This window comes from Acinetobacter sp. GFQ9D191M (assembly GCF_011174875.1).
GTDB lineage: Bacteria > Pseudomonadota > Gammaproteobacteria > Pseudomonadales > Moraxellaceae > Acinetobacter.
Genome location: NZ_JAALGV010000041.1, coordinates 1 through 46824, shown reverse-complemented (window position 1 = coordinate 46824; position 46824 = coordinate 1). Strand labels below are relative to the sequence as shown.

The 46824-nt window shown below is 43.5% G+C and carries 43 protein-coding genes and 1 tRNA gene; 24 read left to right on the top strand and 20 right to left on the bottom strand.

The window, feature by feature from the left end; all coding sequences use genetic code 11:
• Positions 1-119: 119 nt before the first annotated feature.
• Both G5T77_RS07695 and G5T77_RS07690 read left to right on the top strand, forming a co-directional pair.
• Positions 120-195: transfer RNA gene (locus G5T77_RS07695), tRNA-Val, on the top strand.
• 70 nt (positions 196-265) lie between these two features.
• A complete protein-coding gene (locus tag G5T77_RS07690; protein ID WP_004784968.1) occupies positions 266-727 on the top strand; it encodes a DUF2750 domain-containing protein in 462 nt (153 codons plus the stop codon).
• Between the two features lie 17 nt (positions 728-744).
• Here the strand turns inward: G5T77_RS07690 and G5T77_RS07685 are convergent, their stop codons facing one another.
• From G5T77_RS07685 to yccS, 4 genes are all read right to left on the bottom strand, one after another.
• On the bottom strand, positions 745-1539 hold the full coding sequence (locus G5T77_RS07685; protein ID WP_166137690.1) for a YdcF family protein: 795 nt from the start codon (positions 1537-1539) through the stop codon (positions 745-747).
• 97 nt (positions 1540-1636) lie between these two features.
• Positions 1637-4213, bottom strand: coding sequence for a sulfite reductase flavoprotein subunit alpha (locus G5T77_RS07680; RefSeq protein ID WP_166137672.1), 2577 nt, complete (start codon positions 4211-4213; stop codon positions 1637-1639).
• A 185-nt stretch (positions 4214-4398) separates the two neighbouring features.
• On the bottom strand, positions 4399-4959 hold the full coding sequence (locus tag G5T77_RS07675) for a YcxB family protein (RefSeq protein WP_004784963.1): 561 nt from the start codon (positions 4957-4959) through the stop codon (positions 4399-4401).
• 85 nt (positions 4960-5044) lie between these two features.
• The gene (yccS, locus tag G5T77_RS07670; RefSeq protein ID WP_159123379.1) at positions 5045-7219 is read right to left on the bottom strand and encodes a YccS family putative transporter; all 2175 of its coding nucleotides are present in this window, start codon (positions 7217-7219) and stop codon (positions 5045-5047) included.
• 145 nt (positions 7220-7364) lie between these two features.
• On the opposite strand from yccS, the gene G5T77_RS07665 reads away from it, so the two are divergent.
• Positions 7365-8576, top strand: a complete 1212-nt coding sequence (locus G5T77_RS07665) for a multidrug effflux MFS transporter (RefSeq protein WP_159123380.1) — start codon at positions 7365-7367, stop codon at positions 8574-8576.
• A gap of 79 nt (positions 8577-8655) precedes the next feature.
• Here G5T77_RS07665 and G5T77_RS07660 read toward each other — a convergent pair whose 3' ends face one another.
• Positions 8656-9363, bottom strand: coding sequence for a nitroreductase (locus G5T77_RS07660; RefSeq protein ID WP_166137670.1), 708 nt, complete (start codon positions 9361-9363; stop codon positions 8656-8658).
• A 926-nt stretch (positions 9364-10289) separates the two neighbouring features.
• On the opposite strand from G5T77_RS07660, the gene gltS reads away from it, so the two are divergent.
• The gene (gene gltS / locus G5T77_RS07655) at positions 10290-11528 is read left to right on the top strand and encodes a sodium/glutamate symporter (protein WP_166137667.1); all 1239 of its coding nucleotides are present in this window, start codon (positions 10290-10292) and stop codon (positions 11526-11528) included.
• Positions 11529-11570: 42 nt separating this feature from the next.
• Positions 11571-13046, top strand: coding sequence for an alanine/glycine:cation symporter family protein (locus G5T77_RS07650; RefSeq protein WP_159123382.1), 1476 nt, complete (start codon positions 11571-11573; stop codon positions 13044-13046).
• A 52-nt stretch (positions 13047-13098) separates the two neighbouring features.
• On the opposite strand, the gene chrA is transcribed toward G5T77_RS07650, so the two are convergent.
• On the bottom strand, positions 13099-14310 hold the full coding sequence (chrA, locus tag G5T77_RS07645) for a chromate efflux transporter (protein WP_166137664.1): 1212 nt from the start codon (positions 14308-14310) through the stop codon (positions 13099-13101).
• Between the two features lie 121 nt (positions 14311-14431).
• On the opposite strand from chrA, the gene G5T77_RS07640 reads away from it, so the two are divergent.
• The 7 genes from G5T77_RS07640 (at position 14432) to G5T77_RS07610 (ending at position 20363) form a co-directional block, all read left to right on the top strand.
• A complete protein-coding gene (locus G5T77_RS07640) occupies positions 14432-15427 on the top strand; it encodes a patatin-like phospholipase family protein (RefSeq protein ID WP_159123384.1) in 996 nt (331 codons plus the stop codon).
• A gap of 333 nt (positions 15428-15760) precedes the next feature.
• Positions 15761-15937: a hypothetical protein gene (locus tag G5T77_RS07635; protein WP_162835329.1), complete on the top strand. Its 177-nt coding sequence runs from the start codon at positions 15761-15763 to the stop codon at positions 15935-15937.
• Positions 15938-16252: 315 nt separating this feature from the next.
• Positions 16253-16774, top strand: a complete 522-nt coding sequence (locus G5T77_RS07630) for an acyl-CoA thioesterase (RefSeq protein ID WP_004784949.1) — start codon at positions 16253-16255, stop codon at positions 16772-16774.
• Between the two features lie 145 nt (positions 16775-16919).
• Positions 16920-17483: a TetR/AcrR family transcriptional regulator gene (locus G5T77_RS07625; protein WP_166137661.1), complete on the top strand. Its 564-nt coding sequence runs from the start codon at positions 16920-16922 to the stop codon at positions 17481-17483.
• Between the two features lie 41 nt (positions 17484-17524).
• Entirely contained in the window at positions 17525-18727 is a 1203-nt protein-coding gene (locus G5T77_RS07620; protein WP_166137658.1) for an MFS transporter, read from the top strand.
• Position 18728: 1 nt separating this feature from the next.
• Complete coding sequence (locus G5T77_RS07615) at positions 18729-19625, top strand: LysR substrate-binding domain-containing protein (protein WP_159123387.1); 897 nt, start codon at positions 18729-18731, stop codon at positions 19623-19625.
• Positions 19626-19748: 123 nt separating this feature from the next.
• Complete coding sequence (locus tag G5T77_RS07610) at positions 19749-20363, top strand: glutathione S-transferase family protein (protein WP_166137687.1); 615 nt, start codon at positions 19749-19751, stop codon at positions 20361-20363.
• Between the two features lie 61 nt (positions 20364-20424).
• Here G5T77_RS07610 and G5T77_RS07605 read toward each other — a convergent pair whose 3' ends face one another.
• Together G5T77_RS07605 and G5T77_RS07600 are read right to left on the bottom strand one after the other, a co-directional pair.
• Positions 20425-22029 (bottom strand): bifunctional 3-(3-hydroxy-phenyl)propionate/3-hydroxycinnamic acid hydroxylase, encoded by a 1605-nt coding sequence (locus G5T77_RS07605; RefSeq protein WP_166137655.1) that lies wholly within the window; start codon positions 22027-22029, stop codon positions 20425-20427.
• A 327-nt stretch (positions 22030-22356) separates the two neighbouring features.
• On the bottom strand, positions 22357-22611 hold the full coding sequence (locus tag G5T77_RS07600; RefSeq protein WP_166137652.1) for a hypothetical protein: 255 nt from the start codon (positions 22609-22611) through the stop codon (positions 22357-22359).
• A 389-nt stretch (positions 22612-23000) separates the two neighbouring features.
• On the opposite strand from G5T77_RS07600, the gene G5T77_RS07595 reads away from it, so the two are divergent.
• From G5T77_RS07595 to G5T77_RS07575, 5 genes are all read left to right on the top strand, one after another.
• The gene (locus G5T77_RS07595) at positions 23001-24005 is read left to right on the top strand and encodes a GTP-binding protein (RefSeq protein ID WP_166137649.1); all 1005 of its coding nucleotides are present in this window, start codon (positions 23001-23003) and stop codon (positions 24003-24005) included.
• 100 nt (positions 24006-24105) lie between these two features.
• On the top strand, positions 24106-24636 hold the full coding sequence (locus G5T77_RS07590) for a YaeQ family protein (protein WP_103799664.1): 531 nt from the start codon (positions 24106-24108) through the stop codon (positions 24634-24636).
• Positions 24637-24725: 89 nt separating this feature from the next.
• Positions 24726-25349: an MgtC/SapB family protein gene (locus G5T77_RS07585; RefSeq protein WP_103799665.1), complete on the top strand. Its 624-nt coding sequence runs from the start codon at positions 24726-24728 to the stop codon at positions 25347-25349.
• Positions 25350-25429: 80 nt separating this feature from the next.
• Complete coding sequence (locus G5T77_RS07580) at positions 25430-25768, top strand: FKBP-type peptidyl-prolyl cis-trans isomerase (protein ID WP_159123393.1); 339 nt, start codon at positions 25430-25432, stop codon at positions 25766-25768.
• A gap of 231 nt (positions 25769-25999) precedes the next feature.
• Positions 26000-27787 (top strand): GGDEF domain-containing protein, encoded by a 1788-nt coding sequence (locus tag G5T77_RS07575; RefSeq protein ID WP_240904227.1) that lies wholly within the window; start codon positions 26000-26002, stop codon positions 27785-27787.
• A 13-nt stretch (positions 27788-27800) separates the two neighbouring features.
• On the opposite strand, the gene G5T77_RS07570 is transcribed toward G5T77_RS07575, so the two are convergent.
• Entirely contained in the window at positions 27801-28259 is a 459-nt protein-coding gene (locus G5T77_RS07570) for a GNAT family N-acetyltransferase (RefSeq protein ID WP_240904220.1), read from the bottom strand.
• A gap of 379 nt (positions 28260-28638) precedes the next feature.
• Here G5T77_RS07570 and G5T77_RS07565 point away from each other — a divergent pair, with 379 nt between their 5' ends.
• Positions 28639-29124 carry a hypothetical protein gene (locus G5T77_RS07565; protein ID WP_166137681.1) on the top strand — a complete coding sequence of 162 codons (486 nt, stop codon included), beginning with the start codon at positions 28639-28641 and terminating at the stop codon, positions 29122-29124.
• A 34-nt stretch (positions 29125-29158) separates the two neighbouring features.
• On the opposite strand, the gene G5T77_RS07560 is transcribed toward G5T77_RS07565, so the two are convergent.
• Positions 29159-30040 (bottom strand): alpha/beta fold hydrolase, encoded by an 882-nt coding sequence (locus tag G5T77_RS07560; RefSeq protein WP_166137634.1) that lies wholly within the window; start codon positions 30038-30040, stop codon positions 29159-29161.
• A 154-nt stretch (positions 30041-30194) separates the two neighbouring features.
• Between G5T77_RS07560 and G5T77_RS07555 the strand changes: the two genes are divergently transcribed.
• Both G5T77_RS07555 and G5T77_RS07550 read left to right on the top strand, forming a co-directional pair.
• A complete protein-coding gene (locus G5T77_RS07555; RefSeq protein WP_004784921.1) occupies positions 30195-30467 on the top strand; it encodes a hypothetical protein in 273 nt (90 codons plus the stop codon).
• A 138-nt stretch (positions 30468-30605) separates the two neighbouring features.
• A complete protein-coding gene (locus G5T77_RS07550; RefSeq protein WP_005236909.1) occupies positions 30606-31103 on the top strand; it encodes a DUF2505 family protein in 498 nt (165 codons plus the stop codon).
• Positions 31104-31156: 53 nt separating this feature from the next.
• Here the strand turns inward: G5T77_RS07550 and G5T77_RS07545 are convergent, their stop codons facing one another.
• The gene (locus tag G5T77_RS07545; RefSeq protein WP_166137632.1) at positions 31157-32434 is read right to left on the bottom strand and encodes an MFS transporter; all 1278 of its coding nucleotides are present in this window, start codon (positions 32432-32434) and stop codon (positions 31157-31159) included.
• A 317-nt stretch (positions 32435-32751) separates the two neighbouring features.
• On the opposite strand from G5T77_RS07545, the gene def reads away from it, so the two are divergent.
• On the top strand, positions 32752-33240 hold the full coding sequence (gene def, locus G5T77_RS07540; RefSeq protein WP_166137630.1) for a peptide deformylase: 489 nt from the start codon (positions 32752-32754) through the stop codon (positions 33238-33240).
• Here the strand turns inward: def and G5T77_RS07535 are convergent, their stop codons facing one another.
• From G5T77_RS07535 to sdsA, 9 genes are all read right to left on the bottom strand, one after another.
• Positions 33241-33678 (bottom strand): heavy metal-binding domain-containing protein, encoded by a 438-nt coding sequence (locus G5T77_RS07535; RefSeq protein ID WP_166137628.1) that lies wholly within the window; start codon positions 33676-33678, stop codon positions 33241-33243.
• 3 nt (positions 33679-33681) lie between these two features.
• On the bottom strand, positions 33682-34038 hold the full coding sequence (locus G5T77_RS07530; RefSeq protein WP_103799673.1) for a YbjQ family protein: 357 nt from the start codon (positions 34036-34038) through the stop codon (positions 33682-33684).
• A gap of 57 nt (positions 34039-34095) precedes the next feature.
• Positions 34096-34893: an RsiV family protein gene (locus G5T77_RS07525; RefSeq protein WP_159123400.1), complete on the bottom strand. Its 798-nt coding sequence runs from the start codon at positions 34891-34893 to the stop codon at positions 34096-34098.
• A 138-nt stretch (positions 34894-35031) separates the two neighbouring features.
• Entirely contained in the window at positions 35032-36498 is a 1467-nt protein-coding gene (adeK, locus tag G5T77_RS07520; RefSeq protein ID WP_166137626.1) for a multidrug efflux RND transporter AdeIJK outer membrane channel subunit AdeK, read from the bottom strand.
• Positions 36498-39674: an efflux RND transporter permease subunit gene (locus G5T77_RS07515; protein WP_166137624.1), complete on the bottom strand. Its 3177-nt coding sequence runs from the start codon at positions 39672-39674 to the stop codon at positions 36498-36500. The genes adeK and G5T77_RS07515 overlap by 1 nt, the downstream gene beginning before the upstream one ends.
• A 13-nt stretch (positions 39675-39687) precedes the next feature.
• Positions 39688-40959, bottom strand: coding sequence for an efflux RND transporter periplasmic adaptor subunit (locus G5T77_RS07510; protein ID WP_166137622.1), 1272 nt, complete (start codon positions 40957-40959; stop codon positions 39688-39690).
• Positions 40960-40994: 35 nt separating this feature from the next.
• On the bottom strand, positions 40995-41597 hold the full coding sequence (locus G5T77_RS07505) for a phosphatase PAP2 family protein (protein WP_159123404.1): 603 nt from the start codon (positions 41595-41597) through the stop codon (positions 40995-40997).
• Positions 41598-41756: 159 nt separating this feature from the next.
• Positions 41757-43799, bottom strand: a complete 2043-nt coding sequence (locus G5T77_RS07500) for a site-specific recombinase (RefSeq protein ID WP_159123405.1) — start codon at positions 43797-43799, stop codon at positions 41757-41759.
• Between the two features lie 15 nt (positions 43800-43814).
• Positions 43815-44792: an All-trans-nonaprenyl-diphosphate synthase gene (sdsA, locus tag G5T77_RS07495; protein ID WP_004784900.1), complete on the bottom strand. Its 978-nt coding sequence runs from the start codon at positions 44790-44792 to the stop codon at positions 43815-43817.
• A 444-nt stretch (positions 44793-45236) separates the two neighbouring features.
• Here sdsA and rplU point away from each other — a divergent pair, with 444 nt between their 5' ends.
• The 3 genes from rplU (at position 45237) to lolA (ending at position 46762) form a co-directional block, all read left to right on the top strand.
• On the top strand, positions 45237-45548 hold the full coding sequence (gene rplU, locus G5T77_RS07490) for a 50S ribosomal protein L21 (protein ID WP_004784898.1): 312 nt from the start codon (positions 45237-45239) through the stop codon (positions 45546-45548).
• 19 nt (positions 45549-45567) lie between these two features.
• Positions 45568-45822, top strand: coding sequence for a 50S ribosomal protein L27 (gene rpmA / locus G5T77_RS07485; protein WP_004784896.1), 255 nt, complete (start codon positions 45568-45570; stop codon positions 45820-45822).
• Between the two features lie 247 nt (positions 45823-46069).
• Positions 46070-46762, top strand: a complete 693-nt coding sequence (gene lolA, locus G5T77_RS07480; RefSeq protein WP_004784895.1) for an outer membrane lipoprotein chaperone LolA — start codon at positions 46070-46072, stop codon at positions 46760-46762.
• The last annotated feature ends 62 nt before the right edge of the window (positions 46763-46824 follow it).

The following is a 46824-nucleotide window of genomic DNA, read 5'->3' as shown; positions in this document are numbered from 1 at the left end:
GTCCCGTCCGCTGCGCCATTTTTCATTCCCTGATGTGGAAAATGTGTTTCAAAATCCAAGACTACGCGCTACGCTTGTCTTGCATCATAAAAAATAACGATGTTATTTTTTACTCTTCAGGGCGCTTAGCTCAGTTGGTAGAGCGTCTGCCTTACAAGCAGAATGTCGGCGGTTCGATCCCGTCAGCGCCCACCATATCTTTCTTGCCTAAATCCTGAATATTTCATAGAATTTGAAGTCTATAATAATTTGAAGATTTCAGACTATGAGAAATCCATATCAGCGCAAGGCAGCGATCAAATCGCAAAATACCGCCTACGATCCGCTACAAGTTTATAAAAATTTTATTGAAGCTATTGTTGCCCAAGGTGGCATTTTTGCACTTTACCAAGAGGGCTGGGCTTTATGTGCCACGCCGACAGGACAGCGAGCTTTCGCGACCTGGCAAAGCAAAGGTCTGGCCAGACTACTCATTAAAGATAACTGGGCCAATTACCAGATTCAGGAAATTACCCTCAAAGATTTTGTTGAAAAGGTCATTCCTTTCTTACGTCAGGAAAGCACTATTGTGTCATTGGATCTGACACCGGAAGGGCAGAATATTCTGGTTGCGCCTGAAAAACTTTTGCTGGATCTTAAAAACTACCTGTATCAGGTCTATGTACAGAAACCTGAACTATTCAAAAATCCAGCGATCCCTTCGCCAAGGCATATCCGTTTAAATTAATTTAGTGTTTAAGTCACTTATTTAAATAGTGAATATTCATTGAGCAGCCAGCCACTCAAAAAGGCAAAATATTCTCTTAACCAGGAGTTATAGCGCAGATAAAGGGGAGTACTGGCACTCAAACTAATCACTTGCTGATAACCTTGGTGTCTGGCAATGGCACGAGCACGAGGACTATGAAAATCACTGGTTGCAATCGCAACAGGATCATTTTGACTTATATTTTGTTGTTCCAATATCACTTGAGAATACATCAGGTTTTGAGCAGTACTTCTGCTTCGATCTTCAAGTTGGATAGGATTGATGAGTTCTGGGTAGGTGGTGTGGATATAGTGTTGCATGACTTCAGCCTCACTTTGCCTTTCCCGATAATTACGCCCACCTGTCATAATCATTAAAGCATCTGGATAGTGTGCTGCATATTTAGCTGCAGTATCCAGACGGCTTTTTAAGATGGGTGAGGGCTGTCCATTCGTAATCCCGCTGCCTAAAACCAGAATAGCGGCAGGAGGCTGTGTAGATTCATTTGAATGAATGGACATCTGGATATAAGCGAAGAAGATTGCGACACTGATTATCCAGAGTAGAAATCCGGCCCAGAGGTTGTTCCAGAACCAGATTCTAAATCTGGAATGCTGTTTCCAGCGTTGAATGCCTGAAAAGAGCAGAGCATACAGGATCAGTGCTACGCTAATGAAAATTGGCAAAAGAACACCGAAATGTCTTTGTCCCTGACTTATTAACCAGAGGCTGTTTATGCCAAGGATCAAACCAAAGATCAGGCTGAGACTTCGTTTAAGTTGGCTGGATATTTGGATACTCATATTTTTATTAATCTTTTTATCTTTTCTTCTATCTTATTAATAAAAAACCGGGCATGAAGCCCGGTCTTTTATAGATCAGCTGATCTTAATATACATCACGACGATAACGACCATCCAGACGTAATTGATCTACTGTGCTTTCACCGAGAATATCAATCAGAGCCTGATCGACATCGCTGGCCATGCCATTAATGCTACCACACACATAAATCACGGCGCCTTGAGCGATCCAGAGTTTCAATTCTTCAGCCTGCTCACGCAATTTATGATGCACATAAACTTTTTCCTGCTGGTCACGAGAGAAAGCAAGGTCCAGTCGTTTTAATGTACCCATTTGCAGCCAGGCCTGAATGGTTTCTTCAAAGAAGAAATCATGGGCACGCTGACGTTCACCAAAGATGAGCCAGTTCTGAGTATAGTCCTGACGGTTACGCGCACTCAGCAAGCTCATCAAACCTGCGATCCCCGTACCATTACCAATACAGATAATCGGACGGTTATCTGCAATCAGATGGAAAGATTCATTCTTGCGAATACGCAGGGCAATCGGTGACTTTAGGGCAGTATGCTGTGTTAACCAGCCTGAGCCCAGACCTAACTGGCCTTGTGCATCAGATTGCTGACGCACGACCAGACGTAGCACTTGCTGACTTGGAATACTGGCGATTGAATATTCACGTGTAGCAAGAGTTGGTAATTGCTGTAACAGCTCATCTACTGAATCAAAAGGATCAACCTGAGTCAAATCACGATTCCAAAGTGCCTGTTCGATACTTTGCTTCAGAGAAGGTACCTGTGTACCCGCGGCAATACGGTATTTCTCCATAAATGCACGGATACGTTCAGGGCTGTTTCCTGGCTGGATTTCGGCAATATCACCTGCCTGCCACACGGCTTCATGCTGTGGAACCAGTTCAATATTAAACGCAGGTGCACCCAGACTGTCTGGATTCAGCAATTCACGTTTGCTCAAAGTCCATTGATCAAAGGTTTTATCGATACCCATATCCTGCAATTCAAATTGAGTCACATGGGCAAGGGCATTGGTCCATTGCTGGATATGCTCATTATTTGCATTATCCACTTCGATAGTCTTGAAGAGCTGCTTGGCACCATTCTGCTGTAACCACTGGTCAATACGATGACCGAAGCTGCAATAGGTGTCCGGGTATTCCTGAGAGCCTAGAGCCAAAACTGCATAATTGAGATGGCTGAGATCTGCTTTGGCAGACAGAATTTTCTTTTCGAAAGATGAAGCCAGGTCAGGCGCTTCACCTGTGCCATAAGTACTGGCTACAAATAAAACCTGTTCTGCCTGTTGCAGATCTGCAAGGCTTAACTGTTGTACTGCTTTAACGCTGACAGGTTGACGTGCTTCCTGTAAGGCAGTAGCTGTGCGCCATGCCAGTTGTTCAGAGACACCCGTTTGTGAAGCATACGCAATCAGCCAAGGCTTGGCATTTGGATCCAGAGGCAGGGCAGTTGCCCCTTGGCGTGCAGCCAGAGTAAGTTTTTTCTGCTTACGACGTTTCAGATAGAGCATCCAGCCGGTCACGAAGAACAATGGCATTAATAATGCAGCAATCATGACCAGGAACTGGTAAATAGGACCAAAGAAGCTGCCACGGTGCACCGGTAACATGCTGCTCATGATTTTTTCATTGAGCTTCTTATCTTCATAGAGCTGGACTTCGGTAAATTCAGCACTGCGATAATTATAAGTCGCATTGTTGCGGGCACGTTCATGCTGTGCCACAGGGTCAACAAAACTCAACTGCATTTCACCATCCGGTTTTTTCGGCAGGTTAAATGTCACAGTCGAATATTTGCCTGCAAATTGTGTACTGAAGCCAGCCCAGCTTTGATCCAGTGCACGTGAAATACTTTCTGGACTCATGCCAGCTTCTTCACGGCCTTCACCACGTTGTCCGCGTTCACCACGTGGCCCGCCTTCGCCGCGACCGCCATTGGCCTGCATTTCTGGTTGTGGACGTTCTACGCCCAGAACTTTATACATACCATCACGCCACCAGCCATAAGACCAGGTAAGACCGGTACAAGCCAGAATCAGGTAGAAAATTACCACCCAGGTACCCACCACTGCATGCAGATCCCAGATAAAGTTACGGCCTTTCAGTTGTGGCTTCACTGCTAGCCATTGCTTGATCGAATGACGTTTTGGCCAGCGTAAATACAGGCCAGACAGGACGAAAAAGATCAGCATCAGGGTACAGGCACCGGTAATCTGTTTACCAACGGGACCTACTGTTAAATTACGATGTAGTTGCTGTACAAACTGGAAGAATTCACGACCTTTAATTTCAGGCAATACTTCAGCCGTGTAGGGGTTGACCATCATGTTATAACCACGACGTGCTCCCTCTTTTACAATATTGACCGTACTGGAGGCACTTGGATCCTGTGCCACGGTAATACTGTTAATTTTCATTTCAGGGTTTTGGGTATGGAAATGCTGATACAGCTGGGCAGGGCTAAGCTTATCTCGCTCTTGAACCTGTACAGTATAACTGTCGCTATTCATCCATTTTAAGATTTGCGGCTCATAAGAATAAATAGCACCTGTGACTCCCATAATTGAGAGAATCAAACCTGCAGTAATCCCCAGAAACCAGTGGATTTGGAAAAATGTCTTTTTAAACATGATGGTCAGATTTATGCTGGTATGTGTAAAAGTAGGCAAATTATAACTGAAGAATCAGAATAAATTATAGATTATGATGATAATATTTATTCTCATTATCATTTGTGTCGATGAGTCGGATAAAAGATAGACATAAAAAAAACCTCCATGTCGAAACAGGAGGTCTTTCAAAATCGGGATATGTCTTAGATTTCTTTTGGCGCGCCCACTTCTTCTTGCAGATGCTTGCGAATGGTTGCGAAAGAGAAGTTTTTACTGTCTAAACGTTTAGGTAAGATATAAGCACCTTGCTGACCTTTGACTTTAAAATTGATCAGCATGAATTCTGGCGTGTTATACCATTCATAGATGTCTTTCCAGCCAATAGCACCCACACCTTCCTGCATGCCCATTTTCTGGCGCATCACAATACCATGTGGCTGTACGCCCAGACGAATGCCTTTAATTTCCTGTACCGGAAATTCATTCATCTTGCGTTTAACATACCATTCCAGACCGAAAGTACGAATCAGGTAATACAGGACTACACAGACAATCGCCACCCAGCAGATAACTGTTGAGTAGTTCTTGATCAGGATAATTCCCAAAATAGACAAGGCAACAATAGCACCCATGATCAGCCAGGCTTTCATGCCAATTTTATTGGTACTACGCCAGATCATCAGCTGAGCATGACGTTGCTCAGCTTCTGAAATTTCATAGTTCACAGGCTGTAGGGTATAAGCGTATAAATTTTTCGCGGTCATAATGAAATTAACAGATTTAAAACTGTAAAAAGTTTAGCATTAATTGTGCTGATTCAGTGAGTATATTGTTCCAAAATCGGCCAAATTATAATGAAGCCAATTCAGTGGCCTGTTCATCACGTTCGTGACTTAAACTTTGCTTTAACTGACTCAATTGCTTCAAGATACTAAACATTAAAGACAGTTGCTGTAAAATAATCAATGGTTTCTGGTCTTCTTCCTGCTGTTGTGACAGACGCTGACGGATATTCTGAATCATATTCTGGGTACTTAGGTCAGGGACTTCATCATAAAGCAGGGCACCACGAATATTTTCTAGGGCTTGGTCTAGCAAGTCCAGCACATCCTGATCCTGAATTTTTTCACGATGCGCACCCAGCGCGGCAATATAACTGATAAAAGTATGATTCAGGCACAGGAACTCAAAAGCCTGTGATTTTTGCACCGGATCAAAATCAGGTTCAGTGGCCAAAGTCGAAATCAGGGAAGCAACTTCAGCATCCGTATTATGAGCTGCACGACGTACCACGCGGTAGGTCAGACCATTATTTCGTCCAGACTTATACTGTTCAATCACTTCACTCAAGTAGTCACATTCTGCCTGCAGACTACGGCTAATGCTGCGTGGCAAGCGACGGAATTTCCAGTCTGGAAAGATAAAGCTCACACCAAACCAGGCAATCGCACAGCCAATCAGGGTATCAATCATACGTGGAATAGCTGCGGCAAAGCCCATACCGTCCAGGTTAAAGTTGATCAGGGCCAGAATGGTAATAAAGGCAGTGGCCTGTGCATACTGTTTACTGCGTAATTCAAAGAACAGAATCCCACTCAAAATCAGCAGCAATAATTGTCCTTCAACAGAAGGAATAAAGTACAGAATGGCATATCCCAAAAGAATACCTGCCAGAGTCCCGACAATACGTAAACGTAAGCGGCGCTTGGTAGCATTAAAGTTAGGCTGGCTGACGAATAGTGCTGTAAGCAGGATCCAGTAACCATACTGAATATCGGTCAGCTGGACAAAGATATAGCTGATCAGCAGCACAATCGACAGACGAATGGCATGACGGAACAACACCGATTCAGGTGTCAGATGCTGCTTGACCCGAATCTTGATATCTTCCCAGCCTTTCAGGTCGTCATCTTTGAGCTGGTTTTCAATATGTTTAGCACGATCAAATTTGATATTACGTTCAGTTTCCAGGTTGCGTAACTGCGCATCAATGGATTTCAGGTTCTGGAATAAGGCAAATAGGGCATTGATCCAGACCTGATCATACTGCTGTTCTGTACGCAATTTTTCCAGGGACAATCTCAGGTTTTCAAAGGCATGTTTGAAGCGTTTATTATGTTTATAGGTTTTGCGCTGCTGAATGCTTTCACTCAGGTCTTTACAGGCTTTGCCCTGAATCGACAGGATGCGCTGAAAACGGAACAAAACGTCGCTGTGTTCAAAAATCTTGGCCAGTTTCTGATAATCAATATGCGCAGAATCGGCACGCTCGTGAATATCTTGTGCCACAAAATAATATTGCAGGCTACGACGAGTATCTTTCTGACCCCGGTCACCTTTCAGGCGGGTCAAAAGGACAGTCTTCATTTCATTAAAAATTGAAATCAGTTTGCCATTTTCCAGTGACAGCTCGATCATACTTTGCTGATAACTTTTTGCAGTCATATCGACATCGAACAGATTCGACTTGGCATAGAGGAAATCACCCAATGAGGCATAGCATTTGGCCAGATTATCCTGTGCACGTCGCGCAGGAAACAGTAGAAAGCTGAGGGTCGACAAAAAGCCATACCAGACCGCACCAATCAGCAGCAAGCTTGCCTGCTGATACCATCCATCAAAAAGTTCAACCCCCAGCATGGAATAGACAGAAATCACCAGACAGCCATAGGAAATCGTGGCATAACGTCGACCAAGCGAGCCAAGCAGAATCAGGACAATACAAGAAACAATGAGGGCAGAAGCAAACAGCAGCGGATAAGGAAATAACAGATAGACTGCCACTGCGGTAATGAAGAAGCCTAAATAGGTATAGAACAGATTCAGGATACGTACGGAAAAGCGGTCATCAATATCGCTTAAACCTGCGGCCACCACCCCAAGGGTGAGTGGAATAGTCATTAACTGCTGTCCCATGAAATAGGGAACGAAGGCAGTTCCTGCAAAAGCGATCAGCATACGCAGGTTATACATCAGGGTCGTATTATAGGTCGCGTGCTTAAGACGATTGAGCCAAGATTTCAACGGTGATCCTTTCTCTTGCAGTCTCTGCTGCAAAGCTGAATATACATATGAGAAAAAGTATATTTATAACTTTTAATTTCCATGTAAATCATACTATGCGCTATGTTAATTTGTCTGCCTACTACGCATTAAAATCTTTAATTACATGAACTCCAATACGACAGCACCACGGCCTTATGCCATGTCCTGGATTATTTTGCTGGCTTCACTGACTGCACTTGGTCCTTTATCCATTGATATGTATCTCTCTGCCTTGCCAGAAATGGCAGCGGATTTTGGTGTCAGTACCCAGATGGTCTCCAATAGTCTGCCAGCTTATTTCCTTGGACTGGCGGTTGGGCAGTTGCTATATGGCCCGATCAGTGACCGGATTGGACGTAAGCCACCGCTTTATTTTGGATTGAGTCTGTATATTCTGGCCAGCCTGTTATGTATGTTTGCACAGAATGAATGGAGCCTGATTGCAGCACGGGTATTACAAGCCTTAGGAGGATGTGTAGGAGTCGTGGTTGCCCGAGCAACCATTCGTGATCGGCTGGATATGCAGGCGGCTGCCCAGGCCTTTGCCAGCATGATGATTGTAACGACCATTGCACCGATTATTGCGCCAAGTCTCGGCGCATGGGTACTGATGTTCTTTGAGTGGAATATTATTTTCTTGGTGCTGATGGGCTGTGGCTTGTTTAGTCTGGTCTGTGTGCATTTTTTCTTTCAGGAAACCTTGCCCCCGGAACGCCGTCTTAAACTGAATTTGCAACAGGTATTGAGTTTATACCGAACCATTTTTCAGGATGAAAGTTTCAGACGACCGATGCTGGTGGGCTGTTTTTCTGGGGCGGTGATGTTCTGCTATATCAGCGCTTCTTCAGCCATTCTGATGGATCATTATCATCTGACCGAGCAGCAGTTTGCTTATGCTTTCGGGGGGAATGCCGTTGGAATCATGCTGTTCTCGACCCTGAATAAGCATCTGGCTCAATATCTTTCAGTATTAAGTCGCTTAAAACTAGGTGCTTCTTTACAGGGAATCGGTGTCCTGGCTTTACTGGTTTTAGGCTATCTGAATATTGAATCTGTTGTCCTAGTTATGGCGGCCTTATTTGTCGTTGTGGCCTCGATTGGTTTTGTGGGACCGAATGCGATGGCGCTGGCCATGGCAGAGCAGGGCGCGCGTGCGGGAACCGCCAGTGCGATCATGGGCAGTATGCAATTTGCCTGCGGTTTGTTGGGTGGGGTTTTGCTGAACTTTATGCTGTGGGATGCTTTATTCAATATGGCCTTGGTAATGGCGATCTTTGTAGTTATAGCCTTTAGATCTGTATTGAAATTAGAACTGCCTAGAGTTAAACAGAAATAAGGAGCTGCAAGAACTCTATATCTCTGTCAGACAATCCAAGCAGCTCAAAGTTGATGCTTGGATCATGGCTTATCAAATCTTATTCATCTACAAAAACGGCAAATTCCTCTACCGGGACACGTGGGGTGATAAAGGTATTTACGATATGGTCTGGATCTGCATAGCCTAGTGACATGCCACAGACCAGCTCTTCATCTTCACCTGCTCCCAGTACATCTAGCACAATGCTATGAAAATGATTCCAGGCAGCCTGCGGACAGGTATCCAGACCACGTGCCTTGGCAGCCAGCATCACGTTTTGAATCATCATGGAAATATCCATTTTTGAACCTATGCCCAAATCTTTATGTAAGGTGAAGAATAGCCCCACTGGTGCATCAAACAGTTCAAAATTACGCAGGTTCTGGCGCGCCATTTTTTCTTTTTCGCCTTTCTGGATATTCAGCAAACCATATAAGCCCCAGCCATTTTCACGGCGTCGGTCGATATAAGGAGAGAACCATTGTTCGGGATAATAGGCAAAGGTTTCTTTATATTGCTCGGCCAGTGCCGGATTCTGGTAAAGCTCCATTTGCGCCTGACAGACACGCTGCACCAGCTCATCACGCTTTTTCCCTGTCAGCACATATACTTTCCATGGCTGGGTATTGGTCCCTGAAGGGGCGCGGCTGGCCACAGTCAAAATGTCTTTGAGCATGTCGGTACTGACCGGCGTATCCAGAAAAGCACGAACTGAATGACGGGAAGTAATGGTTTGATCTACAGCATGAACGAGGTTTTGATCCATTCTAATTTCCAATCTCATATCCTTAATGATGGTGAACTGACTATAAACCAAACAAACTCTGTCGGGCAGGGGGAATTTTAGTTTCACAGTGAATTATGATGATTAATAAAAATCACATGAATGAGAATGCACTTAAGAGATATAGAAGTTATATAAATAGCCTAAGAAATTTATTGAATGCTTAAACAAAACTCCTTCTAAACATGCAACCGATATTTTAGATGCTGATATCTTGAGCAATTAACATCGATGGCTGGAACTAAAAGGAAAGTTGAAAACAAAATAGAATGATTAAAATTCAATCTTAAAAATAAAATTAAATATCCGTTTTTACTTTCAATTAATATTTTATTTCGATTAAAATTTGGGGGTAGTAAACTATAAAAAATAAGAAGTTATAATTATTTTTTATATATTCGCTAACTATAGTTAATAAAAAACAATAAAACTTTATACAAAGAAACAGCATAATGTGCGACTTTTCAGTTGAATACATGCATTTTGAAGAAATAATGAAGATTGCATGGTCAAGCTCTATTTGAAATATCTTATTGCAAATGACTTGATGAACTCAGTTAGGTTAAAAGCACTCATGCAGCAATTCATGCTGGTTGAGAAGTAAAAAATATAGGCTGGATGTTATCGCTATGAGTTGCACGCTTAGATGAATTTATGCATCTGGCGTAGCTTATGCAATCAGCAAAAGGCTGTTTTTCGCTTTTATAAATCTCTCACTGAATATGATCATCACGATGATATTCATAAGTTTGAAACAGATGCGGAATGCTTTGTTGATTCTAAAGGCGATGGATGAATGAAGTAGATGACAATTACATGGGGTAATGTAAGGTTTTCTTCTGTGGAAATGAATCGCAACACGACTTTTAGAATGACAAAAATTCAGAACCATCTTGGACAAAAAAATTATGGATTTTACTTTTAACGCATTTTATACCCTGATCGCTGCAGTAATTGTGCTATTACTGGGCCGGTTTCTGGTAGATAAAATCGATTTTCTAAAACGTTACAACATTCCTGAACCTGTCGCAGGTGGTCTGGTTGCAGCGGTTATCTCTCTGCTGGTTCATTCGTTCTGGGGCTACAGCATTACCACGAGCGCGGAACTGCAAACCAGTTTTATGCTGATTTTCTTTGCTTCGATCGGTCTGAGTGCGAACTTCGCTAAATTACGCGAAGGCGGGATCGGACTGGTGATCTTCCTGGTTGCCATCTCAACATTTATTGCCCTACAAAATGCAGTGGGTATGGGGCTGGCAAGCTTGTTAGGTATTGATCCTCTGATCGGTCTGATTGCCGGTTCGATTACCTTGACTGGTGGACACGGTACTGCTGGCGCCTGGGGTGAAATTATGGAGGTTGAGCATGGTATTCAGGGGGCTTTGGCGCTCGGGATGGCAAGTGCAACCTTTGGTCTGATCATTGGTGGTGTTATCGGTGGACCTTTGGCGAAACTGTTGATTAACCGTCATAATCTTGCGGTGGCACGTACCGATCAGCAGATCGAAAAGCGTGACAATACGCCAATGGACAGCACGACAGATGAATATGTGCAATTTGAATATCCACATCGTGTCCGTCTGATCACCGCTGATAATGCCATTACCACACTTGGTCTGTTTGCAGGCTGTCTGGCATTTGCAGAACTGATGACTGGCTTCAGTAAAGATACAGTATTTGAACTGCCAACATTTGTATGGGCACTGGCAGGCGGTGTGATTCTGCGTAACGTGCTGGAAGGCATCCTGAAAATCCAGATCTTCGACCGTGCGATTGATGTGTTTGGTAATGCTTCATTGTCGCTTTATCTGGCCATGGCGCTGCTGTCATTAAAATTATGGCAACTGGCGGATCTGGCAGGACCATTGATGGTGATTCTCGGTGCACAGACCTTGACTATGGCTTTATATGCAGCATTTGTCACTTTCCGGGTGATGGGCAAAAACTACGATGCCGCAGTACTTGCTGCAGGTCACTGTGGTTTCGGGATGGGTGCAACCCCAACGGCTGTTGCCAATATGCAGGCGATTACCAATATGTATGGCGCTTCGCATAAAGCCTTTCTGATCGTTCCATTATGTGGTGCTTTCTTCGTTGACTTGATTAATGCCACGATCATCCAGATGATCTTGAAATTTTTCGTCTAATTTTAAGCTTGATAATGAGTCATAAGCTCATAAGGATATGACATGAATGATCAGCTAAATGAAACCTTACTGGGCTGGGTCGATGCCTTAAATGGTCCACTCTGGGACTTTTTGGTGGTGTTTCTAGTCGCAGTCGGTATTTTGTATACGATCATGACCGGTGCAGTACAGATCCGTTTATTCTGGCACAGTATCAAAGTCATGAAACGTAGTCGTGGCAAGGTCGATGATGACCATGGTATTACGCCGTTTCAGGCCTTTGTAACAGGTCTGGCTAGCCGGGTCGGTGTGGGTAATGTTGCAGGTGTTGCCATTGCGATTGCTGTCGGTGGTCCAGGTGCTGTGTTCTGGATGTGGTTTACTGCATTTCTGGGAATGAGTTCTGCTTTTGTAGAATCATCATTAGCCCAGTTGTTTAAAGTTCGGGATAACAAGAATCAGCAATTCCGTGGTGGACCTGCGTATTACATTACTCAGGGTCTTAAACAGAAATGGCTGGGAATTGTCTTTGCAATTGCACTGATTACGACCTATGGCTTTGTGTTCAATGCCGTGCAGGCCAATGCCATTACGGGTGCAACCTCACATGCCTGGGGCTGGAATGAAGCCAATCTGATGTTGCCATTAGGTGGTTTCGATCTGGAAGTTTCCTGGATTGGTCTGGTCTTGGTCTTGATTACGGCCATGATTATTTTTGGCGGGATCAAACGGATTGCAAAAGTTGCTGAAGGGGTGGTCCCTTTCATGGCAGTTCTTTATCTGGGTGTAGCTTTATATATCGCCGTCATCAATTACGATATGTTGCCGTCTATTTTTCAGCTGATCTTTAGCAAAGCATTTGAGTTTGAAGCAGCTGCAGGCGGTTTCTTCGGTGCCATGATCTCGATGGCCATGATGATGGGGATTAAGCGCGGTTTATTTTCGAATGAAGCGGGGATGGGTTCAGCACCGAATGCGGCGGCTGCCTCTGACGTGAAACATCCGGTGAATCAGGGTCTGGTTCAAATGCTTGGCGTATTTGTAGATACCTTCGTTGTGTGTTCATGTACCGCTATCGTGATTCTGGTTTCTGGCCTATATGAAAATGCCGGTTTTGAAGGCGTGACCTTGACCCAGATGGCGCTTGAAAGCCAGATTGGTGCTTGGGGCGATGACTTCCTGGCCTTGATTCTGTTCCTGTTTGCCTATTCTTCTATCATTGGTAACTATGCCTATGCAGAAGGAAATATTCAGTTCATCAATAATAACAGCAAGGTCATGTTTATTTTCCGGTTGCTGGTATTGTTTATGGTGTATTTCGGCTCGATTGCCAGTGTACCGTTGATCTGGAATATGGCGGACCTGTTCATGGGCGTCATGGCCAGTATTAACCTGATTGCGATTGTACTGCTGATGCCATTTATTTTGATGCTGCTCAAGGACTATACCGGTCAGCTGAAACGTGGCATCGAGCAACCAGAGTTTAAGCTCGATGATCATCCGAAATTTAAAGATAAAGTTAAATCAGATATCTGGTAAGACTTGAGCAAAAGCCCCGACTGGTTCGGGGCTTTTTTATGGGTTTAAATGGTTAGAATGACACAAAATTAAGATAGCTTTGATATAGGATAAAGCCAGCAATCAGGCTGAACCAGACTGGTAATTTCGAGCGTAACAGTAAAATCATCACGATGACAAAAACCAGATCAGACCAGGAACGAAAATATGCCTGAGAGAGATCAATCAGCAAATATAAAAGCAGACCGACCACCGCTGCATTAATCCCGTTCACCGCCTGAAAAATAATACGTTGCTGCATTAACCATGACCAATAAGGCAAAGTAGCAAAAATCAGAAAAAACGAAGGCAGGAAAATGGCACAGGTTGCTAACAGTGCATTAATCCAGGATGAACCTGTCCAAGGCAACAGAGCACCGACATAGCTGGAAAAACTAAATAATGGACCCGGCATCAATTGGGCAAATGCATAACCTAGATCGAAAGATTGGGGCGAAAGTAAATTGGTCGCCACAAAGTCCTGATGCAGCAAAGGCAGAATGACATGTCCGCCACCAAAGACTAATGAGCCAGTTTGATAGAAATCAGCAAAAAATGCGAGTTCAGGCCAAGAACCAGATTTGACTAGTAGAGGAATCAGGAAAAAGGGCAGTATAAATGCGATGAACCAGTAGGGTGCATGACGTGGACGAATATAACTTGAGTGAATGGTAGATGAATTTGAAGCAGGCTTATTTTCCTGAGGATTAGAAAATTTTGCCATTACAAGGCCAAAAACTGCCCCTAAAATAATGACTAATAGCTGATTCAAACTGATACTAATGAAGCTCAGGATTAGGACTGAAATCAAGACCAGTACATACTGCCAGATGCTCTTGCAGAAACTGTTAAGCATTTGCCAGAATGCCCAGACGATTACAGAAAAAACGATCAATTGAATGCTATGAAAGCTGTTTGAGTTTAGAATATGGAAATAGTGCTGACCGAGTACTGCGATCAAGCTCATCAGAAGCGTTGAAGGCAGAGTAAATCCAAGCCAAGCCACGAATGCCCCAGCATAACCTCTTTGCAGATAGCCAATTGAAAGGCCTACCTGACTACTGCTTGGGCCGGGCAAAAGCTGCGCTAATGCAACCAGCTGGCCATATTGTGTCGCATTTAACCACTGTAACTGGTCGACAAATTTACGGTGAAAAAACACCAGATGCGCTGCCGGTCCACCGAATGCCATACAGCCCAGTTGCAGGAAAGTGAGAAAGATCCGGTACAGTGAAGGTGTATTCATACAGTGGCTGAAAATTGAAAGACATTAGTGCAACTGTATGACAGTTTTACGAAATTCTACAGATTATTTAAGCATGTGTTTATACACTATGTTGCTTTAACAAAATGAGGACGTGCTCTGCATGCAGAAATATGTACTGAGTATATTGGCGATGACAATGGTAGGTTTGAGCGGCTGCCAAACGACATCCGGTTTTAATCCATCTAACTCTAGTCATATCAAATCTGCCAGTTCAGTAGCAGAAGCCCAGGCACGTCCAAACCAGATCAATTTCCGCAAAATTAAGCAAACAGAAAACCGTCCGGTGATTGCACTGGTTCTTGGCAGTGGCGGTGCGCGTGGCTATGCGCACATCGGGGCGATTGAAGTGCTGGAGCAGGCAGGCATACAACCTGACTTTATTGTGGGAACCAGTGCTGGCAGTATTGTCGGTTCCATTTATGCCAGTGGTAAACCGGCGATTGAACTGCGTAATATTGCATTAAGTATGAAAGCCACTGATGTTCGCGACATCAAGCTAGACCGCAAAGGCTTTTTTGATGGCAAAAAAGTTGAAAATTATGTGAATTTGCAGGTTGATCAGACGCCTTTGCAAGCCATGAAAATTCCGATGTTTGTGGTAGCAACAGCCTTGAAAGAGGGTAAGCGGGTAGTCTTCAATTATGGTAATACTGGTCAGGCAGTACGTGCATCTGTTTCTATTCCAAGCATGTTTATTCCGACTGTCATCCAGAAAAAAGAATATGTGGATGGAGGGCTGGTCAGTCCGGTGCCAGTTAAAGTAGCTCGTGAATTGGGCGCTGATATTGTGATTGCTGTCGATATTCTGGCGCAGCCAATCCATACCGAAACCACTAATGTCTGGGGCCTATTCAACCAGAATATTAATATCATGCAGCAACGTTTAGCTTCTGAAGAGCTGCAATATGCCGATGTGGTGATTCAGCCAGACTTACGCGAAAAAGGTCATATTTTTGATGTGCGTGGCAGGGAGTTGACCATGGACGCTGGCATCGAGGCGGCTAAACTCAAGCTACCAGAAATTGCTCAGGTCTATCAGAAGCATAATTATAGCCAGGGTCATCAGATTCCATTGCTCTTGGCTCAGCAACAATAGTTTGTTCTAAGATTTTGAATAAAATATTTATCTTTCAAATAGATGTATAAAAATATTTATCGCTTTTCTCAAGTAGGTGAAAAATGGCTCATTTTTGTTCATCGTTTTTAGAGATGAGCTAATGTTTTCTACCTATTGAAAGTCACTTAAAGCCCAAGTTTCAATGGGAAATAAATATTTGAATTATAAAACTATAGTGATTTTATGAAAATGTTTTAAGGCTATTTTTTGATTTTAACAAAATTATTCACAGACTTAAGTTAAACAACTGTTCAAAAGCTTAGAAGATCATGACAGAATAAAAATCGACAGATTAATAAATGTAAAAGCCATATGAATCACATCGAAATTGGCCAGCAAGTCACACTAGCTCAGTTTGAAAATACGATTTTTACTGTAACTAAAGTTCATCCCGATGGTTCTTTTACCGTTGAAACTATATTGCATGGCCAGCAGACTTTAAGTTATGAGAATGTGGCGCGAGAAATGTTGAGACAGGTGCCTGCTTAATTCGAGGTTATTTTTTGTTAATGCATGCATTTTCCTAAACCGAGTTTTGCATGCTTAATGGAAAATCTCTTCATCACAGTGCATTGATTCAAGAAAATAATTTAGTGGATAAATTCCTGTTTATTTTATAGTTACTGAAAATAACTTTCTGATGATTTCTATGGATCCTCAGAGGGATATCTTTTTTTTTGTATGGAGAAAAATTTCATATCAAGAATTATGATGTTTTATTTGCCGAATTGAACATTTTATTTAGGCCAAAAACGCTATAATAATGGTCTATATCATTGTCATTCAAAGAGTTCAGAGAAAACGATGGCCCCTTTAGATCAAATTGCAACAGCATCGGATGACCAGTCAGAGTTAACGATGTCGGTTCTTATGACGCCAGATATGGCGAACTTTTCAGGAAATGTACATGGTGGAACAATTCTGAAATTATTGGACCAGGTTGCTTATGCTTGTGCGAGTCGCTATTCGGGTAGTTATGTCGTAACCCTGTCTGTAGACAAAGTAAATTTCAAAGAACCGATTCATGTGGGTGAGCTGGTGACTTTCCTGGCAAGTGTGAACCATGTAGGTCGTACTTCAATGGAAATTGGCATTCGTGTAGAAGCGCAAAATATTCAGAAACGTACTGTACGCCATACCAATAGTTGCTACTTCACGATGGTCGCTGTTGATGAAAATGGTAAGCCTAAACAGATTCCACCGCTGAATCTGGACAATGACTGGAAACGTTGCCGTTTTGAAGCAGCTGAACAACGTAAAGTTGCCCGTCTGCAGGAAAATCATCATCCTTCATGCAGTATCTATAAAAAATCAGCGCATAGCTAAGAACTAAACTTAATTTGCTTATTAAAAAGACCTTCAATGAGAGGTCTTTTTTTTTTGCCTATAAAATTCATTTAACTCTGGCTTAAGCTTGTTTTTTAATCTACTATGAAACGATACGTATCGTTTTGTTTTTTTGGTTTTAAGCATGAGTGAAGAAGAAAAATGTTCACGGCGTCAGCACAGTATTCTGCAGGCGGTTTCGGATGCACTGGCAGAAGGTGAATATCATCAGCTAACCATTGAAGATGTGGCTGCACGGGCAGGGGTTGGCAAATCTACGATTTACCGCTGGTGGAAACATAAATCTGAACTGGTACTAGATGCTTTCAAGCAGCGCACAGCAGGGGTATTTGAACTGGATGCTTCACAAAGCTTGCGCAGCAATCTGGTTCAACAGCTAACTCTGCTGGTTCAGGCGCTTAATCATCCGGTAGGCCGAGCTTTGCTGGTCGTTATGGCCAATCATCGGGAGCTGGCTGCAGACTTTTTTCAGCAGTATCTATTACCACGTCGAAAACAAACCCACCAATTGATTCAACAGGCCATCGAGCGTGGGGAATTACGTGCGGATTATCCTTTTGATCTGATGCTGGACACCTTGTACGGGCCGATTCATTACCAGATCATTTTCTTCAACCGCATGCCGGATGATCAATATATCCAGAATCTGGTAGATCTGGCCTTAAGCCCAGCTTTGATTTCTCCCTGAGTTTAGTCAGTTCTTAAATTTGTTTTTAAAAGTTGCGTGTTATGTCTGCTAGTCCTGAGCGCTTATGGAATCGCTCCTTTATTCTGTGTTTATTGAACAATCTGTTCCTGTTTGTCTATTACTTTGCCTTACTGACCATTCTGCCGGTTTATATCATGAAAGGTCTGGGCGGATCAGTCAAAGAAGCAGGTTTGGCTTTGACTCTGTTCTTAGTTTCATCCATCGCCATTCGACCTTTTTCTGGCATGATTATCGAGAAACTCGGCAAGAAATTGGCAATGCGCGGAGCCGGAGTTATTTTTGCCTTATTTTCCTTTAGTTATCTGCTGGTCGATAGCATGTGGTCATTATTGGCAGTGCGTTTCTTACATGGGATCTGGTTCAGCATACTGACGACGGTCACCGTTCCCGTTGCAAATGAGTTTATTCCGGAATCTCGTAAGGGTGAGGGCATGGGCTATTTTGTCATGTCGACTAATCTGGGTGTGGTATTTGGTCCATTACTGGCCTTAACCGTAGTTCAGTTCACCAGCTTTAAAGTGCTGTTTGGCTTGCTTGCCGTGATTATCTCTATCGGCTTGATCTTTTCCTTCATGCTGAAAATTACCGAATTAGCAAAACCTCAAGCTACAGTGGTCGAAAAATCAAAATTCAGCCTGCATGACATTATTGAAGTCAAAGTGCTGGCGGTGAGTTTTGTGGCACTGCTCACGGCTTTTGCTTACTCCAGTATCATGAGTTTTATCACGCCCTTTAGTGAAACCAAGCAACTACTGGCTTATACCGGCATCTTCTTTATTGTTTTTGCGGCCTCAATGTTGTTGGTACGGCCTTGGGTGGGCAAAATTTACGACCGTAAAGGACCAAGTGCAGTTATCTATCCTTCCTTTATTTTCTTTGCGATTGGCATGATGATTGTCAGTGTCATGTCCAGCCAATGGACTATGTGGTTGTCTGCGGTATTTATCGGAATTGGTTACGGTTCATTATTTCCATGTTTACAAACTCTGGCGATTCAATCTGTCGAAAAACAGCGTATGGGCCATGCAATTTCTACCTTTTTTACCCTGTTTGATATTGGACTGGCAGTGGGTTCAGTAGTGATGGGTATGATCATTGCGCAATACGGTTTTGAAAAGACCTATATGTTCTGTGCAGTGATGGTGATTGTCACTTTATTGATCTACCGTCAATATGTGGCCAGGAAGCGACCTTCGATTTCAGCATCCTTACCGGAAGAATAAAATGGAATTAAGACATTTACGCTATTTTGTTACAGTGGCTGAAGAGCTGAATTTCACTCGGGCAGCTGAAAAACTGAATACTGTTCAGCCTTCACTCAGTCAGCAGATTAAGGATCTGGAGCGTGAAGTAGATGCGCAATTGCTGGAGCGGAATAACCGCAAGGTTGAGCTGACCGAGGCTGGACAGGCTTTTCTAAAGGAAGCTCTGTTGAGCTTAGAACATGCGGAACGTGCCGTGCAGGCAGCCCGTCAGATCGCCCATGCACATAAGGGTCAGCTGAATATCGGCTTCGTACCGGTCGCGGAAATGAAAATTTTTCCTTATATCATGCCGAATATCCGTGCACATTTTCCTGAACTGAAAGCACTGTTTCATAGCCTGACCGATGCAGAACAGTTTAGCGCGCTGAGACAGGGCAGTATTGATATTGCCTTTACCCGCTACCGAGATCAGTCGGATGAGTTTGAGTCCGTTCAGATTTTTGATGAGCCACTGACGCTGATTGTGCCGAAAAATTCTCCGGTCGCAGAAATGCCCTATGTCAGCATCAAGAAGTTTGAGAATCAGGATTTTGTGATTAGTGATGAACAGGCCTCACCACAGCTGCATAAGATTATTGATGATTTCTTTAGGCAGTCAAAACTGAACGTGAATGTGGTGCAGTATTCCACCAATATTCTGCTGAATGTCAACCTGGTCGGCATGGGCGTCGGCTGGAGCCTGGTACCCGCTTATGTGATTCCTTTACTCGGCGATAATATTGTGGTGAAAAAAACGCTGGAACCTTTACCGATGATTGCTCTCTATGTCAGTTACCGTAAAAATAACCAGCATCCTGCGATTGAGCTGATTCTGAAAGTGCTCAAAGAAAAGTTTTGTGTAGACCTTTTTAAGTAAATTATTGATCTTCCATAAATGAAATGTGTTACAGAAATGATCTGTAGCACATGCTTTTTAATCGCAGAAGAAAATCGCTTTATACTGAAATTCAAAAAATAAGAAATCGGTTGAAGCAGAATGATGAAGCTCTATAACAACCCTCAGTCACGTGGCATGACCTTGCTGCCTATACTTAAAGAACTACAGATTGAAGACCAGCTTGAGCAGGTGGAAGTTCCTTTTAAAGATATGCATCAACCTGAATATCTTCAGATCAATCCGATGGGTAAAGTTCCCTGTCTGGTTGATCAAGGCGTCGTAATTTCAGAAATGGCGGCTATTATCATCTATCTGGCAGATAAGTATCAGGACAAAGGATTGGCACCCGCTTTAGATGATCCCAAGCGTGGTACTTATTTAAAATGGATTTTCTTCTGTCATGGGCCACTGACTGAATATATTGATGTAAAAAATTTACAAGTATCTCAAGAACAGATTGAAAAGGTCCGAACCAGTTTAAGTTTTGGTAACGAAGCCGCGGTATTTGATTTTTTTAAACGAGGTTTGTCGCAGGCCAAGCCTTATCTTTTAGGTGAAAAAGTTTCTGCTGCAGATCTATATGTGGCCTATTGTCTGATCTTCGCAATTAGTACCAAAATTTTGCCGACGTTGGAAGAATTTAAACCTTTCCTACAGCAAATGGCACGTCGTGATTCTCTCAAAGATATTTCATGGTTTGAGCAATACCGAACTTAGCTTCTATGTTCATCTATAAATAAAAACCACGCCGTAGCGTGGTTTTTTTGACTGAGGTCAATTATTTGACATGGAGCTTGTTAAATAGCGCCTGACTTGTGCTTTCTATAGATTGAGGAATCGCTAAGGCTGCCACGAAGCGGTCTGGACGCAGGATGACGATAGAGTCCTTGGTCTTGCCGAACCAGGTACGAATGTCCGTACCGATATCACCAATGGTGATCACATCTTCGTATTGCTTACGATGTTGATTAGACAATTGAACTGTAGGAATAACCTGGATAAATTTTACGCCAAGTTTTTTCCACTGTTGTATCGTTTGCTTGCTTAAGCCCCATTTCGGATCCACCCCCCAGGCAATGATGGCAAAGTCATTGCCAATCACTTCATCCAGCAATACAGTTTCATCAGACTCCAGTTTCACCTGCGGCTGAATGAACATCTTGCCGACTGGAGAGTCTTTCTGAGTATTGGCCAGCAGGGCACCATCATGATACTTCGGCATAGGCTTAAAGCGCATTTCCAGCAGGTACTGTTTGATTGGCTTGATATAGTTCAATGCGTAAGCAATACCGTCACGAACAAAGCCTTGCCATTTTTTTGGTGGAGCAAGGACGTGGCCTGCCATGACTGAAAGATCGATCATCGCCTTGGCATGATCCTTACGTTCTACCTGGTAAGAGTCCAGTAATTCATGGCTTGCTTTACCCTGGATCACCAATGCAACTTTCCAGGCCAGGTTAAAGGCATCACGCATACCGCTGTTATAGCCTTGGCCTTGCCATACCGGCATGATGTGTGCAGCATCACCAGCAAGCAGAATACGGTCAGCACGGAACTTATCTGCAATACGTGCATTGTGGGTATAGACACGTTGACGAATCACTTCGATTCCATCGGTATTCGGTAAAACTTTAGATAGTAGTTTGGCAATATTTTCTGGTTTGCTGAGTTCTTCCTGAGTTTCGCCTGGCATGACCATGAATTCGAAGCGGCGAATGCCATGCGGCAGGGCAGCTGATACATAAGGACGCACCGGGTCACAGCATAGATAAATATGTGGGGTTGCCAATGGGTCATTATCGATATCAATCACGATCCACTGGTTTGGCGCAGTTTCACCTTCGAATGGAATGTTGAGGGTACGGCGTACATAAGAGTTTCCACCATCACAGGCAATCAGGTATTGCGCACGAATGGTTTCTAAGCTGCCATTTTTAGTCTGAACATTTAAAGTTACACCCTCAGCATCCTGGCTGAAATGTGTCAGATGGCGAGAGAAAAGTACTTCAGTTTTTTTATATTGTTTGAGGCCTTCTAGCAGAACGTTATCTACTTGTGGCTGAATGAAAGCATTACGGCGGGAGAAACCAAATTCACGAGTCAGTGGCTGAATGTCTGCGAAGCAACGGCCTTTGGGTGTCAGGAAGCGCATGGCATGATTCGGGGTAGTATGCGGCAAGACCTGATCAACCAGTCCCAAAGATTGAATGGTACGCAAGGATTCATCATCAATGCCGATGGCACGCGGATAATCGATCAGACTATCTAGCTGTTCAACTACGGTGACTTGTATACCCTGTTTGCTTAAATAGTTGGCAATCGTTAAGCCTACTGGGCCAGCCCCCAAAATCGCCACTTCAGTGGTGTAATTTGTATTGCTCATCGCGAATGTCCATTCCATCAATTCAGGATTGAGACTATTAAGGAACAATCAATAGCGCTAAACAAGCTAGTCCATAGTAGGTCATGTCTATCAAAAAGATTTAGTTGAAAAGAATTTTATTTTAATAAGTTATTGATAATAAATAATAATATTTAAATTTATTCATAAGATGAATGAATCCTATGATCATTTCTGGCTATAGTGAATAGCCTATAAGGTATAAAAAAGCTGAATCACGCAGTTGCATGATTCAGCCTTAGTCTACATCCGGCAGCATAGGTTAAACCTACTGGAGATTTACTGCACGAGATGTTGCTTTAAACCTGATTAACGAGTCGATGTCGACTTAGTCGTTTTTTTACCATCTTTGTCTTCTGTAGCAGCTTCAGACGCAGCAGGCTGGTCAGCAGGTCCAGCTGTGGTTACATTTGGATTTGGGTTATTCGTTGCAGGAAGTTCCTGAGTTATCACAGTGACTTTCTGTTCCTCAGTGGTCTTCGTGTCAGTGGTGTTGTTTGCTGCAAAACTGGTAGCTGCGGCTGCAGTAAGCGTTGTTGCAAGTAAGATTTGTGCATATTTCATGTTGAGCATCCTTTTTATTACATTTATAAACTGCCGAATGACCATCACATCAATCCGGCAGGAATTCATCCTAAGCATGAAAATTTTATGGAGCAAAGCAATTAACAAAAGCCGCACGAAGCTGTTAAGCAAGCAAATACAATCATTGGAAATTTGTTTTCTTCTGTTAAATGTATAGGAAATTGTTAGCTGGAAATGTGTGTAAATATTTCAAATATAGCGTTTAAGTGAACTAGTTAACGGTTAAAAAGTACTTACTACAGACTGTTATTTTTATTTGAACCGAGATAAATAGAATCTAATCATCCAAGAATGAACATTTTTGCAAGAGTCCAGTGTTCTATAATAGTCAGGTTTACTACTTCTAATTCTATCTTTGAGAATCAATTTTGAAAGTTCTTGCCGCTCAGCAGCCTATTCCTGTACACATCATTTCCGGATTCTTGGGTGCTGGTAAAACCACTTTATTAAAATATTTACTGAGCCAGAAACCGGAGCAAGAAGTCTGGGCTGTGCTGATGAATGAGTTTGGTCAGATTGGCGTCGACCAGCAATTACTGCCTCAGGATCAGGGCTATGCAGTGAAAGAATTGCTGGGCGGCTGTTTATGTTGTAGCAGTCAGTTGCCAATGCAGATTGCTTTATCCCGGCTATTGTCAGAAACCAAACCGGACCGGCTATTTATTGAACCTACAGGACTCGGACATCCCGGGCAACTGCTGGAACAGCTCACCGAACCGCATTGGCAGAGTCATTTGAAAATGCAGGCTCTGGTCACGGTAGTCGATGGTTCACGTTTACATGATCGGGACTGGACGCATCAGAACCTGTATGCGGATCAGCTGAAAGTTGCCAATATCATGGTTATTTCCCATGCTGATTTGATGACTGAAACTGATCATGCTGCTTTAACTGAACTCAAGTCTGAGTATCAGCCATATGCCCAGCACTGGCTGATGATAGAAAACGGACAGCTGGATATTGAGCAAATCAAACAGGATTATCAGGGTGCTTCACGTCAGATTCAGCCACTGCTCAAGCAACAGCGCCAAGTGTTGGGAGAGGTGCCGGCTGTCGTACATCAGTTGCCTTATCATTATGTTGAAAGTGCACAAGGCTATCAGGTGGCAGGTTGGAAATTGCCAAAACGCTGGCAGTTTGATTTTTATGATCTGCTGGATCTGCTTTGTGAGCAGCAGGATTGGCTCAGAATCAAAGGGATTTTTAATACCAATCAGGGCTGGAAAAGCTTTAATTTCAATCCTGATCAGTTTAATTATCAGTCTGCCGAAGAAGGCATTGATAATCGGGTAGAAGTGATTTACCAGACCTCACGTGACTGGCTGGAATTTGAAACCGCCTTAATGCAATGCCGGATTGTTCAGGAAAAATAACTTCGAATCTGCGTGTTGAAAATAGCTGGATAAGATGAAATCTGTTCAGCAAAAATGCAATAAATCTTATATGCTAGGCGCCAAATTTGAGGATTGTATTATGGCGTTAAAAGCGACAATTTATAAGGCAGATTTGAACGTTGCCGATATGGATACCCATCGTTATGAAGACTATCAGTTGACGATGGCGCTGCATCCTTCGGAAACCATTGAACGTCTGATGGTACGTATTCTGGCTTATGCACGTTTTGCTGGCGAGGCGCTTGAATTTACCAAGGATCTGTTTGAGACTGATGAGCCAGCGCTGTGGGAAAAAGACCTGACTGGCCAATTATTGAAATGGATCGAAGTGGGTTGTCCTGACGAAGATAAAGTCAAAAAAGCCAGCGCACGTTGCAAACAGGTCGCAGTAGTTGCTTATGGTTCTTCAGTTGATGAATGGTATAAACGTAATTCCAAACTGAAAACGCTGTCGAATGTTGAGGTCTGGAAAATCTCGACCGCCAGCACTGAAGCGGTACAACAGTTATGTGAACGTACCATGCAGCTGCAACTGAATGTCATGGATGGCGAATGGACCTTGATCGGTGATCAGGCCCAAGCTGTAATTGAATGGGAACAGTTACAATAACAGCCAATAAGGATGCAAGTCTCGGCTTGTATCCTGATTCAGAAATTGCGTATACCTGACAATAATAAAAATGAAACAGGGATAAATATATGCATCCGGATCTTTATCGTTTGCTCATTGCCCTCGGTATTGGTGCAATTATTGGTGCAGAACGCGAATATCGCAGTAAGTCTGCCGGTTTGCGGACTATGATCATGGTCAGTCTGAGTTCCTGCTTGTTCACGATTATGTCAATCAAAATTGGTCTGGATAGTCAGGATAGGATTGCAGCCAATATCCTTACTGGCTTGGGCTTTGTCGGTGCGGGAGTTATCTTTAAAGATGAAAACCGGATTTCAGGCATTACGACAGCGACAACCATCTGGATGACAGCAGCACTGGGCATGGCAGCTGGCGCGGGTTATGAATGGCTGAGTCTGTTTGCTACTTTTATTGTATTAATCGTGCTGATTTTTCTGATCTATGTCCAAGAGGGAATAGAAACTTTAAGTCAGGCACGAACCTACCGAATTATCTGTCCTTATCAACGTAAAACCTTAGAGCAATACGAAGAATTATTTAAAACTTATAATATGAAAGTCGTTCGCAGTGTGCAGCATAAAACGGAACACCGTATTAGTGGACGCTGGATTTTAATTGGCTCCGCCGAAAATCATAAAAAATTGACTAACTATTTACTGAATGATTCAAATATCCAGGAACTCAGCTTTTAATCCTTTAAGCCTCAAAGCTAAAGGAATTCTGTCTAATCCCGTTTATACTATGCGTATTTGCCAGAGAAAGGATATTGGTCATGACCAAAGAGCTAGAAATTATTGATTTGAAAGTGGGTGAAGGTAAAGAAGCGGTTAAGGGCGCGCTTATTACGACTCATTATACTGGCTGGCTAGAAGATGGCACCAAGTTTGACTCATCACTGGATCGTGGTAACTATTTTGAAACCGTGATTGGCACTGGCCGTGTGATCAAGGGCTGGGATCAAGGGATTATCGGTATGAAAGTAGGCGGTAAGCGTAAACTAATTGTGCCTGCTCATTTGGCTTATGGTGAACGTAAAATGGGGAATATCATCCCGGCCAATTCAAACCTGATTTTTGAAATCGAACTGTATGATGTTAAAACACGTGATTGATTCACTGAAATAAGCTTCATTCATTGTGATGAGTGAATGTTGAACGGGTGAAGTCATAGCTAGATGGACTTCATCCGATGAGCTACAAAAAAAGCTTTGCACTCCCTGCTATTCGACGTAGATTATAAGAAGAATAAAGCACTTTTCAGGAAAATACTGTCTTTGCAAAACATGATAAGGAATGTCTATTCTGTAATATTGATTTGGAGCATTAGCTGGGTCCTATTAGTGATGATTCCAGTTTTCGCCCAGGCATCTCTTGAATCTTCCTCTGTCACGCAGCACAGTCAACCGCATATTTCCGAAATTCACTTTACTGAAGATCATAGTAGCCAATTGCCCCAAAATTGGCAGTTTTATCCAAACCAGTTTATTACTGAACCAAGTTCCGTACTTACTCCGCAAGAGGTTCAATTACCCGCTTCATTTAAAGACCTGACCGGTTCAAATATTGGCTATGGAACCTTTATCGGACATTTCAAAATTCCATCAGAATTTATCGGACGTCGGATCGCCGTGCATATTCCGGCTGAATATGGTGCCTATCGAATCTATATCGATGGAAAATTTATTCTGCGGCATGGGGAAATTGCGAAAACAGCGGAAGAGCAGAGAAATGAAAGGGCTCCTCGAATCGGTTATTTTGTTCCTGAGAGTGAATATTTCACCATGAGTATTCAGGCCTCAAACTATACCCATCTGCATGGCGGGATTGAACAGCCTATACGCATTGGAACAGCCGGAACTATTAACCGTCAGTATCAGCAGCTTATGATGAGCATCAGTATAGTCTGTGGACTGGTGCTTGGGGTGGGCTTTTTCACGATTCTTTTTTCAATGTTTAGGGGATCAACAGAACGCAATAGCAAAAGTATTTTTATCTTTGGCTTGTTCATTATTTTTCTGGCCCTGCATAACTTTTTTGCAGCGCCGTATGCCTATTCGATCGTGACTAAGCTCGGTTGGCTATGGGGAACACGCCTAGAATATCTGTTCACTTTCCTGGCGATTCTATTTTTCCTCAGTTATATGTACCTGTTTAATCAGCGCTATTTGCATCGATTTATTTATAGTGTTGCCGCAGGACTTTTACTACTGAACTGTGTCGTAACCCTGTTGACCGATCCGGAAAATTTTCAACGTCTGGCCTTGTATAGTGCGATTTTCGGGATAGTCGTGGTGGTCAATTTTATCTATGGCTTTTATCAGACTTTACATCATAAAGACAATTATTCGCGCTTGACTCTCTATGCGGTCATTTTTCTATGCCTGACCTTTATAAATGACTATTTATTGCTGATCAATGTGATTGAAAGTGTGCATCTGTCTTTTATCTCGACCAGTCTGTATGCCGTGATCATCATGTTTCAGCAGTCGCAAAATTATGCCCATCAAACCTATGCGACAGAGCAGTTGAATATGAATCTGAAAGAGTTAAATAATTCACTCGATCAGAAAGTCAAAGCACGTACCGAGCAATTACGTGAACTGAATGCCAAACTCGAACATCAGGTGAATATTGATGCTTTGACGGGTGCCTTTAACCGCCGTGCTTTAAATGACCAAATCCAGCAGCAGTTTTTATACTGTCAGCAACATCCACACAGTACACTGATTTTTGCCATGCTCGATGTCGACTATTTTAAAAACTACAATGATTATTATGGGCACTTAAAAGGAGATGAAATTTTACAGAATCTGGTCAAGGTCATTCAGACGGTACTCCCCGAATCCGCGTATTTAGCCCGTTATGGTGGAGAAGAATTTGCGATTCTACTTACTGATGTACCTGTCCAGGCAGCATTTCAATCTCTGGAAAAAGTCTTAATCAAGATTCGCGAACAGCAATTTGAACATTTAAATCGCACAGATGATAAATCCTATGTCACGGTTAGTATGGGCATTTCTTGGATGGATCAAGCACATCTCTATCCAGATATTCATGCACTGATGAAAGCGGCAGATGTACAGTTATATGCGGCTAAGCAGGCAGGGCGAGATCAACTTAAAATGACATAAAAAAGTTTTAATTTTAAAAAGCGTATTTATATAAATGATAATTTTCTTCATTTTCCGATTGAGAATTCGGTGAGAAAAATCCATTTTTTTGATAATAACTTAAAGCCGTTTGAGTCGATTGGACTTTAATTTTATGGATATTTTTACGCACTAAGGATTTGTGCATCTGATCAAAAAGCTGGGTGCCAACCCCGAGTCGCTGGAAACGTGCAGCCACATAGTGCATCAGGATTTCTCCAGTGTCACTGACCAGCAAAAAGCCGACAATCTGATCATTTAAAATATACACCCAGCAGTCGTTATAAAGCATTTCCACAATTAACTGGGCGTGATTAAACTGCTCCAGCCAGCGCTGGATCACGCTGTCTTCACGTTGATGATCCAAAATACAGGATTGAATACTGTCGTGGATGACCTGAATTATTTGAGGTATATCTTGAATCTTCCCTTCACGAATCATAATTTTATTCATTTACTCGACCATAAAGAGAGACCTTTTATTTGAAGGAAAATGCTCAAAAAAACAAATACCAATCATGTAGCTTTTTGAGTGCATTTGCTAAAGAATCCAGAGTTGATGATCGATTCTGTAGTGATTTGTCTGATTTATTTATCCTGATCAATATTGGCCTCTAAGATTAATTCTAATTTTTAACAAGATTTTAGATCCTCATTTCAAATTGAATACTGGAAAATAAGGCTCAACTAAAGAAAAAAATCCAAGAAGATCTAAAAAAATCCTCAAGTTTGCTGTACAAAAAATAGACTTGTGTTAAGTTAAAAGAAGATCGCCAAATCAAGAATTGGCAGACCGTGATAAAAATAAAATTAACCACACGAGATGATCAATGATGCTTAAATTCCTGATTTTTTCATGTCTAGCCCTGATAATTTATGCGATGTGGTTTATCGGCATGAAAATCTATAAAACCCAGCGTTATGTAAAAAGTAAACGTGTCAAAAAAGCGGACCCGATTTCCAGTAGTACTGAAGAGAGTCAACCTGAGTCTCAGGAAACCTTGCATGTGGTCGATGCCTATGAGCTGGAACTGTTTGATGATGTGGCGCAATTATTTTTCCAGCATCAGGTTCAGATTCAGGACCGCAATGAAGCAGAGCAGTTACAGCAGGAATTGCTCCGTAAAATGCCGATGCATACCGGTACACAAATCCGTCAGATGGATTTAGGCGAATGGTCAATTTTCTGGAATTTTTATGACCAGTCACTGGAATATTATGTCGGCCGTTATGGGGTATTTTATGCCCATGTCGACCGTTTCGGCGAGGAACACCGTCAGGAAATCAGAACCGATATTCAACAGGCACGTTATGCTTAAGCAGCTAAATGCTTAAATGCTCTAGAAACTAAAATCAAGCTGCATATTTGAGTTGATGTAATTCGCTGAACTTGGTGAGCACTTCATCCCAGAGCTGTTCTGCGCCCTGACGGAAATAACCCATATGTCCCATATGCTTGAGTCCATAATCAGCTGCCTGAATATTGATATAATGCAACGGAGCCTGACGATAATGTTGCATAAAAGCCTGTCTGGATTCAGGTAAGGCCCAGGCATCATCAAGCGCGGCTACGGCATAAATAGGTGTTTTTACCGCGGCATAATGGGTATGCAGGTCTTTCAGTTCAGGATCGGCAAAGAAATAGGTCGGATTTTTACACCATTTTCGCCACTGACGATAAACATCACGTGGCAAGTCAGCGCCCATATTTAAACGGCTCCATGGCAAATAGCCTGTCACTGCCACCATCGGTGGGAAAATAATATTCCAGATTACCTGAACCTTGATTCTTTCAGTTAAAGGCATATAACCATGCCAGCCAGCACCAGTGCCAAAGCAGTACATTGCTTCAATGCGATCATGATATTTGCTTAATCCCAAGGCCTGTCCGCCATAGGAATGGCCAATCATATAGATGTCCAGACCGGTTTGGCTGAGATAATCAATCGCAGCGCTGAGATCATATTGTCCCCAGTCCAGATAGGACATCTTAAAATTCTTTAACCGTTTAGGCGCAGAATTAGCCACCCCACGATAATCAAAAGTCAGTACCTGAAAACCTGCATGTGCTGCATAATCGGCAAAGCGCCGGTAAAAAGCTTGGGGAACACCTGTCGCACAGGCGATGACAATATTGGCTTTGGCATATTCACTGCGGTAAAGCTTGCCGGTTAAGGTATAGCCATCTTCTGCCAAAAACTGCACGGTTTCGACCTGAACTTTTCCTTGTAGCATACTGGATATCCTTATACGTGGATTGAATCAGGGGAGGTGAATCTATATTATTTTTAATCTGATCTAAGCCATGATGTCAAAACTCACGAGTCGTAAATGACATCTATGCTTAATATGGCATGCAATCGCCTCATACAAAAGGAAGGGCTGCCTCATGCTGATTGATTTTCATCAGGCACAATTACAGAAATTTATGGCTCTGGCGACTCAGGTTGAAGCCGAACCGGAACACTATCTACAGTTTGATTCCGTTTCTGATTTTTATAAGGCCAGCTGGTTAAAGAAATTTCCTGCGGGTACGGTCTGGTATGCTTCTGGTCTGGATGATGGGGCAGAAGAATTTCATGCGGTCATTGAGTATCGTGAAGTTCAGCTTTTACTCAGCTGTGGACCCTGTATATCTGCAAAAATTGCCTGGAAACATTGACCTCAATGCCAATTTTTCTCAATAAAAAAATAATGACAGCCGATGTAAAATTGACTTAAATAGCTTATCTTCTCTGTCAGATGATTCATTTGACTTAATTTGAGTCCATAACCCCTAATAAAAATAAGGAAAATAGATATGGCCCACCAGTTTACCGTAAACGCAATTATTCGCGGTGTCTCGATTGATGAGTTTAAGCGTCTGGCAAATGACATCAGTTTGCATGAAGCGGTTTGTCATCGGATCCCTGCTCAAAATATGGAAATTCTGGTTTCAGAAAAGCAGGGACATCTGTATACCCTGAAACGTGCCTACAATCTGGATGTCAAAATCCCAGATATTGCCAAGAAACTGCTGAAAGATGCGTTTCGCTTGCAGCGTACTGATGTCAGTAATCTAGAAGAAATGACTTCTGTTGTGGAACTAGGTGCCAATCTGCCAATTGAAGCTAAATGTCAACGTGCCGTAACAGGTGATGAACAGCAGATTCAGTTCCAGTTGAACTGGACGGTGAATGTGAAAGTGCCTTTGGTCGGTGGCATGCTGGAAAAACATGCCGAAGGTGAAATCCGTAAATTCAGTGAAATCGAGATCAGTATTGTGGAAGATGAGCTACGCAAGAATCTGAAAGCTTAAGCTCGTATTTTCACGCTTAGAAAAAGAGCCTGTGAGTCAGGCTCTTTTTTATTTTAGGCTGTTTTTTCAAATTTGCTGCGGTAAAGCAGGGCAGTGAAGAGAGTCACTAGACAAACGGTCCAGATATAGTACAGGGCGCCAATATTGCTATACAGGCTCAACCATTGTACCAGTGGCAAGGTGATTCCACCTGCAATCGCATAGGCCAGATTATAGGAAAATGAAATTCCGCTAAAACGGATTTGTGCCGGGAACATTTTCACCATGCTATAAGACACCATGCCCACGGTTCCTGAGCTTAGACCGAGCAACATGTAAAGCATGAACACCGTTGACGCTTCAACATGACCCAGACTGTGATAAAAAATCCCAGCCATTGCCGCGACAAAAATAGAGCCAAGTAAAATGACCTTGCCTGCACCGAAACGGTCAGCCAGTACACCAGCGATAATGCAGCCGAGCATTTGCATCAGGATTGCAGCACTTTGCATCTTGAACGCATCAGCACGTTCGAAACCAAAACTCGCCACTAGCAAATTTGGCATCGCCAGAATCAAGACTACCACGCAGCCGGTCAGGAACCAGGTAAATAACATCCCAATGCCTACAGCAGTTTTGTGGCTTAACAGCACCTGTTTAACCGGTAATTCTTTAGATAGCTCTTTTCGAGCTTGCATGGCTTTAAAAACTGGAGTTTCTTTCAAATAACTGCGCAGGTAAAGGGCCACAAAACCAAAAATCCCACCTACAATGAAAGGAACGCGCCAAGCCCAGTCTTTGATTTCTGCTTCAGTGAATTGAAGGGAAATAAACAGCGACATTAGGGCACCGAGTAGAATTCCGAGTGATAGGCCAGCGGTCAGTAAGCCATTGGCAATCCCAATCCGGCGTTCTGGTACATGCTCAGACACGAAGGTCCAAGCTGCCGGAATTTCACCGCCAATCGCAATACCTTGAACAACACGCATCAATAGCAGCAGCAATGGTGCAGCATAACCAATACTTTCAAAGGTCGGCATGATCCCAATCATGAGGGTCGGTAGCGCCATCAGCAAGATGGATAAACTGAATAGTCGTTTACGACCGATCAGATCCCCAAAATGCGCCATCACCACACCGCCGAGTGGACGGAAGAAATAGCCTGCGGCAAAGATGCCATAGGTATTCAGCATGGCCCAAAATGGACTCAGGGTACTTGGGAAGAACAGTTCGGAAATTAATTTGGCATAGAACACATAAATGACGAAATCATAGAATTCCAGTGCGCCACCTAGGGACGATAGTCCGAGGGTGCGTTTATCAGCATGGCTCAGATAGGGTTGTGCATTCATGTGGTCGTTCCATTATTTAATATCCATGACTTGATTGCTGATTTTAAAGAAGGGTTATTTTCTTGAATAATCAATCTTTCTTTGTTTAATCTAAACTAAAAGTTATTAAAATTTAAATGAATAAAATTATTTGGAATGTTTTGATTAATTATTTTCCTTTCAGGTGAAGTCTTTAAGGCAACCATAAGCTGGATTTCGACATACTACTTAAAACACAGCTTATCTTTTTTAGACGTATTTATTCATTTTAGTATGATGTTCATTCTGTAATTTTCCCTCTAAGATAGAGTTAAATGAAAAAAATACAGGATAGCGCGATGACAAATACCTTGGCGGTGGCACAGCAAGGTGAGGCCATTTTAACCCTAATTGCCAGTCCGGTCACACAGGCTGAATTTGACAGTGACTGGTTGCGGCAATTTAACAGCGCCTTGATGGAGACCATGCAACAACGTCAGGGCGTGGGCATTGCAGCACCGCAGGTTTATGTCTCTAAACGCATTATTATTGTCGCATCACGGCCCAATTTACGTTATCCAGACGCGCCGTATATGGAAGCTGTGACCATGATCAATCCGGAGATTATCAGTGCTTCAGCTACGCAAGTATTGGGTGAGGAAGGCTGTTTAAGTGTGCCCGAACAAAGAGGGAGAGTAGCTCGAGCAGAAGAGATTCAGGTGCGTTATTTTACCTTAGAGGGAAATGAAATGGTTCAAGTGTTCAAAGGCTTTCCGGCACGAATTGTACAGCACGAAATTGACCACCTGAATGGAATTCTATTTGTAGAGAAGCTTGCAGAAGCATAATTACTTGGTCTGAATTGCAGTGCCATAAGCAAAGACTTCAACCATACCGCCTTGCATGCCAAGTTCAGTCGTACTGAGGCGGATTCCCATAATCTGGTCAGCGCCCATTTTTTCTGCTTCCAGTTTTAACCGTACTATAGCTTCACGTCGTGCCCGTTCAACGACACTCTCATAACTGGTCAAACGACCACCTAACATGTTTTGCACATTAGCAATCGCATATTTAAAGTAATCATGTGAAATGACCACATTGCTGCTGATCATATGACCGGGGAATGTAGATTCGATGAAACGGCTATTATTGACCCGGATATAAGCCAAACGCTGTTCCTGTTCATCCAGATATTGCAGATGCTTGCGCTCGTTAAAGCGACCAAAACCGAAACCCACGCTGAACAGAATGGCAAAAATGACAATCTGTATAATCAATCCGTCCATGCATTAGTTCGCCTGTGGAAATGGATCAGGCAGTTTAGGCATGACCGGATCAACGATGACTGCAGTGCCATACACAAACAGTTCAGAAGCACCTTGGGCAATATTTGAGGTAGAAAAACGAATACCCACAATCGCATTGGCACCCATACTGCGGGCTTTTTCAATCATCCGGTTCATGGCTTCCTGACGGGATTCTTCCAGTAATTCGGTATAAGCGGTCAACTCGCCACCGACAATATTTTTCAGACCGGCCAGTAAATCACGTCCAACATGCTTACTGCGCACAGTACTGCCATACACCACATCAATCTGCTGGCGAATGGTATGTCCCGGTACAGATTCCAGATTGCTGAGTAACATTCATATCCCTAAATTAGAAAAAATACTTTGATTATTATTACACTTAAAATAGATAGTTTAGTCATTATAAATTTCTTCAGATGACTCAGGCAGCTGGGGTAAATACTTTGTTTGGATCACCCCTTGAGCTGACCAATAGGGAAGTTCAAGTTCAGTAATACCTTCTGCATAAGAAGCCAATTCATACAATGGATAGACAAATACAATTCCATTGGCATTGAAATAGAAATTATCACTTACTTCAAATGCATTTTGCTCAATATGATGTTGTTCAAGCCACTCACGATTATGTTCGTAAAGTTCAGTTTTGAGTTTTTCTTTGCTTGCAGGTGCCAAAATATCATTCAGGCTTAAACGCTGCTTGGTATTGAGATCAAAAATAACGTAGTCACTATGATGCATACCATGTGCAGCGCCTGCTGGGTAATATTCGGAAAAGTATGTAAAGTTTGCGATATTGTAATGCTGACCGATATAACGTACAGCAGTGGTACTGTAGTTGGTTGATGGCATTTCAGGATCAAGAGTGACCTCTACAGCAGGTGATTTGTCGAAAGCTTCAGCATGGTCTTTTTGTAAACGCTCCAAAAAATATTGGTTTAACCAATTTACATTCGTTTTCACTGTTTGCAGATGATATTTAGTGCAACTGGCAAACTCATCCTCACTGGCTGGATGGCATACTTCATTTTTACTGAGCTGTACACGTTCAGTTTTAGCCTTAATCAACGGTAAGCTTTCTTTTTCAGCGACGGTTTCCGCTGTTGGTTCAGGTTTTGAATCTACTGTATTTTTTTGTTGGCATGCGGTTAAGAAAATTGAACTTACCAAGGCAGATAACAATATTTTTTTCATCGATTTACATTTTATAAAGTGTTAAGTCTCATCCAATTGAGTATACAGATTTTTTGATTCAATCAAAATATATCGGCTATTGGACCAACGTATAAAAAAAGCCCACCGAAGAGAGCTTTTCTGAAAAAGAGATTAAGCTTATTTTGCCTGTTCGGCACGACGCTGTTCGGTCACAGACGGGCGATACGCTACGGTGTCTGAAGTGTTAACTTTCAAACCACCACCAAGACTCTTGTACAGCTCAACCTGGCTGTTCAGATTCGCCTGTTCAAGTAATAACAAACCTTGTTCTGCTGCATATGAAGCACGTTGTGCATCCAGTACAGTCAGATAGCTGTCAATACCGGCACGGAAACGTGCTAGAGACAGGCGGTAAGTCGTGTTGGTCGCATCAACCAGACGGCGTTGAGCAGCAATACGGTCACCAATGTTCTGTCGTACCGCCAGGGCATCATTCACTTCACGGAATGCAGTTTGAATGGATTTTTCATAATCTGACAGCGCAATTTGCTGATCTGTTTCAGAAATACGAATATTGGCCTGACGTGTACCCCAATCGAAAATTGGAATATCCAGACTTGGGCCTACAGACCACGCAAAACTGCCAGATTTGAACAGATCACCCAGATCCGCAGATGCAAAACCTGCAGAACCCGTCAGACTGATGGTTGGGTACAGACGTGCACGGGCAGCCCCAATATTGGCACCTGCCGCAGACAGACGGTATTCAGCTGCACGTACATCCGGACGGTTAATCAGCAGGTCACTTGGTAAGCCTGCACCTAGGGCCGCATTAGAGGTAATGCGGGTAACACGTTGTGCCGGTAACAGGTTGGCCGGTACGGGTTGACCTACAAGCAGATTTAACAGGTTTTGTGCCTGAGCCACCTGGGTGCGATAGTTGGCAACATCATTACGCGCAGTTTCAACAGAAATTTGCGCCTGACGTACTGGAAGTTCGCTATCGATCCCAACATCAAAACGTTTCTTGTTCAGGTTGTAAGATTCAAGCTGGGCTTTCAGCGTTTGCTCAGCCAGCGCCAGATTGGCATTGGCAAATGAGTAACTCAGCCATGCTTGGGCCACCTGACCGATCAGAGAAATCTGAGTCGCATCACGCGCACTTTGAGTCGCCAGATAAGTATCTAAAGCATTGTCACGCAAGCTACGCACACGACCCCAGAAATCTAGCTCAAATGCAGTTACGCCTAGACCGACATTATAAGTCGTCACAGCGCCACGGCTTTGCGGGTTGTTACTGCCAGTATCCTGACGTAACACGCTGCCGCTCGCACCAATGGTTGGCAGACGGTCATTTTCAGAAATCTGATAAGCCTGTTGGGCACGCTGAATGTTTAATGCGGCAGTACGCAAATCACGGTTATTGGTCAATGCCAAGTCCAGTACCTGTAACAGGCGCTGGTCAGCAAAGAATTCTTTATAACCCTGTTCTGCTACAGAAGTACCTGAAGCATTGGTATAACTGCTTGGGATATTCGCCTCTGCAACGGGCTCTGGGCCACGCATGCTTTGACATGCAGTCAAAGCAAGCGCGAGGGCAGATACCGCAATGCTACGACCTGTAATAGACCATATATTTTGCATTACGACTTGTACTCCTGATTTTGTTGTTTTGGTTTGTATTTAAAGATACTTCGAATCCACACGTAGAATACAGGAATAAAGAAGATACCTAAAAGAGTCGAACTGATTACACCACCGAGGACACCATAACCGACGGAGTGCTGGCTACCCGCACCGGCACCTGAAGCAAGTGCTAGTGGAAGTACACCAAAACCGAAGGCAAGGGTGGTCATGATAATTGGACGTAAACGCATTTTTGCTGCATGCAGGGTCGCATCAAACAACTCTTCGCCTTGTTCCTGCAGCTCTTTGGCGAATTCCACAATCAAGATTGCGTTTTTCGCAGAAAGACCAATTACGGCAATAATCGCTACCTGGAAGTAGATGTTATTCGACAGGTTCGGGTCTTTAAACAGAATCATACCGCCAAAGGTCAATAGTAATGCACCCACGATGCCTAATGGTACAACCAGAAGAACCGAGAATGGAATTGACCAGCTTTCATACAATGCAGCCAGACACAGGAACACGATCAACAGTGAAAGCGCGTACAAGAATGGTGCCTGTGCGCCAGACTCACGTTCTTCCAGAGACAGACCAGTCCATTCATAGTCGAAACCTTGCATGCCCATTTCAGGAAGCTTGGCAATGATTTCTTCCATCGCACGCATTGCATCACCTGAGCTCACGCCCGGTGCCGGTGTACCCTGAATGTTCATTGCAGATACGCCGTTATAGCGTTCTAGACGAGGCGAACCATAGGTCCATTCACCCGTTGCGAATGCAGAGAACGGTACCATTTCGCCACGGTTGTTACGAACATACCACTGGTTCAGGTCTTCCGGCATCATACGAGAGCTGGCTTCACCCTGAACGTACACTTTTTTCACTCGACCACGGTCAAGGAAGTCGTTGATGTACGAACCACCCCACGCCATGCTCATGGTGCTGTTAATTTCAGAAATGCTGACACCTAAAGCACCGGCTTGTGCATGATCGACAATCACACGGTACTGCGGGTTATCTTCCTGACCATTTGGACGGACACCTGCAAGACGTTTGTCTTGTGCAGCCAGACCCAGAACAGTATTACGCGCTGCCAAAAGTTGCTCATGGCTTTGACCACTTGCTGCTTTTAACTGCATGTTAAAGCCGGCAGATACACCCAGTTCAGGCATTGCTGGCAATTGTAATGGCATGATGTAAGACGCATCTTTCACAATCATGTTCAGTGCCATACCACGCTGGATAATTGCACCGACCTGTGATTCTGGTGTGGTACGTTCAGACCAGTCTTTCAGTTTGATAAATGCCAGACCAGCGTTTTGACCTACACCTGTGAATGAGAAACCAGCCACACTGAAGACAGATTGGACATGATCTTTTTCATTTTCCAGGAAGTAGCCTGTCATGGTATTGATGACTTTATCGGTACGTTCCAAGGTTGCATTTGGTGGCAACTGTACCAGCGTCATCACGACACCTTGGTCCTCATCAGGTAAGAATGAAGAAGGCAGTTTCTGGAAGATCAGCACAATAATTCCGATCACCACCGCATAGATGATACCGGAGAAAATTTTGTGGTGGGTCATACGATTGACACCGCCCTGATATTTCACAGAAACACGGTCAAAGCTATGGTTAAACCAGCGGAAGAAACGCGCAGCCGGGTTGTTGCTTTGCGGCTTGTTCGGATCATGCTGTTTCAGAATGGTCGCACACAGGGCAGGGGTAAAGGTTAAGGCCACCACCAGAGACAGAACCATTGCTGTGACCAGCGTGATTGAGAACTGGCGATAGATAACCCCTGTAGAACCACCAAAGAATGCCATTGGTACGAATACTGCAGACAGTACAGAGGTAATACCGATCAGCGCACCAGAGATCTGTTTCATCGACTTTGCAGTCGCCGTCACAGGATCAAGATGCTCTTCAGCCATGACACGTTCAACGTTTTCGACCACAACGATCGCATCATCGACCAGCAGACCAATTGCAAGAACCATCGCAAACATGGTCAAGGTATTGATCGAGAAGCCGAAGATATTAATGATTGCAAAAGTACCTAATACAACCACTGGAACGGCCATGGTTGGAATAATCGTTGCACGCCAGTTCTGCAAGAACAGGAACATCACGATGAAGACCAGAATGACCGCTTCGATTAGGGTATGAACCACCGATTCAATCGATAACTGAATAAATGGTGTGGTATCAAATGCCAGGGTATCTACCATCCCTTGCGGATAGTTCGGACGTAACTGTTTTAGCCGTTCTTCAACTGCTTCAGCGGTATCCAGCGCATTGGCGCCAGTTGCAAGTTTAATCGCAACACCGCCAGCCGGTTTACCGTTGAATTTAGAATCAAACTGGTAGTTGTCTGCACCCAGTTCTACACGTGCGACATCGCCCAGACGGACTTGAGCACCTGAAGTGGTATTTTTCAAGAAGATGTTTTCGAACTGTTCAGGTGTTTGCAGCAGACTTTGCGCATTCACCGTCGCATTCAGCACCTGACCTTCAATCTGTGGCGCACCACCTAATTGACCGACAGCCACCTGAGCGTTCTGGGTACGGATTGCCTGAGCCACATCACTTGGAGTCACTTGCAGACTAGCCATTTTGGCTGGATCCAGCCAGATACGCATTGCATAAGAACCTCCAAAGACCTGAACTTCACCAACCCCGGCCACACGGCTTAAAGGTTCAGAAATATTTGAGTTCACATAGTCTTTAATGTCATCTGCAGTCAGGCTGCCATCAGGCGAATAGAAAGCTAATACCTGAAGGAAGCTGGCACCAGATTTGGTAACACGTACACCCTGACGTTGTACATCATCAGGCAAAAGTGCAGTCGCTGACTGTAACTTGTTTTGTACCTGTACCTGTGCGATATCAGGATCGACACCCTGTTCAAAGTTTAAGGCGATGGATGCCTCACCGTTACCGGCACTGTTCGAAGAAATATAACGCAAGCCATCCAGACCGTTCATCTGCTGCTCGATGATCTGCGTTACTGTATTTTCTACAGTCGCTGCAGATGCACCCGGATAAGTCGCAGAAATGGTGACTGTCGGTGGCGCGATCGTCGGATATTGAGCAATTGGCATTTTGCTGATGGTCAAAATACCCGCCAGCATAATTACCAATGCAATCACCCATGCAAAAATCGGGCGATGGATAAAGAATTGAGCCATGAACCATTACTCCTTATGCATTTGCAGCAGGTTTTTGTTCAGGTTGTTTCTTTGCATCATCTGCCTTTTTTGCATCTGCTGCAGGTTGCTGTGCAGCTGGTTGAGCAGCACCTTGTGGGGCAGCCGCTTGAGGTTGATAAGGTTTAGGCACCACTTGCTGTTCAGGTTTTACCTTAGCAATACCGTCAACAATCACTTTATCACCCGGATTCAAACCTTCGGTTACGATCCAGTTGCTGCCTTGAGTCCCGACTGTCGTTACTGGACGTGGAGTCACTTTATTGTCAGCACCCACCAGCATCGCCATGGCCTGACCCGTAGGTGTACGGGTTAACGCCGCTTGTGGAATCAGGAAGGCATTTGGAATTTCGCCTTGTACGATTTGCGCTGTGGCAAACATACCTGGCAGAAGTAAATGGTTTTTGTTCGGGAATACTGCACGTAAAGTCACAGTACCTGTTTCAGGGTTCACGCTGGCATCCGAGAATGCAAGACGGCCTTCGACAGGGTAGATGCTGCCATCTTCAAGCTTTAACTTCACTTTGGTGTTGTTTGAGCTGTTGAGGTTGCCTTTGCTTAGCTGTTGACGCAGGCGCAGCAGTTCAGCACTGGATTGGTTGATATCTACATAGATTGGATCTAGGCGCTGAATCGTAACCAGTGGTTCTGTCTGATTTGCAGTCACTAACGCACCCGCCGTAATCGAAGAACGGTTAGTTTGACCAGAAATCGGTGCACGTACGGTTGAATAGCCCAGGTTGATTTCAGCATTACGTAAAGTTGCACGGTTTGCATTCAAATCAGCTTCAGCCAGTTTGACCTGTGCTGCGATGTCATCGTATTCCTGTTTAGAAATGGCATTGGTACCGACCAGTTGACGGTAACGGCCTTCTTTAACACGCAATACACCTAAATTCGCTTCAGCACGGGCAATCGCAGCACGGGCATTATCAACAGTAGTACGGTTAGTGCTTGAATCGATTTCATAAAGCGCCTGACCTTCACGGACATAGCTACCCTCAGTGAATAAGCGTTTAAGCACCACACCACTAGCCTGTGGACGTACTTCAGAAATCTCAAATGCTGTTGTACGACCTGAGAGCTCTACAGACTGCTCGACACTTTGTGGCTGTGCAACAAGAATACCGACTTCAGTCGGTGGCATTTGCTGCTGAGCACCAGCTTGCTGGCCCTCTTTAGGATCTTTGCTACAACCAACAAGTGCAAGACTTGTTGCTAATGCGCAAGCAGTCAGGGCGGGTGCCCAAAGCTTTGCAGACATCATTGTTCCACCTCAATTGGATTCTTATCTAAATTTTTTTATTTGTGAGCCGTGCAATATCTGATCCAGACCATATACCACAACGAAATCCAAATAAAACTTATACTCCAGCCGGATATGACATCTGAAGGAAAATGTACACCTAGATAAACTCTTGAAATACCCATAATCAGCATCCATGCACCTGCACCCATCCAGATGATGGTATGTCGGGGATGTTGCCGATATATGAATATTGCCAGACAGCCGAGACAGGCTGCATAGACGCTATGGGCACTCGGGAAGGAGCTTCCATAGCTTTCAACCAGATGAAAAGACTCTGCTGGTCGAGGTCGGGCAATACTGAATTTTAAAAGCCAGCCTAGGAGAATTCCTCCGATAATTCCGATACATATAAAAATTACGCTTGCATACTTTTTATACCACAGTAGAAAAATACACCATAGTGTGGATAAAAATAATACAAATGGCATGCCACCTATCACTGATAAGGACTGATTAATTTGATTTAAAAATTCTGTGCGATAGCCGCTAATCCATTCTATTGCAAGCACATCTAACTGGCTTAAAGTTGCAATATCAAGAAATAACACACTGAAAATTAAAAATAAAATTCCGACAATAAGTAACAAGTAATGCATGCCAAAAATCCTTGTCCTTTTAACCGTTATTCAACCGGTTAACTGTCTGCGCTAAAGTGTACTTGCCAGTACACTTTTTTTCAAGAGTGCGTATTTTATGCAAATTCCATTTTTTATTTATGGGATTTTGTACCTAAATGCCCAAATATTCTCGCAATTTTACAGTTTTGTGGATGTATGATTTTCGTCAATTTCAATGGTTTGCTTCGGCGGCCAGAAAAACTCACTTGGGCGAGTCAGGAAATGGGTCATGACCAGTTTGGCGAGCGGTTTCCACTGTTCGAAACGCACCCGTCGTGCGCGTAATGCCACAATAATGGTCAGGCTGAAACTTACAAAAAGGTTAGTCAGACCAATCAGCAGAACACCCAGGAAAGAGATGATAATGAGTCCAATATCTGGACCATTAATATTGATCAGTCCTTGGATAAAGTTGGCAGACGCAAAGGCAATATGACGAATATCTAAAGGTAGACCGAGAATGAAACCAATAGTACCCATACTGCCCAGCATAACCCCAAAAATGAAATTACCCGCCAGTGCACCTAGATTACGCTCAATATAATCGGCAAATCGATGCAGACGTTCTTGTCCCATCAGTTGTGACAGGCGCACATGAGCTCTCAGACGAGGACCGACCTTCCGATACACTGCCATATTATCGAAATAACCGGCTAATAGGCCTGACAGGAATAAACATACGCCAGCCACTGCTGCATGAGGAATCGCCAAAGAAGTAAATGGGTTCAGGTCATATAAGGTTTTGGCTGCTTTGGCATGCGTCATTAATGGCTCATGTAGGGCAAACTCCCACATCAGGGCAATCAGTGCTGCAACCGGGATTGCGATGGAAATGTTCCCAAGAATCGCGACAAACTGGGTCCGGATAATATTCACAATCAGGGCAGCCAGTTCAGCAATCTGGGCAGTTTTCGAACCCTTACGCTGCTGTACGGTAGAAGCCAGTGCAGCTGCGGTCATTGCCGGTTGTTTGGTCGCAACGGTAAAGTGCAGTACATGAATTAGCATAAAACCGAGCGAATAGTTCATGCTATAGCTAAAGGCTTGCATTAAAGGTGCCATGGTGACACGCGCCATTAAGACTTTCAGCGAAGCCATAAAGGCAATGATGACACCGGCACCGGCTGCCGATTTGTACATGGCCAGAAAGCCTTGCTTGTCGGTACTTACATAATGTTCACCGGTTTTACTGGCATTTTCAGTCACCTGTAAAGCCAGGAGTTCACTATTGGTAGTCAGTAAGGCACGCACACTGCGTTCACTATAAATTGCTTCGGTAATATCGGCGATAAACAGGCCAATGGATTGATAACGCAGGTCATCATCATCCAGCACCATATTCAGCAGGATTTCAATCCGTTCCAGACACTGTTCCAGTAAGGCCAGCATATAGGTCAGGCTGACACTGACCCCAATCCGTTTGGTAGAGCGGCGAATTTTGGCGACAACATCGTGACACTGCTCCAGCATGACCAGAGCTTGGGAAGCATCTGGCGGCGTAATCGCATCCACCAGTTCTACCGTGTTATAGCGTTTTTTATATTCCTGGATAAATTCAATGATCTCACGGTTTTGCACCAGAAAAGGTGATTCATATTCCATGAGCTCAGGCTGAGCATTAATAAATTCAGGATGCAGACCGATCCCACTCACCCGGTAGGACAGAATCGTTAGTGCTTTAATGATCTGATCTTTGATTCGGGTTTTTTCTACCTGATTAGAATGACCCTGATTTACAACAGCAAAAAGTCGCTGCCAGTCTGCTTCATCAAAATAATCCAGCCAGTATTTATCGGTACGCAAATAGAAAATCTTGCGGAACAATTCCTGAAGCTGCAGATGATCTGGAATCACCGGCAGGATATGCGCCCCGATCCGCTGATTCAGCTGGTTCCAGAAACCATCTAGAGAAAGAATCCCGGTATCGGAAAACAAGCTGGCTTGTTTATAACGATTGATAACTCTTAAAGTGAAACTTTGTAAGGTTAAGACTGCATTGGGAGTGAGCAGTAAAGCCCGGATAAATGCATTAAATTTTGTTTCGATTTCTTCTGTATTTCTGCTGTCTTCTGGGCGTATACGTTCTACAAGTTGGATGAGCAAATTCTCATCCAGCACCGCCTGTGGTTGTTCAAGCTGGTGCTGCATGCTTTGAAAAATATCAAGAAAATTAATATGCATAGGCGAGGTAAGCGGCTATTGAATCCGGTGAAGAGCCAGTTTGGCCAGATTAACGAGGGCCTGACGATACTCTGAATCGGGTAGTGCATTCAAGGCTTGAATTGCAATTTCTGTTTCTTCAGTTGCACGCTGGCGGCAATAATCCAAAGCGCCAGAATCATTTACAATCTTGATCACTTCTGCCAAATGATCTGTTCCGCCCGTTGCAATACTGCGACGAATAATTTCATGTGATTCACCGGTCGTATTCTTCATGGCAGCAATCAATGGCAGGGTCGGTTTGCCTTCCATCAGGTCATCACCGATGTTTTTACCTAGGGTTTCAGCATCAGATGTATAGTCCAGAATGTCATCAATAATCTGGAAAGCATTACCGAAGTGACCGGCGAATTTACGTAACGGTTCACGGAACTCAGTCTTGTCGGAAAGAATAGCGGCACCTTCGGTCGCCAGTTCAAACAGGCGAGAAGTCTTGCCATGAATAATGCTCAAATAGGTTTCTTCTGAGGTTTCTGGCTGATGTTGCGATTGCAGTTGCAGAACTTCGCCTTCGGCAATTTCGCAGGTACCCGTAGAGAAGTCTTTGAGCAGGGTCATATTGTTAAGGTCGACCAACAAATCAAAGGCACGCGAAATTAGGAAATCACCCACTAGCACAGCTGTCTGATTGTTCCAGGTCGCATTGGCAGTTGGACGGCCACGGCGTAAGCCTGACTCATCCACAACATCATCATGAACTAGAGTTGCCGTATGCAACATTTCGATAATGGCGGCCAGTTTGCGATGTTGTTCCAGTTCTACGGCACCACAGGCTTTTGCTGCCAACAGGCACATGATTGGGCGCATACGCTTGCCGCCAGCTTCAACCACATGCTTGCTGACCGCCATCACCAGCGCTACTTTTGAGGTAATTCCTTCGTTAATGAATGTGTCCATCGCAGCAAAGTCGTTAGCAACAGGAGCGAGAATATCTTGCTTAAAGTCGATGGCCATGTGAAAGAAAACCTCTAGTTTGGTAAATCGCAGCGGGTAGTTTAACAATTTATAACATGAGTGAAAGCTAAGAAAAGCACAAACTCCACTAAAAATCAGCTTTTTATAGCACTTCTTTGAGTTTAGCCTAAATTTTGACATTTAAAAAATGAACAATATCTTTCCGCTAAAGTTTTTTTCTAAACATTCTCAGGCAGCTGGAAAACTCGGAATTGAGCAGCGTTTTTTGGTCAGTATATCCGGTATTAATCTTTGATTTTGAATGAATAATTTAATGATTTATAGGCTTTATAATGGAGTTCATGATTATTTCCTTAAAATGGCTTGTTGTTTCTTATAATATCCCTTAAAATCTTTGCCCTTGTATAACCCCCAGTGGCGCGCGTTTTAAGATCGATATATTCCTTTATCGGCACGTCGACACGGGCATGTTTGGAGTACATTATGTACGCAGTAATCCAAAGCGGTGGTAAACAGCACCGTGTAGTTGAGGGTGAAACCCTTAAAGTTGAATTATTGAAAGCTGAAACTGGTTCAACAATTACGTTTGATGACGTACTTATGCTTGTAAACGGTGATAGCATTCAAATCGGTGCTCCAGTTGTAGCTGGCGCTAAAGTAACTGCAGAAGTAGTTAGCCATGGTCGTCACGACAAAATCCGCATCATCAAAATGCGTCGTCGTAAGCACTACCGTAAACAACAAGGTCACCGTCAATGGTTCACTGAGTTGAAAATTACTGGTATCTCAGGCTAATTACTAGGAGTAAATAGACATGGCAACTAAAAAAGCCGGTGGTTCGACTAAGAACGGTCGTGATTCGAATCCTAAGATGTTAGGTGTTAAAGTTTACGGTGGCCAAACTGTAACTGCAGGTAACATCATCGTTCGTCAACGTGGTACTGAATTCCACGCTGGTCAAAACGTAGGTATGGGCCGTGACCATACATTATTTGCTACTGCTGATGGCGTAGTAAAATTCGAAGTGAAAGGTCAATTTGGCCGTCGCTACGTATCTGTTGAAGCATAATTTGCTGAAATAGAAAAAAGACCCACAGTTTCTGTGGGTTTTTTTATGCATGAAGATTTATCGGCTTATAAAGCTGTGACAGCGAATGTAAATATCACTATTGAATCTTCATCATGATGAATAAAAACAGGAATTCTGCATTAATAACAATACAAAACTTCTTATTTTCTATCATCTTAGTTCGAGAAATTGGTTTAATATGAGCCATTAGATAAATAGCAATATGCAAATACAAAAAGGTGAGATTATGAGTATGCTTCGTAAAACTGTATGTGCCATAACAATCGGTACGGCGACACTGGCACCTGTCATGAGCACGACTGTATTTGCCGCAACTGCAGCGACGGAGCAGCAAGCTACTGCGAATCTGGTGAAACAGCTCAGCAATATCCGTAGCTTAACTGCAAATTTTGAACAAACGACTAAAGTCACGAATCCGAAAGCGACCCAGAAAAAAGGCTTAACCGCCCAGCACATGAACCAGACCTTTAAAGGTGTGATGAAGGTGGCGCGTCCAGGTAAATTCTACTGGGAAACTTCTAGTCCATCTAAACAGACCATTGCCACTACAGGTAAAACCGTATGGATCTATGATCCAGACTTGCAGCAAGCAGTGCGTCAGAGTCTAGACGATCAAGTGGCAAATACACCGGCATTATTATTGTCCGGCAATACCAGCCAGATTATGCAATCTTATCGCGTAACTCAGCCGAATAAAGCTAAAACCTATTACACGCTTTATCCGAAAAATACCGATGGGGTGTTTGAAAGCCTGACTATTAGTTTTGGTGCGAACAAAGCGCCTAGCTTGATGATTTTGCAAGATTCCTTAGGCCAGACTACGAATATTAAATTTAGTAATGTAAAACTGAATACCACGATTCCGGCATCTACGTTTAACTTTACTCCGCCAAAGGGCACAGACATTATTGATCAGTAAGCATCAATACACCCTAAATAAAAAAGCAACCTTCGGGTCATTGCTGTCCCATAGTTTGCTTT

What these genes read in the sequence shown, in the direction of transcription:
- rplU (WP_004784898.1), top strand. Translation starts at nt 45,237, where the DNA reads ATGTACGCAGTAATCCAAAGCGGTGGTAAACAGCACCGTGTAGTTGAG.
- G5T77_RS07635 (WP_162835329.1), top strand. Translation starts at nt 15,761, where the DNA reads ATGAATCACATCGAAATTGGCCAGCAAGTCACACTAGCTCAGTTTGAA.
- G5T77_RS07605 (WP_166137655.1), bottom strand. Translation starts at nt 22,029, where the DNA reads ATGAGCAATACAAATTACACCACTGAAGTGGCGATTTTGGGGGCTGGC.
- G5T77_RS07675 (WP_004784963.1), bottom strand. Translation starts at nt 4,959, where the DNA reads ATGACCGCGAAAAATTTATACGCTTATACCCTACAGCCTGTGAACTAT.
- G5T77_RS07640 (WP_159123384.1), top strand. Translation starts at nt 14,432, where the DNA reads ATGCAGAAATATGTACTGAGTATATTGGCGATGACAATGGTAGGTTTG.
- G5T77_RS07575 (WP_240904227.1), top strand. Translation starts at nt 26,000, where the DNA reads ATGATTCCAGTTTTCGCCCAGGCATCTCTTGAATCTTCCTCTGTCACG.
- G5T77_RS07580 (WP_159123393.1), top strand. Translation starts at nt 25,430, where the DNA reads ATGACCAAAGAGCTAGAAATTATTGATTTGAAAGTGGGTGAAGGTAAA.
- G5T77_RS07590 (WP_103799664.1), top strand. Translation starts at nt 24,106, where the DNA reads ATGGCGTTAAAAGCGACAATTTATAAGGCAGATTTGAACGTTGCCGAT.
- G5T77_RS07600 (WP_166137652.1), bottom strand. Translation starts at nt 22,611, where the DNA reads ATGAAATATGCACAAATCTTACTTGCAACAACGCTTACTGCAGCCGCA.
- G5T77_RS07585 (WP_103799665.1), top strand. Translation starts at nt 24,726, where the DNA reads ATGCATCCGGATCTTTATCGTTTGCTCATTGCCCTCGGTATTGGTGCA.
- G5T77_RS07650 (WP_159123382.1), top strand. Translation starts at nt 11,571, where the DNA reads ATGAATGATCAGCTAAATGAAACCTTACTGGGCTGGGTCGATGCCTTA.
- G5T77_RS07625 (WP_166137661.1), top strand. Translation starts at nt 16,920, where the DNA reads ATGAGTGAAGAAGAAAAATGTTCACGGCGTCAGCACAGTATTCTGCAG.
- G5T77_RS07560 (WP_166137634.1), bottom strand. Translation starts at nt 30,040, where the DNA reads ATGCTACAAGGAAAAGTTCAGGTCGAAACCGTGCAGTTTTTGGCAGAA.
- G5T77_RS07690 (WP_004784968.1), top strand. Translation starts at nt 266, where the DNA reads ATGAGAAATCCATATCAGCGCAAGGCAGCGATCAAATCGCAAAATACC.
- G5T77_RS07660 (WP_166137670.1), bottom strand. Translation starts at nt 9,363, where the DNA reads ATGGATCAAAACCTCGTTCATGCTGTAGATCAAACCATTACTTCCCGT.
- G5T77_RS07615 (WP_159123387.1), top strand. Translation starts at nt 18,729, where the DNA reads ATGGAATTAAGACATTTACGCTATTTTGTTACAGTGGCTGAAGAGCTG.
- lolA (WP_004784895.1), top strand. Translation starts at nt 46,070, where the DNA reads ATGAGTATGCTTCGTAAAACTGTATGTGCCATAACAATCGGTACGGCG.
- G5T77_RS07550 (WP_005236909.1), top strand. Translation starts at nt 30,606, where the DNA reads ATGGCCCACCAGTTTACCGTAAACGCAATTATTCGCGGTGTCTCGATT.
- G5T77_RS07610 (WP_166137687.1), top strand. Translation starts at nt 19,749, where the DNA reads ATGAAGCTCTATAACAACCCTCAGTCACGTGGCATGACCTTGCTGCCT.
- G5T77_RS07500 (WP_159123405.1), bottom strand. Translation starts at nt 43,799, where the DNA reads ATGCATATTAATTTTCTTGATATTTTTCAAAGCATGCAGCACCAGCTT.
- G5T77_RS07555 (WP_004784921.1), top strand. Translation starts at nt 30,195, where the DNA reads ATGCTGATTGATTTTCATCAGGCACAATTACAGAAATTTATGGCTCTG.
- rpmA (WP_004784896.1), top strand. Translation starts at nt 45,568, where the DNA reads ATGGCAACTAAAAAAGCCGGTGGTTCGACTAAGAACGGTCGTGATTCG.
- G5T77_RS07505 (WP_159123404.1), bottom strand. Translation starts at nt 41,597, where the DNA reads ATGCATTACTTGTTACTTATTGTCGGAATTTTATTTTTAATTTTCAGT.
- G5T77_RS07545 (WP_166137632.1), bottom strand. Translation starts at nt 32,434, where the DNA reads ATGAATGCACAACCCTATCTGAGCCATGCTGATAAACGCACCCTCGGA.
- G5T77_RS07535 (WP_166137628.1), bottom strand. Translation starts at nt 33,678, where the DNA reads ATGGACGGATTGATTATACAGATTGTCATTTTTGCCATTCTGTTCAGC.
- G5T77_RS07630 (WP_004784949.1), top strand. Translation starts at nt 16,253, where the DNA reads ATGGCCCCTTTAGATCAAATTGCAACAGCATCGGATGACCAGTCAGAG.
- G5T77_RS07665 (WP_159123380.1), top strand. Translation starts at nt 7,365, where the DNA reads ATGAACTCCAATACGACAGCACCACGGCCTTATGCCATGTCCTGGATT.
- def (WP_166137630.1), top strand. Translation starts at nt 32,752, where the DNA reads ATGACAAATACCTTGGCGGTGGCACAGCAAGGTGAGGCCATTTTAACC.
- G5T77_RS07570 (WP_240904220.1), bottom strand. Translation starts at nt 28,259, where the DNA reads ATGAATAAAATTATGATTCGTGAAGGGAAGATTCAAGATATACCTCAA.
- G5T77_RS07680 (WP_166137672.1), bottom strand. Translation starts at nt 4,213, where the DNA reads ATGTTTAAAAAGACATTTTTCCAAATCCACTGGTTTCTGGGGATTACT.
- gltS (WP_166137667.1), top strand. Translation starts at nt 10,290, where the DNA reads ATGGATTTTACTTTTAACGCATTTTATACCCTGATCGCTGCAGTAATT.
- G5T77_RS07620 (WP_166137658.1), top strand. Translation starts at nt 17,525, where the DNA reads ATGTCTGCTAGTCCTGAGCGCTTATGGAATCGCTCCTTTATTCTGTGT.
- G5T77_RS07510 (WP_166137622.1), bottom strand. Translation starts at nt 40,959, where the DNA reads ATGATGTCTGCAAAGCTTTGGGCACCCGCCCTGACTGCTTGCGCATTA.
- adeK (WP_166137626.1), bottom strand. Translation starts at nt 36,498, where the DNA reads ATGCAAAATATATGGTCTATTACAGGTCGTAGCATTGCGGTATCTGCC.
- G5T77_RS07565 (WP_166137681.1), top strand. Translation starts at nt 28,639, where the DNA reads ATGCTTAAATTCCTGATTTTTTCATGTCTAGCCCTGATAATTTATGCG.
- sdsA (WP_004784900.1), bottom strand. Translation starts at nt 44,792, where the DNA reads ATGGCCATCGACTTTAAGCAAGATATTCTCGCTCCTGTTGCTAACGAC.
- G5T77_RS07530 (WP_103799673.1), bottom strand. Translation starts at nt 34,038, where the DNA reads ATGTTACTCAGCAATCTGGAATCTGTACCGGGACATACCATTCGCCAG.
- G5T77_RS07515 (WP_166137624.1), bottom strand. Translation starts at nt 39,674, where the DNA reads ATGGCTCAATTCTTTATCCATCGCCCGATTTTTGCATGGGTGATTGCA.
- chrA (WP_166137664.1), bottom strand. Translation starts at nt 14,310, where the DNA reads ATGAATACACCTTCACTGTACCGGATCTTTCTCACTTTCCTGCAACTG.
- G5T77_RS07525 (WP_159123400.1), bottom strand. Translation starts at nt 34,893, where the DNA reads ATGAAAAAAATATTGTTATCTGCCTTGGTAAGTTCAATTTTCTTAACC.